At 68.8% G+C, this 55,598-nt stretch carries 59 protein-coding genes, 1 tRNA gene and 2 pseudogenes (1 of these 62 running past the window's edge); 9 read left to right on the top strand and 53 right to left on the bottom strand.

Annotated elements, in window-relative coordinates; translation table 11 throughout:
• The 4 genes in view from murB to gmd are tightly spaced (each overlapping or abutting the next) and all read right to left on the bottom strand, a layout consistent with a single transcriptional unit that may run on beyond the window.
• Nucleotides 1–676, bottom strand: partial view of a UDP-N-acetylmuramate dehydrogenase gene (murB, locus tag VHR41_09945; protein HEX3234506.1) — the 5' portion only. The gene continues 323 nt to the left of window position 1, outside the view; only the first 676 of its 999 coding nucleotides appear in the window; its start codon is at nucleotides 674–676; the stop codon falls past the left edge of the window.
• Nucleotides 631–3,894 (bottom strand): carbamoyl-phosphate synthase large subunit, encoded by a 3,264-nt coding sequence (gene carB, locus VHR41_09940; GenBank protein HEX3234505.1) that lies wholly within the window; start codon nucleotides 3,892–3,894, stop codon nucleotides 631–633. Before carB ends, murB begins: the two co-directional genes overlap by 46 nt.
• On the bottom strand, nucleotides 3,878–4,831 hold the full coding sequence (locus VHR41_09935) for a GDP-mannose 4,6-dehydratase (GenBank protein ID HEX3234504.1): 954 nt from the start codon (nucleotides 4,829–4,831) through the stop codon (nucleotides 3,878–3,880). The genes carB and VHR41_09935 overlap by 17 nt, the downstream gene beginning before the upstream one ends.
• Nucleotides 4,828–5,799: a GDP-mannose 4,6-dehydratase gene (gene gmd, locus VHR41_09930; GenBank protein ID HEX3234503.1), complete on the bottom strand. Its 972-nt coding sequence runs from the start codon at nucleotides 5,797–5,799 to the stop codon at nucleotides 4,828–4,830. Before gmd ends, VHR41_09935 begins: the two co-directional genes overlap by 4 nt.
• A 140-nt stretch (nucleotides 5,800–5,939) precedes the next feature.
• Here gmd and rpmB point away from each other — a divergent pair, with 140 nt between their 5' ends.
• Nucleotides 5,940–6,131, top strand: a complete 192-nt coding sequence (gene rpmB / locus VHR41_09925; protein HEX3234502.1) for a 50S ribosomal protein L28 — start codon at nucleotides 5,940–5,942, stop codon at nucleotides 6,129–6,131.
• Between the two features lie 56 nt (nucleotides 6,132–6,187).
• Here the strand turns inward: rpmB and rplQ are convergent, their stop codons facing one another.
• From rplQ to smpB, 12 genes are all read right to left on the bottom strand, one after another.
• Nucleotides 6,188–6,544, bottom strand: coding sequence for a 50S ribosomal protein L17 (rplQ, locus tag VHR41_09920; protein HEX3234501.1), 357 nt, complete (start codon nucleotides 6,542–6,544; stop codon nucleotides 6,188–6,190).
• On the bottom strand, nucleotides 6,544–7,602 hold the full coding sequence (locus VHR41_09915) for a DNA-directed RNA polymerase subunit alpha (protein HEX3234500.1): 1,059 nt from the start codon (nucleotides 7,600–7,602) through the stop codon (nucleotides 6,544–6,546). Before VHR41_09915 ends, rplQ begins: the two co-directional genes overlap by 1 nt.
• A 2-nt stretch (nucleotides 7,603–7,604) precedes the next feature.
• Complete coding sequence (rpsD, locus tag VHR41_09910; GenBank protein HEX3234499.1) at nucleotides 7,605–8,240, bottom strand: 30S ribosomal protein S4; 636 nt, start codon at nucleotides 8,238–8,240, stop codon at nucleotides 7,605–7,607.
• Nucleotides 8,241–8,243: 3 nt separating this feature from the next.
• The gene (gene rpsK / locus VHR41_09905; GenBank protein HEX3234498.1) at nucleotides 8,244–8,645 is read right to left on the bottom strand and encodes a 30S ribosomal protein S11; all 402 of its coding nucleotides are present in this window, start codon (nucleotides 8,643–8,645) and stop codon (nucleotides 8,244–8,246) included.
• A 1-nt stretch (nucleotide 8,646) separates the two neighbouring features.
• Nucleotides 8,647–9,027, bottom strand: coding sequence for a 30S ribosomal protein S13 (rpsM, locus tag VHR41_09900; protein HEX3234497.1), 381 nt, complete (start codon nucleotides 9,025–9,027; stop codon nucleotides 8,647–8,649).
• Between the two features lie 2 nt (nucleotides 9,028–9,029).
• Nucleotides 9,030–9,146, bottom strand: coding sequence for a 50S ribosomal protein L36 (gene rpmJ / locus VHR41_09895; protein ID HEX3234496.1), 117 nt, complete (start codon nucleotides 9,144–9,146; stop codon nucleotides 9,030–9,032).
• A gap of 79 nt (nucleotides 9,147–9,225) precedes the next feature.
• Nucleotides 9,226–9,639 (bottom strand): hypothetical protein, encoded by a 414-nt coding sequence (locus VHR41_09890; GenBank protein ID HEX3234495.1) that lies wholly within the window; start codon nucleotides 9,637–9,639, stop codon nucleotides 9,226–9,228.
• Nucleotides 9,624–10,319, bottom strand: coding sequence for an orotidine-5'-phosphate decarboxylase (gene pyrF / locus VHR41_09885; protein HEX3234494.1), 696 nt, complete (start codon nucleotides 10,317–10,319; stop codon nucleotides 9,624–9,626). The genes VHR41_09890 and pyrF overlap by 16 nt, the downstream gene beginning before the upstream one ends.
• The gene (locus VHR41_09880; protein HEX3234493.1) at nucleotides 10,309–11,190 is read right to left on the bottom strand and encodes a dihydroorotate dehydrogenase; all 882 of its coding nucleotides are present in this window, start codon (nucleotides 11,188–11,190) and stop codon (nucleotides 10,309–10,311) included. The genes pyrF and VHR41_09880 overlap by 11 nt, the downstream gene beginning before the upstream one ends.
• Nucleotides 11,187–12,653, bottom strand: coding sequence for a hypothetical protein (locus tag VHR41_09875; GenBank protein HEX3234492.1), 1,467 nt, complete (start codon nucleotides 12,651–12,653; stop codon nucleotides 11,187–11,189). The genes VHR41_09880 and VHR41_09875 overlap by 4 nt, the downstream gene beginning before the upstream one ends.
• Entirely contained in the window at nucleotides 12,650–13,843 is a 1,194-nt protein-coding gene (locus tag VHR41_09870; GenBank protein ID HEX3234491.1) for an N-acetylmuramoyl-L-alanine amidase, read from the bottom strand. Before VHR41_09870 ends, VHR41_09875 begins: the two co-directional genes overlap by 4 nt.
• The gene (gene smpB, locus VHR41_09865; GenBank protein ID HEX3234490.1) at nucleotides 13,840–14,325 is read right to left on the bottom strand and encodes an SsrA-binding protein SmpB; all 486 of its coding nucleotides are present in this window, start codon (nucleotides 14,323–14,325) and stop codon (nucleotides 13,840–13,842) included. Before smpB ends, VHR41_09870 begins: the two co-directional genes overlap by 4 nt.
• Nucleotides 14,326–14,531: 206 nt before the next feature.
• Here smpB and VHR41_09860 point away from each other — a divergent pair.
• Nucleotides 14,532–14,615, top strand: a tRNA-Leu gene (locus VHR41_09860).
• Between the two features lie 161 nt (nucleotides 14,616–14,776).
• On the opposite strand, the gene moeB is transcribed toward VHR41_09860, so the two are convergent.
• The 6 genes and pseudogenes from moeB to VHR41_09830 all read right to left on the bottom strand — a co-directional run bounded on the left by moeB (nucleotide 14,777) and on the right by VHR41_09830 (nucleotide 18,944).
• A complete protein-coding gene (moeB, locus tag VHR41_09855) occupies nucleotides 14,777–15,916 on the bottom strand; it encodes a molybdopterin-synthase adenylyltransferase MoeB (protein HEX3234489.1) in 1,140 nt (379 codons plus the stop codon).
• A 33-nt stretch (nucleotides 15,917–15,949) separates the two neighbouring features.
• Nucleotides 15,950–16,210: pseudogene (locus tag VHR41_09850) on the bottom strand (MoaD/ThiS family protein).
• A 2-nt stretch (nucleotides 16,211–16,212) separates the two neighbouring features.
• Entirely contained in the window at nucleotides 16,213–16,644 is a 432-nt protein-coding gene (locus VHR41_09845; protein HEX3234488.1) for a M67 family metallopeptidase, read from the bottom strand.
• Nucleotides 16,641–17,564, bottom strand: coding sequence for a PLP-dependent cysteine synthase family protein (locus VHR41_09840; GenBank protein HEX3234487.1), 924 nt, complete (start codon nucleotides 17,562–17,564; stop codon nucleotides 16,641–16,643). The genes VHR41_09845 and VHR41_09840 overlap by 4 nt, the downstream gene beginning before the upstream one ends.
• A gap of 64 nt (nucleotides 17,565–17,628) precedes the next feature.
• On the bottom strand, nucleotides 17,629–18,087 hold the full coding sequence (locus VHR41_09835) for an Rrf2 family transcriptional regulator (GenBank protein HEX3234486.1): 459 nt from the start codon (nucleotides 18,085–18,087) through the stop codon (nucleotides 17,629–17,631).
• A 53-nt stretch (nucleotides 18,088–18,140) separates the two neighbouring features.
• Nucleotides 18,141–18,944, bottom strand: coding sequence for a hypothetical protein (locus VHR41_09830; protein ID HEX3234485.1), 804 nt, complete (start codon nucleotides 18,942–18,944; stop codon nucleotides 18,141–18,143).
• A gap of 109 nt (nucleotides 18,945–19,053) precedes the next feature.
• Here VHR41_09830 and VHR41_09825 point away from each other — a divergent pair, with 109 nt between their 5' ends.
• A complete protein-coding gene (locus VHR41_09825) occupies nucleotides 19,054–19,821 on the top strand; it encodes a metallophosphoesterase (protein HEX3234484.1) in 768 nt (255 codons plus the stop codon).
• A gap of 17 nt (nucleotides 19,822–19,838) precedes the next feature.
• On the opposite strand, the gene VHR41_09820 is transcribed toward VHR41_09825, so the two are convergent.
• A complete protein-coding gene (locus VHR41_09820) occupies nucleotides 19,839–21,260 on the bottom strand; it encodes an aspartate ammonia-lyase (protein ID HEX3234483.1) in 1,422 nt (473 codons plus the stop codon).
• A gap of 95 nt (nucleotides 21,261–21,355) precedes the next feature.
• Between VHR41_09820 and VHR41_09815 the strand changes: the two genes are divergently transcribed.
• On the top strand, nucleotides 21,356–21,679 hold the full coding sequence (locus VHR41_09815; GenBank protein ID HEX3234482.1) for a cupin domain-containing protein: 324 nt from the start codon (nucleotides 21,356–21,358) through the stop codon (nucleotides 21,677–21,679).
• Here VHR41_09815 and VHR41_09810 read toward each other — a convergent pair.
• The 22 genes and pseudogenes from VHR41_09810 to VHR41_09705 form a co-directional block, all read right to left on the bottom strand.
• The gene (locus tag VHR41_09810; GenBank protein ID HEX3234481.1) at nucleotides 21,650–22,516 is read right to left on the bottom strand and encodes a lysylphosphatidylglycerol synthase transmembrane domain-containing protein; all 867 of its coding nucleotides are present in this window, start codon (nucleotides 22,514–22,516) and stop codon (nucleotides 21,650–21,652) included. The genes VHR41_09815 and VHR41_09810 overlap by 30 nt on opposite strands.
• Nucleotides 22,513–23,244: a polysaccharide deacetylase family protein gene (locus VHR41_09805; GenBank protein ID HEX3234480.1), complete on the bottom strand. Its 732-nt coding sequence runs from the start codon at nucleotides 23,242–23,244 to the stop codon at nucleotides 22,513–22,515. Before VHR41_09805 ends, VHR41_09810 begins: the two co-directional genes overlap by 4 nt.
• The gene (locus tag VHR41_09800) at nucleotides 23,241–24,383 is read right to left on the bottom strand and encodes a glycosyltransferase (GenBank protein ID HEX3234479.1); all 1,143 of its coding nucleotides are present in this window, start codon (nucleotides 24,381–24,383) and stop codon (nucleotides 23,241–23,243) included. The genes VHR41_09805 and VHR41_09800 overlap by 4 nt, the downstream gene beginning before the upstream one ends.
• Nucleotides 24,384–24,664: 281 nt before the next feature.
• On the bottom strand, nucleotides 24,665–25,312 hold the full coding sequence (locus VHR41_09795; GenBank protein ID HEX3234478.1) for an MBL fold metallo-hydrolase: 648 nt from the start codon (nucleotides 25,310–25,312) through the stop codon (nucleotides 24,665–24,667).
• Nucleotides 25,305–26,270 carry a thioredoxin-disulfide reductase gene (gene trxB, locus VHR41_09790; protein ID HEX3234477.1) on the bottom strand — a complete coding sequence of 322 codons (966 nt, stop codon included), beginning with the start codon at nucleotides 26,268–26,270 and terminating at the stop codon, nucleotides 25,305–25,307. Before trxB ends, VHR41_09795 begins: the two co-directional genes overlap by 8 nt.
• A gap of 84 nt (nucleotides 26,271–26,354) precedes the next feature.
• On the bottom strand, nucleotides 26,355–27,191 hold the full coding sequence (locus tag VHR41_09785; protein ID HEX3234476.1) for a hypothetical protein: 837 nt from the start codon (nucleotides 27,189–27,191) through the stop codon (nucleotides 26,355–26,357).
• Nucleotides 27,136–27,867, bottom strand: coding sequence for an SDR family oxidoreductase (locus tag VHR41_09780; GenBank protein HEX3234475.1), 732 nt, complete (start codon nucleotides 27,865–27,867; stop codon nucleotides 27,136–27,138). Before VHR41_09780 ends, VHR41_09785 begins: the two co-directional genes overlap by 56 nt.
• The gene (locus VHR41_09775; protein HEX3234474.1) at nucleotides 27,867–28,604 is read right to left on the bottom strand and encodes an SDR family oxidoreductase; all 738 of its coding nucleotides are present in this window, start codon (nucleotides 28,602–28,604) and stop codon (nucleotides 27,867–27,869) included. The genes VHR41_09780 and VHR41_09775 overlap by 1 nt, the downstream gene beginning before the upstream one ends.
• Nucleotides 28,601–28,888, bottom strand: a pseudogene (locus tag VHR41_09770) (redoxin domain-containing protein). The gene VHR41_09775 and the pseudogene VHR41_09770 overlap by 4 nt, the downstream one beginning before the upstream one ends.
• A gap of 15 nt (nucleotides 28,889–28,903) precedes the next feature.
• Entirely contained in the window at nucleotides 28,904–29,047 is a 144-nt protein-coding gene (locus tag VHR41_09765; protein HEX3234473.1) for a redoxin domain-containing protein, read from the bottom strand.
• Nucleotides 29,044–29,871, bottom strand: coding sequence for a PHP domain-containing protein (locus tag VHR41_09760; GenBank protein ID HEX3234472.1), 828 nt, complete (start codon nucleotides 29,869–29,871; stop codon nucleotides 29,044–29,046). The genes VHR41_09765 and VHR41_09760 overlap by 4 nt, the downstream gene beginning before the upstream one ends.
• 44 nt (nucleotides 29,872–29,915) lie before the next feature.
• The gene (locus VHR41_09755; protein HEX3234471.1) at nucleotides 29,916–30,182 is read right to left on the bottom strand and encodes a hypothetical protein; all 267 of its coding nucleotides are present in this window, start codon (nucleotides 30,180–30,182) and stop codon (nucleotides 29,916–29,918) included.
• Entirely contained in the window at nucleotides 30,182–30,484 is a 303-nt protein-coding gene (locus VHR41_09750) for a hypothetical protein (GenBank protein HEX3234470.1), read from the bottom strand. The genes VHR41_09755 and VHR41_09750 overlap by 1 nt, the downstream gene beginning before the upstream one ends.
• Before the next feature lies 1 nt (nucleotide 30,485).
• Entirely contained in the window at nucleotides 30,486–31,967 is a 1,482-nt protein-coding gene (locus VHR41_09745; protein HEX3234469.1) for a dihydrolipoamide acetyltransferase family protein, read from the bottom strand.
• A gap of 18 nt (nucleotides 31,968–31,985) precedes the next feature.
• Nucleotides 31,986–32,963 carry an alpha-ketoacid dehydrogenase subunit beta gene (locus VHR41_09740; protein HEX3234468.1) on the bottom strand — a complete coding sequence of 326 codons (978 nt, stop codon included), beginning with the start codon at nucleotides 32,961–32,963 and terminating at the stop codon, nucleotides 31,986–31,988.
• Entirely contained in the window at nucleotides 32,956–34,056 is a 1,101-nt protein-coding gene (locus tag VHR41_09735) for a thiamine pyrophosphate-dependent dehydrogenase E1 component subunit alpha (protein HEX3234467.1), read from the bottom strand. Before VHR41_09735 ends, VHR41_09740 begins: the two co-directional genes overlap by 8 nt.
• A 120-nt stretch (nucleotides 34,057–34,176) precedes the next feature.
• Nucleotides 34,177–35,778 carry an amidase gene (locus VHR41_09730; protein ID HEX3234466.1) on the bottom strand — a complete coding sequence of 534 codons (1,602 nt, stop codon included), beginning with the start codon at nucleotides 35,776–35,778 and terminating at the stop codon, nucleotides 34,177–34,179.
• Nucleotides 35,779–35,849: 71 nt separating this feature from the next.
• Nucleotides 35,850–38,345, bottom strand: a complete 2,496-nt coding sequence (locus VHR41_09725; protein ID HEX3234465.1) for a sodium-translocating pyrophosphatase — start codon at nucleotides 38,343–38,345, stop codon at nucleotides 35,850–35,852.
• A gap of 19 nt (nucleotides 38,346–38,364) precedes the next feature.
• Nucleotides 38,365–38,655: a hypothetical protein gene (locus VHR41_09720; protein ID HEX3234464.1), complete on the bottom strand. Its 291-nt coding sequence runs from the start codon at nucleotides 38,653–38,655 to the stop codon at nucleotides 38,365–38,367.
• Nucleotides 38,655–39,983: an inositol-3-phosphate synthase gene (locus VHR41_09715; protein HEX3234463.1), complete on the bottom strand. Its 1,329-nt coding sequence runs from the start codon at nucleotides 39,981–39,983 to the stop codon at nucleotides 38,655–38,657. Before VHR41_09715 ends, VHR41_09720 begins: the two co-directional genes overlap by 1 nt.
• Nucleotides 39,976–40,665, bottom strand: coding sequence for a CDP-alcohol phosphatidyltransferase family protein (locus VHR41_09710; protein HEX3234462.1), 690 nt, complete (start codon nucleotides 40,663–40,665; stop codon nucleotides 39,976–39,978). Before VHR41_09710 ends, VHR41_09715 begins: the two co-directional genes overlap by 8 nt.
• 155 nt (nucleotides 40,666–40,820) lie before the next feature.
• Nucleotides 40,821–42,065, bottom strand: a complete 1,245-nt coding sequence (locus VHR41_09705) for a DUF1343 domain-containing protein (GenBank protein HEX3234461.1) — start codon at nucleotides 42,063–42,065, stop codon at nucleotides 40,821–40,823.
• On the opposite strand from VHR41_09705, the gene VHR41_09700 reads away from it, so the two are divergent.
• The 5 genes from VHR41_09700 to VHR41_09680 all read left to right on the top strand — a co-directional run bounded on the left by VHR41_09700 (nucleotide 42,060) and on the right by VHR41_09680 (nucleotide 48,522).
• On the top strand, nucleotides 42,060–43,811 hold the full coding sequence (locus VHR41_09700; protein ID HEX3234460.1) for a glycoside hydrolase family 3 N-terminal domain-containing protein: 1,752 nt from the start codon (nucleotides 42,060–42,062) through the stop codon (nucleotides 43,809–43,811). The two genes, VHR41_09705 and VHR41_09700, sit on opposite strands and share 6 nt — an antisense overlap.
• Before the next feature lie 44 nt (nucleotides 43,812–43,855).
• Nucleotides 43,856–45,655 (top strand): sodium:solute symporter family protein, encoded by a 1,800-nt coding sequence (locus VHR41_09695; GenBank protein ID HEX3234459.1) that lies wholly within the window; start codon nucleotides 43,856–43,858, stop codon nucleotides 45,653–45,655.
• Nucleotides 45,656–45,683: 28 nt separating this feature from the next.
• On the top strand, nucleotides 45,684–46,052 hold the full coding sequence (locus tag VHR41_09690; protein ID HEX3234458.1) for an iron-sulfur cluster assembly accessory protein: 369 nt from the start codon (nucleotides 45,684–45,686) through the stop codon (nucleotides 46,050–46,052).
• 145 nt (nucleotides 46,053–46,197) lie between these two features.
• The gene (locus VHR41_09685) at nucleotides 46,198–47,613 is read left to right on the top strand and encodes a sodium:solute symporter (GenBank protein ID HEX3234457.1); all 1,416 of its coding nucleotides are present in this window, start codon (nucleotides 46,198–46,200) and stop codon (nucleotides 47,611–47,613) included.
• A 12-nt stretch (nucleotides 47,614–47,625) separates the two neighbouring features.
• Nucleotides 47,626–48,522, top strand: coding sequence for a BadF/BadG/BcrA/BcrD ATPase family protein (locus tag VHR41_09680; protein ID HEX3234456.1), 897 nt, complete (start codon nucleotides 47,626–47,628; stop codon nucleotides 48,520–48,522).
• A 10-nt stretch (nucleotides 48,523–48,532) separates the two neighbouring features.
• Here the strand turns inward: VHR41_09680 and VHR41_09675 are convergent, their stop codons facing one another.
• The 8 genes from VHR41_09675 to VHR41_09640 all read right to left on the bottom strand — a co-directional run.
• Nucleotides 48,533–50,092: an amino acid permease gene (locus VHR41_09675; GenBank protein HEX3234455.1), complete on the bottom strand. Its 1,560-nt coding sequence runs from the start codon at nucleotides 50,090–50,092 to the stop codon at nucleotides 48,533–48,535.
• Nucleotides 50,093–50,127: 35 nt separating this feature from the next.
• Entirely contained in the window at nucleotides 50,128–50,871 is a 744-nt protein-coding gene (locus tag VHR41_09670) for a hypothetical protein (protein ID HEX3234454.1), read from the bottom strand.
• A gap of 243 nt (nucleotides 50,872–51,114) precedes the next feature.
• Nucleotides 51,115–51,534, bottom strand: a complete 420-nt coding sequence (locus tag VHR41_09665) for a biopolymer transporter ExbD (protein HEX3234453.1) — start codon at nucleotides 51,532–51,534, stop codon at nucleotides 51,115–51,117.
• Between the two features lies 1 nt (nucleotide 51,535).
• On the bottom strand, nucleotides 51,536–51,997 hold the full coding sequence (locus VHR41_09660; GenBank protein ID HEX3234452.1) for a biopolymer transporter ExbD: 462 nt from the start codon (nucleotides 51,995–51,997) through the stop codon (nucleotides 51,536–51,538).
• Nucleotides 51,978–52,727 (bottom strand): MotA/TolQ/ExbB proton channel family protein, encoded by a 750-nt coding sequence (locus VHR41_09655; protein HEX3234451.1) that lies wholly within the window; start codon nucleotides 52,725–52,727, stop codon nucleotides 51,978–51,980. The genes VHR41_09660 and VHR41_09655 overlap by 20 nt, the downstream gene beginning before the upstream one ends.
• A gap of 30 nt (nucleotides 52,728–52,757) precedes the next feature.
• Nucleotides 52,758–53,459 (bottom strand): energy transducer TonB, encoded by a 702-nt coding sequence (locus VHR41_09650; protein ID HEX3234450.1) that lies wholly within the window; start codon nucleotides 53,457–53,459, stop codon nucleotides 52,758–52,760.
• A 296-nt stretch (nucleotides 53,460–53,755) separates the two neighbouring features.
• The gene (locus VHR41_09645) at nucleotides 53,756–55,243 is read right to left on the bottom strand and encodes a HAMP domain-containing sensor histidine kinase (protein ID HEX3234449.1); all 1,488 of its coding nucleotides are present in this window, start codon (nucleotides 55,241–55,243) and stop codon (nucleotides 53,756–53,758) included.
• Nucleotide 55,244: 1 nt separating this feature from the next.
• On the bottom strand, nucleotides 55,245–55,598 hold a 354-nt coding region (locus tag VHR41_09640), incomplete at its 5' end, for a response regulator transcription factor (GenBank protein HEX3234448.1).

The following is a 55,598-nucleotide window of genomic DNA, read 5'->3' as shown; positions in this document are numbered from 1 at the left end:
GCCACTCGAACATCTCGGCGATCTGCTCGTCCAGCACCGGCTGCGCCTCGGGCTTGAGCCGGACCACTGCCTCCAGCACGATGCGGCCGTCGAGCCCGCTTCGCCGGTAGGTGAACGGGACCTCCGCGCGCTGGAGCACGCTGTCCCGGCCGGTCTCGTCTACCACTGTGACCCGCTCCACCACCGCGGCCCAGTCGCCGCCGTGGCACCCGGCGTTCATGTAGACCCCACCGCCGGCCGTGCCGGGCACACCCACGAAGATGTGGAGTCCCGCGAATCCCGCGGACGTGGTGCGCCGGGCGGCGAGCGGCGCCGGAAGCCCGGCGCCCACCACCCAGCGCTCCCCGTCCTGGCGGAGGTGGTCGAGCCCCTTCCCCAGCCGGATCACCAGCGCGTCCAGCCCCTCATCCGGCAGCAGGATGTTGGAGCCGAGCCCAACGGCGAACCAGGGCACGCCCGCCGCATGCGCCATCCCGAGCGCGACCGCCACGTCCTCCGGCCCCGCCGGAAGGACCACCGTAGCCGGCCCACCGATCCGGTAGGTCGAGTACCGGGCCAGCGGCTCCGCCTCTCGCACCTCGCCCCGAAGCCGCGCGCGCACCGCCTGGGCAAAGGCTGGATCGCGGGCGCTTATCCGGTCCACTCGGGCGACATCTCCCGCGCCATCGCGTGCCATTCCTGCAGCGAGCGCACCTCTCCGGCCCGGCTGCGGAGCGCGATGATGGCGTCGCACGCTGCGGAGGCGCCGGAGAGTGTGGTGGTGTAGGGCACCCGGTGCTGCAGGGCGGCCCGGCGGATGGCGTAGTCGTCCTGCTGGCTGAGCTTTCCCAGCGGCGTATTGATGAGGAGTTGGATCTGCCCCGAGACCAGCAGATCGATGGCGTTGGGCCGGCCCTCGTGCACCTTCAGCACCCGCTCGGTGGGGATGCCGCGCGCGCGCAGGTAGCGCGCGGTGCCCTCGGTGCCGAGCACCCGGAATCCGAGGGCGTGGAAGCGCCGGGCGATGGGAACTACGGTGCCTTTGTCGTGGTCGTTGACCGTCACGAACACCGCGCCGTCCAGGGGAAGGGCGCCCTCGGCGGAGATCTGGGCCTTGGCGAACGCCATGCCGAAGGAATCGGCGATGCCCATCACTTCGCCGGTCGAGCGCATCTCGGGGCCCAGGATCAGGTCCACCCCGGGGAGCTTGCTGAAGGGAAAGACCGCCTCCTTCACCGCGACGTATGGCTGCAGCACGTCGTCCACCAGCCCCAGGTCGTCGAGCGTCTTGCCGGTCATGATCGCGGCGGCCAGGCTGGCCAGCGGGACGCCGGTGGTCTTGGAGACGAACGGCACCGTCCGCGATCCGCGCGGGTTCACCTCCAGCACGTAGACCACCCCGTGCTTGATGGCATATTGCACGTTGAGAAGACCCACCACACCGAGCCGCTCGGCGAAGGCCCGGGTGTGCCGCCGCATCTCCTCCACCTGGCTCTCGGTGATGAGATACGGCGGCAGCACGCAGGCCGAGTCGCCCGAGTGAATGCCGGCGTCTTCGATGTGCTGCATCACCCCGCCGATCACGCAGCGGGTGCCGTCGGCGATGGCGTCGACATCGGCCTCGAAGTCGTCTTCCAGGAAGCTGTCGATCAGCACCGGGTGCTCGGGCGCGACCCGCACCGCCCGTTCGAAGTAGCTCCGGAGCGACGCGTCGTCATACACGATTTCCATCGCGCGGCCGCCGAGCACGTAGGAGGGGCGCACCAGCACCGGATATCCCACCCGGGCGGCCACGCCCACGGCCTCCTGCACCGAGAACGCGACTCCGCTCGGCGGCTGGGCCACGCCGAGTTCGCGGGTGATCGCCTCGAAGCGCCCGCGGTCCTCCGCCAGGTCGATGGCCTCCGACGAGGTGCCTAGGATGGCGATCCGCTCGCGCTCGAGCCCCCGCGCCAGCCGGAGCGGCGTCTGCCCGCCGAATTGGACCACCACGCCGACCGGCTGTTCCACCGCCACGATCTCCAGCACGTCCTCCAGCGTGAGCGGCTCGAAGTAGAGCGCGTCGGAGATGTCGAAGTCGGTGGAGACCGTCTCGGGGTTGGAGTTCACCATGACGGTGCGGTACCCCAGCTCCCGGAAGGCGATCGCCGCGCGGACACAGCAATAGTCGAACTCGACTCCCTGGCCGATCCGGTTGGGCCCGCTGCCGAGGATGACGACGGTCGGCTCGCCGCTGGTGCGGGCCTCGTTCTCCTCGTCGTAGGAGCTGTAGAGGTACGGTGTCGAGGAGGGGAACTCGCCGGCGCAGGTGTCCACGGTCTTATAGGCCGGCCGGATCCCCAGGCGGTGCCGCTCGGTGCGGACCGCCTCTTCGCTGATCCCGCGGAGCTCGGCGAGCTGGCGGTCGGCGAAGCCCAGCCGCTTCATCCGGCGGAGCGCGGAGCGGGCCTCCTCTTCACCCGCCGGGGCCGATGCGGCCCACGCGCGCTCCGCCTCTAACAACTCGGCGAGCTGGTGGAGGAACCAGGGGTCGATTCCGGTCCGCTCGGCCACCGCCTCGACCGAGGCGCCGAGCTGGAGGGCCCGCTTGACCTGGAAGATGCGCTCGGGTGTCGGCCTCCGGAGCGCCGCGAGCACGGTCTCCAGGCTGCCGTCCTGGAGCCGGTCGTCGGCGGGCACGGCGCCCATCACCCACCCGATCCGGTCGGCTTCCAGTCCACGGAGTCCTTTCTGGAAGGCCTCCTTGAAGGTGCGTCCGATCGCCATCGCCTCGCCCACCGATTTCATCTGGGTGGTGAGCGTCGGGTCGGCGGTGGGGAACTTCTCGAAGGCGAAGCGGGGGATCTTCACCACCACGTAGTCCAGCACCGGTTCGAACGAGGCGGGCGTGGTGCGGGTGATGTCGTTGGGCAGCTCGTCCAGCCGGTATCCCACCGCCACCTTGGTCCCGATCCGCGCGATTGGGAAACCGGTGGCCTTGGAGGCCAGTGCCGAGGAGCGAGACACCCGTGGGTTCATCTCGATGACCAGCTGCTCGCCAGTCACGGGATCGACGGCGAACTGGATGTTGCAGCCGCCGGCCGCCACCCCAACCTCCCGGATGATCCGGATCGACGCGTCGCGCATGACCTGATACTCCCGGTCGGTCAGCGTCATCGCCGGAGCCACGGTGATGGAATCGCCGGTGTGGACGCCCATCGGATCGAGGTTCTCGATCGAGCAGACGATCACCACATTGTCCGCGCCGTCCCGCATCACCTCGAGCTCGAACTCCTTCCAGCCGATGATGCTGCGCTCCACCAGCACGGAGCCGACCGGAGAGAGATCCAGCCCACGCCGGACCAAGGTCTCGAACTCCTCCAGATTGTAGGCGATGCCGCCACCGGTACCGCCCAACGTGAAGGAGGGCCGAAGAATGGCCGGGTAGCCGGTCACCTCCACGGCGTCCAGCGCCTCCTCCACGCTCCGGATGGTGCGCCCCTGGGGCGTGGCCAGCCCGATCCGGCGCATCGCATCGGCGAACTCCTGGCGGTCCTCGGCCAGCCGGATGGCGCGCTCGTTGGCGCCGATCAGCTCCACACCGTACTTCTCCAGGGTGCCGTCCCGCTGCAGGGCCATGGCCACGTTGAGCGCGGTCTGCCCGCCCATCGTGGGAAGCAGAGCATCAGGGCGCTCCCGCTCGATGACCTTGGCCACCCACTCCGGCGTCACCGGCTCGATGTAAGTCCGGTCGGCCAGCTCGGGATCGGTCATGATGGTGGCTGGATTGGAATTGACCAGGATGACGCGATAGCCCTCTTCCTTGAGCGCCCGCACGGCCTGGGTGCCCGAGTAGTCGAACTCGGCCCCCTGCCCGATGACGATGGGGCCCGAGCCGATGAGGAGAATCGTTTCCAGGTCAGTCCGCTTCGGCATCCACCAGTCTCCGCAGAGTCTGCTCCAGTGAGATCGAGGGCGCCCACCCCGTGGCGCGCCGGAGTTTAGTCGAATCGCCAACGAGATGGGGAATGTCGCTGCTCCGGCGCAGCACGGGATCCGGCTCCGGCCGAGCGCGCACCCCGATAAGCTCGGCGAGTCGCTCGAACAGCTCGGCCACCGAGAGGCCCTCGCCCCGCGCGATGTTGTACGCTTCCCCCGGCACGCCGAGCCGGAGCAGCGCGGAGTATGCCTCGACCACGTCCCCCACGTCGAGCAGGTCGCGCACTGGGTCGAGGTTTCCGGTCGGGACCGTGGCGGCACCGGTGCGCCGGGCCTCGCGGAGGCGTTGCGCCAGCGCGGGCGCGACGTATTGGGCGCTCTGTCCCGCTCCAGTGTGGGGAAAGGGACGCGCGATCACCACCCGGAGTCCGCTGCGCCGCCACTCCGCCAGCGAGGCCGCCTCGGCACCGGCTTTGCTGGCGGCGTAGGGAGAGAGCGGCCGCAGGGGATCGGTCTCGACCCGGGGCACCGGCTCGGCCACGCCGTACACCTCGCCGGTGGAGACCACCAGCACCAGCGGGTCGGCCAGACCAGCCTCGCGAAGCGCGGCCGCGCCCGCGATCAGGCGTGCGGTGCCCGCCGCGTTCACCAGCCACGCGCCGCCCGGATCGTGACTGGCTTCGCGATTGGACGCCACCGCGGCCAGGTGGACGATCGCGTCCGGCCGCCAGGCGAGGACCGAGCGAACCGACTCGTCGTCGGTAATCTCCAACCGGAACGTCTCCGGAGCCGGCCCGGCGGGGCCGGCTTCGGTCCACTCGACCTCCGGGCCACCGGGACGACACGCCGCCGCAACCTGGTGCCCCGCCTGCAGCAGCCGCCTCACCAGATGCCGGCCAACGAAGCCGTCGGCTCCGGTGACCAGAACCTTCACGACCGGTGGCTCCCTCTGAGCCGGTCGAGATCGGCGTCGACCATCATTTTCACCAGATCGGCGAAGCCGATCCGCGGGGACCAGCCGAGCTCACGGCAGGCTTTGCTGGGGTCCGCGATCAGCACGTCCACCTCGGCGGGGCGGAAGTACTTGGGATCGCTCACGACGTGCTTCCGCCAGTCGAGCCCGACGTGGGCAAAGGCGACCTCCACCAGATCCCGAACGCTGTGGGCCTCACCGGTACCGACCACGTAGTCCTGGGGCCCCTCCCGCTGCAGTATCCGCCACATCGCTTCGACGTAGTCTCCGGCAAAGCCCCAATCCCGCCGGGCGTCCAGGTTGCCCAGCCGGATCTCCCGCGCCAGCCCCAGCTTGATGCGGGCCACGCCGTCGGTCACCTTCCGGGTGACGAACTCGATCCCCCGCCGGGGCGACTCGTGGTTGAAGAGGATCCCGCTCACGGCGTAGAGCCCGTACGACTCGCGATAGTTCACCGTGATCCAGTGCCCGTACACCTTGGCCACGCCGTAGGGAGAGCGCGGATAAAACGGGGTGTCCTCCCGCTGCGGTGTCTGGGTCACCTTGCCGAACATCTCGGACGAACTCGCCTGATAGAAGCGCGCCACCGGGTGAACCAGACGGATCGCCTCCAGGATGCGGGTGACTCCGAGCGCGGTGAACTCGCCCGTGAGCACCGGCTGGCTCCAGGAGGTGGGCACGTACGATTGCGCGGCGAGATTGTACACCTCGTCCGGCCGGGACTCCTGCAGCACCACCGTGAGGGAATGCTGGTCCAGCAGGTCCGCGGCGACCACCTCGATCCGGTCGAGCAGGTGCTCGATCCGCTCGTAGCTGTGGTGGCTGGTCCGGCGGACCACTCCCACCACCTCGTACCCCTTCTGCAGCAGCAGCTCGGCGAGGTAGGAGCCGTCCTGCCCGGTCACACCGGTGATCAGCGCCTTAGGCATGAGACGCATCCTGGGGAGGTTGTGTCATGAGCTTGGGCTCACTATGTTTAGCGGTTTCCAGCGAACCCGGTCAGCCGACGAATGCGGTCAAGCCGAGCTGGATCAGTGCGCTCCCGTCAGCGACTTCAGAGGGTGGATCTATGGCACGGGTCTGTACCGTGTGCGCCAAGGGGCCGGTCACCGGCAACAACGTGAGTCACGCGAACAACCGCACCAAGCGGCGCTGGTATCCCAACCTGCAGACGGTCCGGATATTGGTCGATGGCGCACCCAAGCGGGTCCGGGTGTGTACGCAGTGCCTGAAGAGTAACCGAATCAAGAAGGCCAGCTGACGAAAAAAAGGGGACCCGAGGGTCCCCTTCGTCGTTCCAGTGGCTCGCCGGACCGGTCACTCGGAGAGCAGCTCGATCCGCGCGATGTCCGCGCCGTCGCCGGAGCGGTGACCCAGCTTGAGAATCCGGGTATAGCCACCGGGCCGCGCGGCAAAGCGCGGCCCGATCTCGGCGAAGAGCCGGGACAGGGTTTCCCGGTCCTTGATCCGCCGCTGAACCAGCCGCCGGGCGTGCAGATCGCCCCGGCGGGCCAGGGTGATCAGCTTCTCGGCAAACGGACGCAGCTCCTTGGCCTTGGCCTCGGTGGTGATCACCCGGCCGTGGTCGAACAGACTGGTGGCCATGTTGTTGAGCATGGCGCGCCGATGGGTCGAGGTGCGGGAGAGCTGGCGACCCTTGGCCCGGTGCCGCATCAGAACACCTCTCCTGCCCCGGCCGACGGCTGTGCCATGGGGGGCACGCCGGGGCGCAGCACGCGCAGCTCCCCGTCGGTCTCCTCGAACGCCATGCCGAAGTTGAGCCCTTCCCGCTGCAGCAGCTCGGCGATCTCGCCCAGGGCCTTCTCGCCCACGTTCTTGACCTTGAGCAGGTCGTCCTCGGAGAACTCGACCAGATCTTTGAGGGTGCGGATGTTCGAGTTCTTGAGCGAGTTGAGCGACCGCACCGAGAGGCCGAAGTCGTCGATCGGCCGGCCCAGGCGCTGCCGGAGGTTGGCCCCGCCAGCCACGGCGGCGCCGGCCCCGCCATCGCGCATGGTGGGCACCTTGCCGAAGTCGACGAAATACTGGAAATGCACCTGGGCCAGCGCGGCCGCGTAGGCGATCGCGTCTTCCGGGGTGATGGTCCCGTTGGTCTCGACCGACACGGTGAGCCGGTCGTAGTCGGTGCGCTGACCGACGCGGGTCTCGGCCACCGAGAAGTTGGCCCGGCGAACCGGATTGTAGATGGCGTCGATGCGGACCAGGTCGACCGGAAGCGACCGGTCGGCGGGATGCATCTCCGCTTCCACATAGCCCCGGCCCTTGTTCACGTACAGCTCCATGCTGACCTCGCGGTCGTCCTGGAGGGTGAACAGCAGGTGCTCGGGATTCTTCACGGTGACCGACCCATGCTCCTGGATGTCGCGCGCGTACACCGGGCCGGCGCCTTCCCGGCGGATGTGGAGCACGGCCTCGTCCACCTCTTCGGCGAGCACCAGGGTCAACGCCTTGAGCCGCTGCACCACTTGGTGCACGTCCTCCAGCACGCCCTGGACGGTCTGGTGCTCGTGTACGACGCCGTCCAGCCGGAAGCCCCAGACGGCGCTGCCGCGAAGGCTCGAGAGCAGGAGCCGGCGCAACGAATTGCCCAGCGTGTAGCCGAAGCCCCGCTCCAGCGGCTGCAGGCGGAACTCGGCGGCATTGGGGTTGTCGTCCCGCTTCGTCATCTCGACGAGATGGGGACGAACCAACCCGGTCAGGTCAATGGTCATGGTCACTTCGAGTAGAGCTCGACGATGAGCTGTTCTTGCGCATTGATCGGGATGGCATCGCGGGTGGGCCGCTCCAGCAGCCGCCCGGCCGCCTTGTCGCTGTCCACCGAGAGCCAGGAAACCGGCTGACCGCGGGAGGCGCTCTCCTGGGCCAGCTTGACCGAGACGTTCTCCCGGCTGGGCGCCGCGACCCGGACTTCCTCACCGGGAATGACGCCGTACGAGGGAATGTCGACCCGGTGGCCGTTCACTTCGACGTGCCCATGGGTGATCAGCTGGCGCGCGGCCTTGCGGCTGGACGCGAAGCCCAGCCGGTAGACCACGTTGTCCAGCCGGGTCTCGAGCGCGACGAGGAGGTTGGTGCCCTTCACCCCCGGCTCGCGGGTCACGTCCTCGAAGGTGTTGCGGAACTGGCGCTCGGAGAGGCCGTACATCCGCTTCACTTTCTGCTTCTCCCGCATCTGCTTGGCGTACTCCGAGGCCTTCCGCTGGCGCCCGCCGCTCTGGCCGTGCTGGCCGGGTGCATAGGCGCGGCGCTCGACCGGGCACTTCTCGGTGAGACACTTGGTGCCCTTGAGGAACAGCTTGGTGGCCTCGCGGCGGCAGAGGCGGCAGCTCGGTCCGACGTATCTCGACATGGCTCAGACCCGCCGCTTCTTCGGGGGACGGCACCCGTTGTGAGGAATCGGCGTGACGTCCCGGATGGATACGACGCGCAGTCCGACCGACGCGAGCGCCTGGATGGCGGACTCGCGCCCGCTCCCCGGCCCCTGGACCCGGACGTGCACCCGGCGCACCCCGAGGTTCATCGCCTCGCGGCCGCAATTTTCTGCCGCCACCGTGGCGGCGAAGGGGGTGGACTTCTTGGAGCCCTTGAAGCCGGCCTTCCCGGCCGATCCCCAGGCCAGCGTGTTGCCCCTGAGGTCGGTGATGGTGATCAGCAGGTTGTTGAAGGTCGCCGCGATGTGGGCGATGCCTTCGGACTCGACCACTTTCTTGGCGCGCTTGGCGCTGGGCGCTTTGGCCGGGGCGGGAGCGGTCATCTTACTTCTTGGTCACTTTCTTCTTGCCGGCGATGGCCCGGCGCGGACCCTTCTTGGTGCGCGCGTTGGTGTGGGTCCGCTGGCCGCGGACCGGGAGGCCCCGGCGGTGGCGGATGCCCCGGTAACTGCCGATATCCATCAGGCGCTTGATATTCATCGCCACTTCGGTGCGAAGGGCGCCTTCGACCTTCACCGAGCGCTCGATGATCTGACGGAGCCGCGCCACTTCGTTGTCCGAGAGGTCCCGGACCCGGGTATCGGGGCTCACACCGGTTTCGCTGAGGAGCCGGCTGCTGGTGGGACGGCCGATCCCGAAAATGTAGGTCAGGGCGATTTCGACACGCTTCTCGCGTGGAAGGTCCACGCCCGCGATGCGCGCCATGATCAGCCTTGCCGCTGTTTGTGCTTGGGATTGCGCTTGCAGATGATGCGGACCACGCCCTGTCGCTTGACGACCTTGCAGTGCTCGCAAATCGGCTTCACGCTCGAACGAACCTTCACAGTTTCTCCGGGCCGGTTAGGGACTAGCTGTCCAATATAGAACGGCCCGGGAAGTGATGCAAGGCGGGGACTTTACCCTTCACCCCACGACGCGCAGCTCCACCAGCCTCCACCCCTTTGGCCCCAGCCGGTAACCCAGAAGCAGGCTCTGCAGCCGCACGTCCTGGGTCCCGGCCACCCGGTACTGCCGTTGCAGCTCTACATAGCCCTGCCCCGGCTCCACCTCGCGCGCCGCCCGGACGTTGATCTCCACTTCCTGCGCCCCGGCCAGAAAGTCCGAGATCAACGCCGCGGACTGGGCAGGGCCCAGCGCCGTCGACGGGTCGGCGCCCGGAAGCTGCAGGACCAGCCCGGGGCTCTCGGCCACCAGGCCCGCGGCATCATGGGCCAGCCAGGCCTTCCGGGCCTGTTCCGCCGACTCGGTGAGCCCGCGCTGCTGCGCCTGGAGCACCAGTGGGAGGAGTACCGCGAGCAGGATCACGAGCCGACGCACTGGGCCTCCTCCACGAACCCGCGGAACGCCGCCCCCGCATCGCCGGCCTGCAGGATCGGCCGGCCGATCACGAGGTGGGTCGCGCCTGCGGCCACGGCGTCCGCGGCCGTGGCCACCCGAATCTGGTCCCCTTCCGGGTCGCTGCCTCGGCGGATGCCCGGCACCACGATCAAGGCCTGAGGTCCCAGGCGGTGCCGCACGGCCGCCACCTCGCGAGGCGAGCAGACTAGGCCGGCGAGGCCGGCCTCGAGCGCCTCCACCGACTGTCGCTCCACCTCCGCCAGGAGGTCCATCTCGGGCCGGCCGATCGCTCGTGCGTACGATGTCGCGTCATGGGAGGTGAGCACCGTGACGCCGATCAACTTGAGATCGGCTCCGGCGCTTGCGACCGCCGCCGCCATCATCCTGGCGCCGCCGAGGGTATGCACCGTCGCCAGAGCCACGCCGAGCTCCCGCGCCGCGCCGACTGCCTCGCTCACCGTGTTGGGGATGTCGTGCCATTTGAGATCCAGAAAGACACTGAGCCCGCGCCGCACCAGTGTGCGAACCAGATCGGGACCCTCCCGCGTCATGAGGATGGACCCGACCTTGACCCACCGGGCTTCCGGCACCCGATCGAGCAACCGAAGGGCCTCCGCGCCGCTCGGCAGATCCAGGGCGATGATCACCTCAGCCATCATGACGCTCCAGCTCTGCGAGGATCCGTTCCGGGAGTCGAGGATCGGCCAAGGCGGCGGTGCCCAACCCCACCAGTGACGCGCCCACGCCGAGGTACTGCCTGACGTCGGCCGCCGAGCGGACGCCGCCCACTCCGATTACCGGCATACCATCGGTCCGCTCCACCACCCGCGCCACCGCGAGAAGGCCGACCGGCAGCAGTACCGGGCCGCTGACTCCTCCGTACCCGTTCCCCAGGCGGCGCGCCCCGTCCCCTGCAAGGAGGAGGCCGGGAATGGTGTTCACCACCGAGACCGCGTCTGCCCCGGCGTCCCGGGCCACCAGCGCCATCGCCGGAATGTCGGGCAGGACGGGCGACAGCTTGGCCACGAGGGGTAACTCGGTGCGCGTGCGGCAGAGGGCGACGATGCGGCGGACACACTGCGGGTCTGCCCCGAACTCGATGCCGCCCGCGCTGGTATTGGGACACGACAGATTCAGCTCGAACCCGGACAGCCCGGGCGCGCCGTCGAGTCCGCTCACCACGGCCGCGTACTCTTCGACGGTGAAGCCCACCACGTTGACCAGCACCTGGGCTCGCGACAGGCGCGACGCGAGCCACGGGAGGTGCTCCGAGCGGACCCGCTCCAGCCCGGGATTCGCCAGACCGACAGAGTTGAGCATCCCGCCCCGGAACTCCGCCACCCGGGGAGGAGGGTTGCCGTGCCGAGGCTCGAGCGAGACCGCCTTGGTGACCAGGCCACCGAGTCGGTCGAGATCGAGGACGCCATCCAGCTCGCGGCCGAAGCCGGCCGTACCGGCGGCGAGAATGATCGGATTCTGAAAGCGGCGGCCGAGCAGCGTCCGGGAAAGATCGCCGGCGGCGACCGTCACGGCTCGGGCCGGCGCGGCCGCCCCGGCCGGCCCGGAGTGGCCACGCTGTCGAGGGCGCCCGGCCGCCGCTGCGGTGTCACCGAGGGCGCCTGTTCGCCGCCCGGCTGCCGACCCCGGACCTGGCCGGTGCGACGAGGGGCAGCCTCAGCGGCCGCGAAGCTGCGGAGCGAGTCTTCCAGCAGTTGGTAGGCCGGCGCTTCCTCGCCTCGGACCAGTGCGGCGTACGGACTGGCGGCGTAGCGCTCGGAGAGAAGCGTGCGCGCGGTGTCGGCCCAGGACGAGTCCAGCTGCTGCGCCGCCAGGAGCGCCTTCGGAGCGTAGGGCGAGTTGGGCACGCCCTCCACAATGCGGCGGAAGAGAGTCGCGGCGAGCATCGGTGCCCCGAGCGAGTCCCGGGCGACCTCGGCCACCAGGAAGAGGCGCAGGTCCTCTTGGGGAGCGGCAACATCGGCGGAGTCCGCCACGCCACGAACGCGATCGACGGCAAGGTGAAGCGGGGCGGCCTCCTCTACAGCCAGACCACTGCTCTGGCTCAGCGCTTGGAGCGAGTCACTCACTGGTCCGAGCTCGGCCGCGGACCGGACCCGCGCGAGCGAGCGCCGCATCAGCCGCAGCCTGGCTCGGCGGGCATCCACCGTGTTGCCGCCAACCTGGACGGCCTCCTGCAGGCGCCGAGTAGCTCGGGCGGAGTCGGTGAGGGTGAGTCGCTCGGCATCATCCAGCAGCCAGCGCGCCCGCAACTCCGGCGCGGGTGGCCGTTTCTCGATCAGCCGGTCGACCAGCCTCGAAGCATCTCCAGGACTCTGTCCTGCCAGGGCCGCCACCAAGTCATCCCAGGACCGGGTCGAATCGGCCCGCGAGATCAGCGTATCGACCACTGCAAACGCCTCGGCCTTGCGGCCCGCGCCCGCCAGCGCGAGGAACAGGTCTTCCTGCGCCCGAGGGTCGGCGGACTCCTGGAAGAGCGTCACGGCCTCCTGATAGCGGCCCGCCAGCCGGAGCACCCGGGCATGCTGCAGACGGGCCTCCCGCCTCCGCACCGGATCCCGGCTGTCGATCACGCGGATGAACGCCAGATCGGCCGCGTTGGCATCACCCGCCTCCAGAGTGCAGCGCCCGAGCGCGAGGATTCCCTCTTCGGCCAGCTGGGTTCCCGGGGCAAGCAGGGCCGCATGACCCAGCGGAGAAACGGCCGGGCCGCACTGGCCCAATCGGGCGAGGGCCACGCCGCGCAAGACGGCCGCCTGGTTGGCGTACTTGCTGTCCGGGTGGCGGACCGAGACCGACTCGGCGCGGATGACCACCTGGCCCCAGAGGTTGGTGGCTTCGAAGGTGCGCCCGTCGCGCTCGGCTTTTCGAGCCGAGCGGGCCAGCCGATTGGCGTTATACATCCCGTTGTAGTAGACGCAGCCGCCCAGCAGCAGAACGGCCAGCAGGCCACAGCACTTCGATAGCGACCTCATCGGCGGGTCCCCGAGTCGGCCGAGGTCTCCGTCTTTCGCTCGTATTCGTGCAGGTACTCGACGATGGCATCGGCCACGGCCGACGCGAGGGCCTTCTGGCTGGAGCGCGCCGTCAGGAAGCGCCCGTCCTGGGGATTGGTGCTGTATCCCATCTCGACCAGAATGGCGGGCCGACGTGCGGTGGTCAGGACCATGAACCCAGCCTGCTTGACCCCCCGGCTTTCACCGGTGTGCACGGTGCCGAGCCCGCGCTGTACCAGCTCGGCCATCCGAGCGGATTCGCGGAGATGCTCGTTCTGCTGCAGGTCCTTGAGAATGAAGTCGAGGCCGCCGACCGTACCGATCTCACTCGGGTCGGCCTCGAAGCGCACGGCATCGTTCTCCATCTTGGCCACCCGGGCGGCGTCCTCGGTCTTGGCTTCGGCCAGGAAGAAGGTCTCGTAGCCGCGCACGTCGGTATAGCCGGGCCGGCGCGCCAGCGAGTTCACGTGGAGGCTGACGAACACGTCGCAGGCCTCGCTGCAGTAGCCGCCCCGGTCTCCCAAGGCGATCAGGGTGTCGGTGGTGCGGGTCATGATGACGCCGATGCCGCGCCGGCGTAGCTCCTCGCGCAGCAGCAGGCCCACCTGGAGGGTCACATCCTTTTCTCGGGTGCCCCGGGGGAAGAAGACGCCGGGGTTGCCCGGATCGACACCCCCATGTCCGGGGTCGATAGTGACGACGTGACCCGGGTGGAGTCCGTTGCTCATGCGGGCCACGGCCGTCCGCGCCGGCGCCGCGGGCGCCGGCGCGCCGAGATCCCGGAGCCGGCCGGTGCGACCATCGTAGCGGTACCGCTCTCCCAAATAGTACGGCAGAATCTCGGCGACAAATTGAAAGGGAAGGAACAGGCTGTCCCGGGAAAGCGACGCCGGCCCGGCCAGGGGGCGGAGCTGGCTGCTGAACACGAACAGCGGCGCCCCCACCAGGAATCGGAACGGCTGGTGCGCCACCGTCACTTCGGCCCATCCGCTGTCGATCCGGACGGTGCCGCTCAACGCGGTCAGCAGCCGGGCTGCCGAGAGCACGGGCGCGCCGGAGGCGTCCAGACTGACCGGCACTCGGGTGTCTCCCCGGGTGCCACTCACCGTCACCTCACGGGGAACCGTGCTACCGAGCAGGACGGCGAAGAGGCCAAGCGTGGCGATCATCGGCGGCCCCGAACCGAGACCGCCCGCGCCATCTCCCGCTCCTCTGCCCGCCGCTTGAGGTCCTCGCGCTTGTCGTGCTGCTTCTTGCCCCGGCCGAGAGCGAGGACCACCTTGGCGCGTCCATTCTTGAAGTAGAGCTCGAGCGGCACCAGGGTCAGTCCCCGCTGCTCCACCGCGCCGATGAGCTTCTCGATCTCCCGGCGATGGAGGAGGAGCTTGCGGGACCGGACCGGATCGTGATTGTAGCGATTGCCCTGCTCGTACGGAGTGATGTTCATGCCCTCCAGGAACACCTCGCCCCTCCGCACTCTGGCGTAGGCCTCCTTGATGGAGGCCTTCCCATTGCGGAGCGACTTGACCTCGGTCCCGGTCAGCACGATCCCCGACTCCCACGTCTCGAGAATGTGGTAGTCGTGGGTCGCCTTCGGGTTCCGGGCGACCGACTGCCTGCGCTCATCGGGTGGGGGAGTCTCGCGGGTCACGTCGCCATTCCTAAGCAAAGGATAGGCCACCACTTCGGGAGGGTCAACCCGATGAGGACCTGGCTAGGACTGGCTCAGCCGTGATCGCTCCCGGAGGCCGGCTTCCGATATCGAGATATCACGTCTCGTTTCCGGAAGCCCACAACCTTTGAGGGGGTCGGATGTGGGTTGATTCTGCTCCTGCGGCGCGCTAGCTTTGCGCCCTCGCCGAAGTGGTGGAACTGGTAGACGCGCTGCGTTCAGGGCGCAGTGGGCGCAAGCCCGTGCGGGTTCGAGTCCCGCCTTCGGCATGGGGGAAGGGCGGCAAGGACGGCAAGGAAGAAACGAGAGGACGGGAGGTCGTCTCACCACGGCCCGCCCTCCTCTCGTTTTTGTGCGTTCGCTCCGTGTGTACGTTCGCTCCCTGCCGTCCTTGCCGTCTTTACCGTCCTTGCCGCCCTTGCCACCCTCCCTAGTACCTTGCCATCCCCGGCTCGATCCGCTCGGCCCATGCGTCGATGCCCCCGGCCAGGTTCCGCACCTTGCCGAAGCCGGCGCCCCGCAGGATCTCCAGCGCCTTCATCGACCGTGCACCGTGATGGCACTGGGTGACGATCTCGGCATGTCCGTCCAACTCGCCCAGGCGGTCGGGAAGCTGGCTCAGCGGAATGAGCCGGGCGCCCTCGATGTGGCTGATCTCCCACTCGTGGGGCTCGCGGACATCGATCAGGACCAGCTCGTCCCCCTTGGCCTCCCGCTCGCGGGCGAACTCCTCGACCGAGATCTCCAGTCCGGTGTAATCCGGCTCCGCCCCGATTCCGCAGAAAGCCTGATAGTCGATCAGCTCGTGGATGGTCGGGCGGTCTCCGCAGATCGGGCAGTTGGGATCCTTCCGCAGCTTGAGCTCCCGGAAACGGAGCTTGAGCGCGTCGAACAGGACCAGGCGGCCGATAAGCGTGTTGCCGGCGCCGATGATCCACTTGATCGTCTCCAGGGCCTGGATGCTGCCGATGATGCCGGGCAGGACCCCCAGGACACCGCCTTCGGCGCAGCTAGGCACCAGTCCCGGCGGCGGCGGCTCGGAGTAGAGGCACCGGTAGCAGGGACCTTCCTTGGCGTAGAACAGGGAGGCCTGCCCCTCGAACCGGAAGATGCTGCCATAGACGTTGGGCTTGCCCAGCAGCACGCAGGCGTCGTTGACCAGATAGCGGGTGGGGAAGTTGTCGGTCCCGTCGACCACGATGTCGTATTCCCTGAACAGGTCGAGCGCGTTCTCCGACGTGAGCCGGGCTTCGTGGGTCTCCACCGAGACATTGGGATTGAGATCGGTGAGTCGGGCCTTGGCGGACTCCAGCTTCGAGTGACCGAGCGTGGAGGTGCCGTGCACGATCTGCCGTTGCAGGTTGGTCAGATCCACGACGTCGAAGTCCACGATCCCGATGGTGCCGACGCCTGCCGCGGCGAGGTAGAGTGAGAGCGGTGAGCCCAGCCCGCCGGCGCCGATGGTGAGCACTCTCGCGGCCTTGAGCTTCCGCTGACCCTCCACCCCGACTTCTGGAAGGAGGAGATGGCGGGAATAGCGCAGGATCTCCGCGTGGGAGAGCTTGGGCAGCGCCGTCTCCACCGCCGGCCGCCCCCCTGCGATGCTGGGGACGATGGTCAGCACGTCGCCCTCTCGCACCGGAGTGGCGGTGGACTCGAGCTGACGGATGTCGGTGTCGTTGAGGTAGAGGTTGACGAAGTTCCGCAGCCGGCCGTCGTCCTGCACCAGGTGCCGCTTGAGGCCGGAGTGGGCCACCAGCAGCCCATCGAGCACTTCGCCCACGGTACGACCGGGCAGCTCCAGCGCATCGTGCCCGCCGGTGAACCCTCGAAGGGGAGTGGGAATGGAAACGGTCACAGCCATGGTCACACCTCGCTGGGCACTTCGAGTGGCTCGGGATGCATGATGGGGCGCTCGTCGTCCAGCAGCCAACTGGCGACCTCGGTGCCGCGCCCGCCTTCGACGCTGACGATCAGATAACTGTACCAGGGCCAGGCGTGCTCGGCATCGAACGCCGACGGGACCGCCGGATGGTCGGGGTGGGAATGGTAGTAGCCGACGACCTCGAGGCCTTCGGTCCGGAGCGTCGACTCGAGCCGCCTCAGGTCGTCGGGCGCGATGAGATACCGGTGCGGATCATCGGTGCGCCGGTTCACCGCGGGGGCCAGCCGAGTCACTTCCTTCACACCATCGCCATCCAGGCGCCCGACGAGGACGCCGCAGCACTCGGAAGGATACGCCCGCTCCCCGTGCTCCCGGATGGCCTCGATGAGCTGGGCCGGCAACCGAAGGGTCATCGCTCCTCCCAGCGGTGGGGCTCGCTCAGGTAGCGGGCCCCCGTGTCACAGCCGATGACGACGACGACGCCGTCGGGCTCACGCCGAAGGATATCTCGTGCGGCCGCGACCGCGGCTCCCGCCGACCAGCCCACCAGGATGCCGTTCCGGGCAAGCCAGCGGGAGGTGGCGTCCGCGGTCTCGGTGGGGATCTCAGCCACCAGATCGGGTACCGTGGGATCGTACAAGGCCGGGGGCTCCGCTGTCGTGGCCAGGTGCTTCAAGCCTTCCAGTCCGTGATAGGGCGAGTTCGGCTGCACGCCGACCAGGGTCACCCCCGGACTCCTGTCCTTCAGATACCCCCCTGTCCCCATCATGGTTCCCGTGGTGCCCATGGCGGCCACGAAGTGGGTGATCCGTCCCCCGGTCTGGCTCCAGATCTCCGGTCCGGTGGTCTCACGGTGGGCCTGGGCATTGGCGGGATTGCTGTATTGATCGGCGTAGAAGTACTTGGCTGGCTCGGAGGCGGCCAGTTCCCGGGCCCGCTTGACGGCGCCATCGGTGCCCTCCAGCCGATCGGTCAGGACGACCTCGGCGCCGTACACCTCCAGCAGCGCGCGCCGCTCGGGGCTGGCGTTGGCGGGCACGCAGACGGTGACCCCGACGCGAGCCGCGGCGCCCAGCATGGCATAGGCGATCCCGGTGTTTCCGCTGGAGGCATCCAGCAGCCGGCGAGCGGGAAGCTCGCCCCGACGGAGCGCGTCGCGCAGGATGGCCCGCGCCGTCCGGTCCTTGACGCTTCCACCGGGGTTGAGCCATTCGGCCTTGAGCCAGAGGCGGCCCCGCCCTTCAGGCACATCGACCGCCAGGAGGGGGGTGTTCCCCACCGCCTGCCAGAGAGCCGGCTCCCTCTGCGCCGAAAGTGGCCGTACCGCAGTCATCAGCATCCTCCCAAACGAAAAAACCCGACCGTGGGGTCGGGTTGCGGGCGAGGGGCGCGATGCGCTAACTCGCCGACGAGATCCCGACCAGCTCCTGGACCCGGAGTTCCTGTTTCATCAGGTCGGCGAGACTGACGCTCTCCAACAGCTCATCCACCCGCTGCTGGAGGGCATGCCAGACCGGCCGGATGCTACAGGTGGCATCGGGGCTACATCGCGCGGCGTCCACCGGATGGCTTTCGCAATTGACTTCAAACGTCTGGCGCTCCGACGCGGTCATGATGTTTCTCACGGAGATGGCCGCGGGGTCCTTGGCGAGGTAGTACCCGCCTTTGGCGCCGCGCACGCTCTCCACCAGCCCGGCGCGCCTCAAGCGCAGCAGGATCTGTTCGACGTAGTCGGCCGGAAGCTTTTCGATGTCGGCCAGCTCCCGGGCGGCCACCGGGCCGCCGCCGGTGCTGCCCCGGCGGGCGAGATGAAGCGAGATGATCAGGCTGTACTCGGTCCAGGTAGTGACCCGCATAGGAGAGGAATATGATGCCGGGAAGATCGGGTATCAATGGCCACCGGATCGGCCTACTTCTTCTCCTTCTCGGCCGAGGTCCAGCGCGCCACCTCCTCGGGGGACATGTTGCCGTAGGGCCGGATCCTGCCGTCCCGGAAGTTTCCCCCCAGGACATCGCCCAGATATTGCGACCAGCTGAGGAGGGTGCCGTTGCAGACCGGCTCGTCGGAGTCGGGCGAGTGGAGCTCGGACTGGAGGCGGGCAAGCAAGGTCTCCATGACTCTGACAGGCACCCGCGAGCGCGCGCTGGGATAGATGAATCCGAACAGCACCAGATGGGCGAACAGCACCCGCCAGTACGCCCCGAAGCGCTCCAGCAGACGATCCCAATCGAGCCGCTCCCCATAGGCGAGAATGATGTGGGCGACGTCGGCGCCATCGAACCGCTCCCGCTCCATGACGAACGCCTTGGACCACAGGCTCTCCTCGGCCGGTGCCACCAGCACGTTCACCCCGAGCACGTTCTCCTCCCTGGCGTGCTCGAACCATTGGTCGTCCACGACCGCAAGCCCGTTCCCGGAGCTGAAGATCACGTCGATGAAGCCGTCCGGTGAGCGAATCTTGGCCAGCCAATGGGAGACCAGCTCCGCCTGGTAGCCCGCCGCCGTGCAGGCGTCCAGCAGCCGGTGCACGTCCCGGGGCCGGACGAAGAGGTCGAGATCCTTGGTGGACCGATCGATGCCCGCCTGGTGCAGAAACGCGAACGCCCCCCCGACCAGGAACGGCACATCGGCGCGCCGGAGCACGTCCATCGCCTGCCGGTAGTAGGCTCGCGATGGGGTTTCGACCAGGGACTGCGTGGGCGACATCGCCATCCCAGCCTCCTCCGCCTTGGGGGGGAGATCATCATACCATGGCCGGGTCCGGACCGGTTGTGGCGGGGATCACCGCTCCGGAGTAGGGGTCGGGGTTGATTGGACGCCCATGACCAAGCCTCCCGAGACCATCCGCATCGCCGCGGTCGCCGACCTCCACTTCGGCCACGCCGGCTCGGGCCCGCCGCTGCGAGCCATCTTCGAGCAGCTGGCGGAGCGGGCGGACGTGCTCGCGCTGTGCGGCGATCTGACCGATCGCGGCGAGCCGGACGAGGCGAGGGCGCTGGCTCGAGCGCTCACCTCCGTCACGATTCCCACCGTCGCCGTCCTGGGCAACCACGACTACGAGCTCGGCAAGGTCGCCGAGCTGAGCCAGATCCTCTGCGACGCCGGCGTACGGGTGCTGGATGGCGACGCCTGCGAGGTGCAGGGCGTGGGGTTCGCGGGTGTGAAGGGCTTTGCGGGAGGCTTCGGGCGTGGCGCCCTGGGGCCCTGGGGCGAGGAGATCATCAAGCGGTTCGTACACGAGGCGCTGAACGAGGCGCTCAAGCTGGAGACCGCGCTGAGCCGGCTTCGCACCCGGCGGCGGGTGGTGCTGCTGCACTACTCCCCGATCGAGGGCACGGTTGAAGGCGAGCCCCGCGAGATCTACCCCTACCTCGGCTCCAGCCGGTTGGAGGAGCCGCTCACCCGGTACCCGGTCGATGCGGTGTTTCATGGCCACGCGCACCACGGGAGTCCGGAAGGTCGGACCATGGGGAACGTGCCGGTGTACAACGTGTCGCTCGGCCTGCTGCAGCGGCTCTACCCCGACCAGCCGCCGTTCCGCATCCTGGAGCTGGCACTCGACGGCAAGCCGTCACCTCCCACAGCATAGCCCCACAGTGCGGCGACTCACCCGCCGGCCGGGATGCCCTTGCCGCCGGGGACCCCCAGCTCGGTCATCGCCCGAAGGTCGAGTACTTCCTCCAGCTCGGCGCCTTTCAGGATCTGCTTCCGGGTCACCAGCTCCTTGACCGTGAGCCCGGTGGCGAGGGCCTCCTTGGCCAGCTTGGCCGCTTCGGCGTAGCCGATCTTGGGCGCGAGCGCCGTGACCAGCGCCGGACTCCGCTCCAGCCAATAGGCGCATTGGGCTTCGTCGGCCTCGATCCCCTCGACGCAGCGCTCGGCAAAGACCCGGGTGGCGTTTCCCACGATGATGAGGGCGAACACGATGTTGTGGGTAATGACCGGCATCATCACATTGAGCTCCAGCTGCCCCGCTTCAGCCGCCAGCGCGACCGTGGTGTCCAGGCCCAGGGCCTGATAGCAGACCTGGTTCACCATCTCAGCGATCGATGGATTCACCTTGCCGGGCATGATGCTGGAGCCGGGCTGCACGGCGGGCAGCAGGATCTCGGCCAGCCCGGTCCGCGGGCCGGACGCGAGCAGCCGGATGTCGTTGGCGATCTTGTTGAGGTCCAGGACATAGGCGCGGAGCGCCCCGCTGAGCGTGGCGACGTCGCCCATCGACTGCATGAGCTGGATTCGGTCGGCTCCCTCGCGCAGGTCCAGCCCGCTCACCTGGCGGAGATACTTGACCATGAGCGCGGGATACTCCCGCTCGGCGTTGATGCCGGTGCCAACCGCCGTGCCGCCGATGTTGGTCTCGCGCAGCCAGTCGGCCGCCTGCACCAGCTTGTCCCGGTGGCGTTGAATGGTGTGGCCGTAGGCCGCGAACTCCTGCCCCAGCCGGATCGGGGTCGCGTCCTGAAGATGGGTGCGCCCCGACTTGATGATGGCGTCGAACGCCAGGCCTTTCGCGAGCAGCGCGTTGGCCAGACGGTCGAGTGCGGCGAGCGTGGACGGCAGCGTCGCCAGGACGGCCAGGCGCATGGCCGCGGGGATCACGTCGTTGGTGCTCTGGGCCATGTTGACGTGATCGTTGGGATGGACCGGAGCATAGCTGCCCCGCTCGGCGCCGAGCAGCTCGTTGGCGCGGTTGGCGAGCACCTCGTTACAGTTCATGTTGTGACTGGTGCCCGCGCCCGCCTGATACACGTCCACGATGAACTGATCGCGATGCTGACCGGCCAGGACCTCGTCCGCGGCCTGCACAATCGCGTCGGCCAGGCGGGGCTCGAGACGACCGGTCTCCTTGTGGGTGAGCGCGGCCGACCGCTTGATCCAGACCACCGCGTCGACGAAGGCCGGCAGCGGCCGCAACCCGGAGATGGGGAAGTTCTCCGCCGCGCGCAGCGTCTGGACGCCGTAGAGCGCGGTGGTGGGGACGGCTTTCTCGCCGAGCGGATCGCGCTCGATGCGGGTACTGGTCATGGGCGAAGACTCGGTCCTGGTTCGGGCCACGGGTCGACGGGCGCGGCCGGCTGTGTTCCGGGAATGATAATGCCCGAAGGGAGGATCGACATCGGATGAGCGACTACTGCAAGGCGATCGGCGAGGCGTCCAGCTTCGATCCGACTCGCGCCACCAAGGCCGATCTCTTCCGCGGCAGGCAGCTCTTCGTGGGGCTCAACTGCTTCGAGCCGGGCCAATCTCAGCGGGTGCACGTCCACGCCGGGGCCGACAAGTTCTATCTGATCCTGAGCGGGCGGGCGCGGATGACGGTCGGAACGGAGACCTTCGAGGCCGGGTCCGGCGCGGTGGTGTGGGCACCGGCCGACCTGCCGCACGGGGTGGACCAGGCACTGGAGCGGACCATCATGCTAGTCGGCATGGCCCCACCGCCCGGCTAGCCGCCGCAGCGCCGGCCAGCCGTACACCCGAGCCGCCAGCGCAATCCCCAGCAGCACGCCGATCCCGTTGGTATAGAACCGCCACGCCAGCAATAGCCAGCCCTCCTGCTCGCCCAGGTCACCGGCCGCACCGCCCAGGAATCCCAGCTCGACGGCCCCCGCGCCCGAGGGGGTCGGCAGGACGAGCTGGCTGTACAGCAGCGCGAACGAGCCCACCATGAGCGGGCCGAGCTCGGGGGGGCTGGGCAACGTCAGGGCCAGCACGGGGAGCAGCGCAACTCGGGTGACCAGGTTGATCAGGCTCAGGGGAATGCTGGCCAGCAGAGGCCAGAGCGGCATTCGCCGCCAGTAGACCAGCGCCCGCTTCACCGGCCGGCGGAGCTGGCGGGTGGCGGGAGACGCCACGCGGCGCGCCGCGCGCCAAGCCAGGAGACTCACGACCGCCACCAGCACCACCCAGGGCCAGGCGTGCTCCGCCGCGGCGCTCAGCCGGGGTCCCGCCAGCAGCCACCACTCGGGCGCAAAGCGCCAGATCCACCATCCAGCGGCCACGATCACCACGGGCCAGCCGGCCAGCACCTCAAGGCTGATGGCCACGAACGCCGCCGTGGCCGGCACCCGGGTGCGGAGCATTCCCGCGAGCCGGGCGGGCTCGCCGCCGATGCGAAGGGGCGTCAGGGCGCACGCGGCGTCGCCGAAAGCGTTCAGCACGAAGGAATCGCCCAGGCTGATGCGATATCCCAGACCGCGGACGATCCACTGAATGCGCCATGCCCGGGCCAGCAGATCGATCGCCACCAGACCAAGGCAGAGCAGGTGCGCCTGGACGGCCGTCACGGGATCGGGGCGGCGGCCAGCGAGGAATATCCCACCGGCCGATGCAGCGTCAGCCAGCGGTCGAGACTCACGACCACCGACCTGGCCGTCACCGGATGATCCAGGTCCTGAGGATGAAATGCCAGCCGAGGGAGCGGCGCGCTCCGCTGGAGCGTCCACCTGGCCCGCGCGACCGCCGCCGAGCCCCGCGCGCGGACGGCGGTCCGCGCGCTCCAGCGCACTACGGGTGAGGAGATGCGCCGCCCCGAGGGAAAGAGCCGCACGGATCGCTCGTCCTCACTGAAGCCGAGCCCGGCCGCGCCGGCGGCGCGGTGGCCCTCTTCGCGCGCGAGCCAGGCCGGCGGCACGAAGCCCACCGGCCGGAGTCCCAGCCTGAGCAGGCAGGCGAGACCTCGGGCGATCCTCTGGCCGGCGGCGGCCGCGTCGAGCGTGAGAAACTCGGCCTCACCCGCGGTCCGGCCCCAGGCGCGGAGGCGGTCGCCCAAGGTGCGGGCGAGGCCCGCCTCGTCGTGACGCTCGCCATGGAGCACGATCTCGGCGCCTTCCGCGGCCCGCGCGCGCAGCCACGCGGCAAAGTCGGGATGCCGATCCAGCGGCCAGTTGCCGTGCCAGTCGGGCACCACCAACAAGGCCGGCCTGACCCGGCGCTCGGCGCAGAGCTGCCAGAGCCGCGACACGCCGGCCGCGAGCGCGGGGGTCACGTCGTGAATGGAGATGAGGACGCTCACGAACCGAGAATCTTCGCGTACACGCCGAAGAGAGTGTCGAGCACCGCATCCCAGCCGTGGTTCAGCTCCGCGTAGCGCCGGCCGAGATGGCCACGCGCCGCGAGATCTCCTCCCAGCAGGCTCACGGCGGTCTCGGCCAGTGAGCCCGGGTCGCCGGAACGGAACACGGCGCCGCCTCCCGAGCCAGCCACCGACTCGGCGACCCCGCCGCGATCGGCCGAGAGCACGGGCGTGCCGCTCGCGAGGGCCTCCAAGGCGGAGAGGCCGAACGTCTCGATCGAGCAGGGTGCCACGTAGAGATCGACTGCGGCAAGCAGATCAGCCAGGCGATCGCGGTCCCGCTCGTAGGGAAGCCAGTACACTCGGTCACTTCCGCGGCGGCGCTGCAGTCGGCCGCGGGCGGGGCCGTCGCCCAGCAGGATCAGCCGCGCACCGGTCCGCCGCTCCACCTCGGGCCAGGCGTCGAGCAGCAGACCGATCTCCTTCTCCACCGCGAAGCGGCCGACGAAGATGGCCAGCGGGCCGTCGGGGAGGCCGGCCCGCCGGCGGGTCTGAGCCGCGGCGGCGCGGCGAACCGGATTGAAAAGCTCGAGATCGACACCGAGCGAGATGCGCACGACCCGCTCCACTCCCTCGCGCTCCAGCTCCCCGGCCACGAAGGCGGAGGGCGCCAGCGTTGCGCGGACCATCTGACCCAGCCGGCGCACGTAGCTCCAGGCAAACTCGGACGCCGCGCGGCGGACCGGGCTGGTGCGCTCGGGCCATGGGGCGAGCACCCGGGGAAAGTTGCTGTGGTAAAACCAGACGGCGGGTACGTCGAGTTGCCGGGTCGCGTAGTGCACCAGCCAGGGGACGAACCAGGCGCTCCCGACCTCGATCAGGTCGGGCCGCTCGTGGGCCACGATCCGGCTGGTCGAGCGGGTCGCCAGCATGAACCGGTATGGCTTCTGGGTGGGAATCGTGGGGCCGTGGAGGCGGAAGCAGCGGACCCCGCTGGCCTCGAGAATCGCGTCCCCCGCTCCGGGCACCACGATGGTCTGGCGGAGCCGAGGGCGGCGCTGCACGTAGCGCGCCTTCTGCAAAAGGTAGGTCTTGACTCCCCCGGTGGTATCGCCGAAGAACTCGGTGATGTCCAGCACTCCGAGCTCGGCGGTGGGGCGGAGCCGCGGCGGCAGCTCGATCCGGGAGATGTCCAGCGACGCCCGGGCCGACGCGGGGGCGATCAGCTCGAGATCGAGAAGACCGCCCGCCGCGATGTCAGTCAGAACAATCCCCGAGCGGGTAGAGCGTGCCGCAGTTGGGACACGGGTTCTTGCAGCCGACCGGAAGGCTTCGCACCTCGAACCCGCAGCGATTGCAGACCAGGCGCGGGGCCGGAGCTGCTCCGGATGGGGGTGACCGACGGGAAGCTCCGGTGCCCTCACCCAAGAGGATACGCTCCCGTGAGGAACGGATTGGTGAGCCGTTCGATGCCGATGGTGGTGTCGGGGCCGTGGCCGCTGTAGACCACGGTGGAGTCGGGCAGCGAGAGGAGCTGCGTCTGGATCGACGCCATCAAGGTGGCGAAATCTCCACCGGGCAGGTCGGTCCGGCCGATCGAGCCGTTGAAGAGCACGTCTCCGCTCAAAACCAGTCCGGGCCCGACGAAGCTTACGCTGCCGGGAGAATGGCCGGGTGTGAACCGGACCTCGAACTCGACGCCGCCCACCCGCAGCTTCGCGCCGGGCTCGAGCTCGACGTCGGGCGGTGGCGGCGGCTCGAGCTCGAGCCCGATCCAGCTGCCGAACTGGGGGAGGGCGTCGTAGATCGGCCGATCCAGCCGGTGCATGTGGATCGGCGCGCCGGTGGCGCGCTTCACCGCGCCAACCCCGACGATATGATCGACGTGTGCATGGGTGAGCCAGACGGCCCGGAGGGTCCAGGCCCGGGTGTCCAGCTCGGCGAGGAACATCGCCGGCTCCTCCCCGGGGTCGATGATGACGGCGTCGCGGGTGCGGCGGTCGGCGACGAGGTAGCAGTTCTGAGCCAGCTGGCCGTTCGGCAGGGCCACGACTTCCAGATCAGACACCGACCTTGGCCCCCTCGAGCCGCGCCTGCCGGTCCTTGAGGAACTTCTCGACCGCGATGGCGGCCGTGGTGGCGTCGCCGACGGCGGTGGTGATCTGGCGGGTCAACTGCACCCGGAGATCGCCCGCGGCGAACAGGCCGGGAATGGAGGTCATCATCCGATCATCGGTGATCAGGTACCCACTCGCGTCGTGGGCGAAGTGCTGCTTCACCAGCCCGCTATTGGGCCGGAACCCGATGAACACGAAGCATCCGGTGACCGGCAGCGAGGAGGCCTCCCCACTCAGGGTATCCTCCAGCTCGACACTCTGGAGCCCGGCAGGCGAGCCGATGAGCTCCCGCACCCGCTTGTTCCAGATGACTTCGATCTTGGGGTTGGCGAACAGCCGCGCCTGCAGGATCGGGGAGGCCCGGAGCTCGTCACGCCGGTGAATCAGGTACACCTTCGCCGCGTAGCGGGTGAGGTAGTCGGCCTCCTCCACGGCGGCGTCGCCGCCGCCCACCACGGCGATGGTCTCGCCCTTGAAGAACGCCCCATCGCAGACGGCGCAATAGGAGACCCCGCGGCCGGCATACTCCGCCTCGCCGGGCACCTCGAGCTTGTGCGGGGTGCCGCCGGCGGTAAGGATCACGGCCCGCGCCTCGTAGGTGGTGCCCCCGGTGGTGGCCAGCTCGAAGATGCCGTCCTCCCGGCGGACGATCGACTCGACGGTCTCCTGCCGCAGGTCCGCGCCGAACCGGAGCGCGTGGTCCGCCATCTTCTGGGCCAGCTCGCGTCCGAGGATGTGCTCGAACCCCGGATAGTCGTCGATCCATTCGGTGTTGAGCAGCTCCCCACCAGGCACACCGCGCTCGAGCAGGACCGCCCTGAGCATCCCGCGGCCGGCATACATGGCGGCACACAGCCCGGCCGGGCCTCCACCTACGATGGCGAGGTCGAACTCCTCCGCGCGGTTCATGCGCATCCTCGAAAAGAGATGATGGCCAATCTCACCCGAGACTGACCTCAAATATAAGAACAGCCCAGGGTTCCGCGACCTGGCTCAGCCGACGAATCCGGCCACCTGGGTTAACCGATTCAGGGAGGGATCCGTTCCGAGGTGGAGGAGGCTGGCGGCGCCGTGGCAGGCAGAAATGGTGCCCACCAGGACGTCCAGGGGAGTGCCGTCGTGACCGGCGGCGGCGACCACCGCGTCGCCGGCCAGGACGGCCGCCACGTCGAACATGCCCACGCCGTGCACCCGGTGCCGGCACTCGAAGAGGACCGGCCCGGCGATGGCCGTGCTGGCAGAGAGATGGTGGGTCAGCTCCTCCATCGCCTCAGACATTTCCCAGGTGCGGGGCGCGCGGATGATCGGGCAGATGGCGGGCTCGATGCAGTGGACGGGGCAAAGCCAGTCGGCAAAGGAGACGTAGCGGGTTCCGTCGGGTGCCTGCTCGTCGTACGGAGTGCCGGGGCCGGCCGGCACGGGGCGGGTCTCGACCAGCCGGGCGGGCCAGCGGCGGCGGGCCCGGCGGAGCAGCCATTCGAACATCAGGTGGGGCATGAGGGGGGACGGGACGATCGCGTCCGGGGGATCGCCCGACGGGTCCGCCGCCGCTGCCGCCAGGTAAGCGTCGAAAAACTCACCCCACTCCGCAACCGCGAGCTCCCGGTCCGGCGCGGTGCCCATCTCCCTGGCGAAGCGACAGCCGGGATCGCGGTCGACCACGATCAGCCGGCGCCAGCGCGCTTTGCCCAGCTCGCGCGCCCGGCGGAGCTGGCCGGCGTAGAAGGTCCCGTAGCAGCCGCCGCCCACGATCACCACATCGCGGAGCGCGACCTCAGCGGAGAAGACGTCCACCATCGACGACGATGACTTCGCCGGTGACGAAGTCACCGCCCTCCAGCAGATACAGCAGCGCGGCCGTGGCGTCGGAGGGGCTGCCCAGCCGGCCCAGGGGAGTGGTGCGGGCGAGCCGGTCCCGCTCCGCCGCATCATAGGACTCGGGGACGAGCACCGCTCCCGGTGCGATCGCGTTCACCGTCACCTCGGGGGCGAGGGCCCGCGCCAGCACCTTGGTGAGCATGACGACGCCGGCCTTGCTGATGGAGTGTACCGCGAAGCCGGGCCACGGCTCCAGGCCGCTCAGATCGGCCATGTTCACGACCTTCCCCCGGGCAGCGCGAAGCGCGGGTGCGGCGCCCTGGGTGCAGAAGAACACCGAGCGGAGGTTGAGGTCGAGCACCTCATCCCATTGGGAGGCCGTGGTGTCCTCGAAGGAGCGGCGGTGCATGACCGCCGCGGAGTTCACCAGGACGTCGAGCCGGCCGAACTCCGCCGCCACTCGCCGCGGGAGCTCTGCCGCAGCGGTGGGATCGGAAAGGTCGGCGGCGAAGCAGGCGGCCCGGCCTCCCGCCGCGACGATCGCATCGCGCAGGTCGGTGGCACCCGCCGAGGAGGCGTGATGATGAATGCCCAGCGTCATGCCCCGCTGGGCCAGAGCCTCGGCCAGCGCCCGACCGACCCGGCGTCCCGCGCCGGTGACCAGCGCCACCCGCCCGCGCAATTCCATCAGGTGGGGCCGGAGGTGTCGGCGGCGATCGCCAGGATCTCGCCGGTGACGGCCTCGGGGCCGGAGCTCGCCAGGGACATCACCCCATCGGTGATATCCGACAGCTCGACGTAGGCGGCGGACTCGCCCGAGGCCGCCACGTTGTCGGCGGTCCGCACCATGCCGGGTGCCACCGCGTTCACCCGGATCTTCCGGTCAGCCAGCTCGAGGGCCAGGCTCCGGGTGAAGCCCGCCACCGCGGCCTTGGCGGCGGAGTAGAGCGCCATCGGGCTCTGCGGCTGGAAATAGGCGATGGAGGCGAAATTGACGATGCATCCCTGGGTCCGCGCGAGCGCCGGGATGGCCGCCTGGCTGACGATGATCGTGGTCTTGAGATTGATCGCCAGCTCACGATCGATGGCCGCCATCGTGAGCCCTTCGATCGGCCCGTAGGTGGTGAGCCCGCCCGCCACGTTCACCACCACGTCCAGCCGGCCGAACTGAATGAGGGCGATCTCCACCGCCAGCGCCGCGATATCCGGGTGGCTCAGATCCCCGGCGCAGGGCCGCGCATCGACGCCGAGGGCGCCAAATTCGCGTACCCGTTTGGCGACCCCGACCGCGTTGAGATCGCAGGCCACGATCTTGGCGCCGGCGCGGCCGAACGCGAGCGCCACGGCGTGGCCGATCTGGCCGGCGCGGCCCACGCCGGTCACCAGCACCACCTTGCCGTCGAAGTCATACACCCGCGCGGTCATGGACACCTCAATCCTTCCAGGATCGTCCCGGCGCCGGGGGCGCCCCGTTGGCTATGCAGAATGGTACCATCGTGATCGACCAGGCACACCGACCGCGCGACGGCCGCGCCATCCGGCTGCACCGCGCCATACGCCCGGCTGATGGCGAGCTCGGGATCGGACAGGAGAGGAAACGGCAGGCCGCGGCGGGCGGCGTACCCAGCATGGCTGGTGGTCGAGGCGGGGTTCACGCCGAAGGGGCGCACACCGCAGGTTTGGTAGTCGGCTATCTCGTCGCGCACGGCGGAGAGTTGCCGGTTTCAGCCAGGGGTATCGTTGCCCGGATAGAAGACCAGCAGGACGCGGGACTGCAGCAGCAGGTCGTCCAGTCGGTAGGTCTGTCCGTCGGAAGCGGCGGCGGTGAATCGGGGAGCCTGGCTCCCCGCCGGCAGCAGCGCGATCACGGGCCGACCGACGCAGCCGGGCCCGGCCGCAGTGCCTCCAGCCGCTCCAGCCATTCGATCGGCACCTCCTGGGAGCCGAGCGCGCCGTGACTCTCGCCCGGCTCGGGATCGCCGTGCCAGTCGCTCCCGCCGGTCCGTTCCAGCCCCAGCCGGAGGGCGATCTCGCCGAGCCGTGCACGCAGCTCCGGATCGTGGCTCGGGTGGCGGATCTCGACCGCATCGAGTCCTTCCTGCTTCAAGCGCTCGAGGAACGAGCGAGTGCCCCGCTCCTTCACGTGGGCGATCGAGACGATCCCGCGCACCCCATGCACCAGGTCGCTGATCTCCCGGAACCGGGGCAGCACCTTGTCGACGAACGCCGGCCGGCCCCGGCCGATGTAGCGGTCGAACGCCTGGCCCACGTCGACCGCACCGCCCCGGCGGACCACCGCGCGGGCCACATGGGGCCGCCCGACCGCCCCCCCGCGGGACTCCCGGAGCACGTCCTCGAACTCCAGTCCCACTCCGAGTGCCTGCAGTCGAGTGACCATCTCCCGCCCGCGTCGCACCCGATCGGCCCGGCAGCGCTCCAGGAACGCCTCCAGCTCGGGCGATTGGGACGGCAGGAAGTAGCCCAGCACGTGCATCTCGCCCCAGGGAGCGGCCGCCGAGAACTCGCATCCGCCGATGACCCGAAGACTCAGCCGCTCTCCCGCTACCGTGGCCTCGGGCACCCCGGCCAGGGTGTCGTGGTCGGTGAGGGCGATGGCGCCGAGCCTCGCGGCCAACGCCCGCCCGACCACAGCCTCGGGGGAGAGACTCCCGTCCGAGGCGGTGGAGTGCACGTGCAGATCGATCGTGGCGCCTGCGGGCGCCGGCTCGAGGACACTCAGCGGCGATATCCCATCTCGGGTGCGGTCCAGGACGGCTGAGAATACGCCAGCAGCTCCCGGAGCTCCGCGTCACTCAGCTCGCCCAGCGACAGCTCCCGGCTCTTGGCTCCGAGCGGCGAGTAGCGCACCACCCGCTGCTCCCGCCCGGGGCCGGTGCCCCGGCTGAAGACCAGGCCGAACTCATCCTTGCCGTACTGGGTGAGCCGGCCGCTGACGGCGACCTCCCACTGCTGACCGTCCACTTCGATGATTCGTCGGGGCATCAGTCGCTGCTCCTCACTTCCTCCCACAGGTCCCAGGCTCCGGGCTCGTAGGTCGCGACGGACCGGAGCCGTTGCTCGATGCGGCGCTCGTCTGCCGGCCGCTCCGCGAACGCCCGGTGGGTCTCCCGGTTGGCACTCTCGCTGCACTCCAGGAAGAGCTGCGGGTCGTCGGGGCGGCGGAAGACCCAGAGATGCCAGCCACGCGTTTCGGCCAGGGCCGCCAGCTCGCGAACGCCGGCGAGATACACCTCCTCCGATCCGGTCCGCACTCTCACCCGGGACACGGTGAGCGTGCGGGGCATGCTAGACGGCGCTCTCCGGGAACTGCTGGAGGCTGGCCTTCACGTCGGCCATGAAGCGGTCGGCGTCGGCACCGTCCACGATCCGGTGATCGAACGCGAGCGAGAGCATCCCCTTGGTCCGGATCGCGAGACTGTCGGTGCCGTCCACGGTGACCACCGCGGGCTGCTTCTCGATCGATCCGACGCAGAGGATGGCGGCTTGCGGCTGGTTGATGATCGGAGTGCCGATCACCGAGCCGAACACACCCGGATTGGTAATGGTGAACGTGCCTTTCTGCACTTCGTCGGGACTGAGCTTCTTGTTGCGGGCCCGCTCGCCCAGGTCGTTGATGGCCCGGGCGAGACCCAGCAGCGACAGCTCATCGGCGTGCTTGACCACCGGGACGATGAGCCCCCACTCCAGCGCGACCGCGATGCCCAGATTGATGTCCCGCCGGAGAATGGTGCTCTCGCCGGACACGGCGGCGTTCAGCCCCGGGTGCCTTCTCAGGCCGTCGGCCACCGCCTTGGCGATGAAGGCGAGGTAGGTGAGGCTCACGCCGCGCTCGGCATACTCCTGCTTCTTCTTCGCTCGAAGCTGCGCGACGCGGGTGTAGTCGATCTCGAAGATGGTGTTCACGTGGGGTGAGGTCCGCCGGGACATCACCATGTGCTCCGCCGTGAGCTTCCGGATCCGGGACCAGGGTTCGACCCGGTCGCCGGGCCAGGGCTCGACACCGGTGGGACCGTGCGGCGCGGCGGCGGCCGGCGCGGCGGCGGCCGGCGCGGGGGCAGGAGCGGCTGGGGGCGCGGGAGCCGCGCCGGCCGGGGGGGCTGGCGGCCCGGCCTCGAGATAAGAGAGCACGTCGTTCTTGGTGACCCGACCCGCGATGCCGCTGCCGGGAATGGCGCTCAGATCGAGATTGTGCTCCGCGGCCATCTTCCGGACCACCGGCGTGGAGCGGCGGCGAAGGCGCTCTTCGGCGGTTTCGGGGACACCGTTGCCGCCGGCGCCAGCGCGTTCTCCCTCGGGAGCCGCCCGGGCGCCGGCGCTCGCGGCTGGTGCCGGGACCCGGGCGGGAGCCGGAGCAGGCGTGGGACGTTGCTCGCGCGTCGGAGCGGTGGCGGCCGGAGCAGACGTGGTTGGAGCAGACGCGGTGGGAGCAGGCGCCGCAGGCGCCGTCTGCGCCGGAGCAGCGGGCACGGGGGCGGCGGCCGGCACAGCGGCCTGCGGCGCCCCGGCCGTCGGTGCCCCGGCCGCCGCGTCCGTCTCGATACGCGCGACCACCGTCTGCACCGCGACCGTCTGCCCTTCGGTCACGAGCACCTCCGCCAGCACCCCGGCGGACGGGGCCGGAATCTCGGCGTCCACCTTGTCGGTCGAGATCTCGAAGATCGGCTCGTCCCGCTTGACCGGGTCGCCGACCTTCTTGATCCAGCGGGAGAGCGTGCCCTCCGCAATCGACTCGCCCATCTGGGGCATGATGACGTCAACTTTTGCCATGCGTGTCTCTCCGTCTCTTCAGTACGCCGCCAGCCACCTCGCGGCGCGGACGATGTCCGGCACCTGCGGAAGGACGAAGTCCTCCAGCTGGGGGGCGTACGGCAACGGCACGTCGTGGGCGGCCACCCGCTTGACCGGGGCGTCCAGCCACTCGAATGCCAGGTCGTTGATCCGGGCGGTGATCTCGCCGGCGATACCGCCGGTCACGGTGTCCTCGTGAACGATGAGGACTCGGTTGGTCTTCCGGACGGTGGCCACGATGGCCTCGTCGTCCAGCGGGAGCAGCGAGCGGAGATCCAGGACCTCGACCGAGAGTCCGTCTTCCCGCTCCAGCTGCGCCGCCGCCTCCAGCGACTTCCACACCGTGGCGGCATAGGTGATGATGGACAGATCGGTGCCCTCGCGCGCCACCCGCGCCTTGCCGATTGGCACCACGTGATCGCCCTGCGGCAGCTCTTCCTTGATCCGGCGGTACAGGTACTTGTGCTCGAAGAAGAGCACGCAATCATCGTCGCGAATGGCGGCCTTCATCAGTCCCTTGGCGTCGCCCGCCGTGGCAGGATAGACGATCTTGAGGCCCGGCGTGTGGAGGAAGGCTGCCTCTGGGTTCTGCGAGTGGAACGGCCCACCGCGCACGTACCCGCCGCTGGGACCGCGGACCACCATCGGACACGGCAGGAACGCGCGGTAGCGCGCCGTGGCGACATAATTGGTCAGGATGCTGTAGGCGCAGGAGACGAAGTCGATGAACTGCATCTCGCACACCGGACGCATGCCCATGTGGGCCGCGCCGGCGGCCGCGCCCACGAAACCGGTCTCGCTGATCGGCGTGTCGATGACGCGATCGGCGCCGAACCGGTCGAGCAGGCCGTCGGTGACCTTGAACGCGCCGCCGTATGCGCCGATGTCCTCGCCCAGGCAGAAGACGTTGGGGTCGCGCTCCATCTCCTCGAAGAGCGCCTGGCGGATCCCCTCGAGGTACGTGACCTCAGCCATCGTGAGTTCCCCAGCTCGCGGGCCGCTCGTGTTGCTCCACCGCCGTCCGGAGACCTTCGCGGTACCATAATGCCGCTGCGGATGGCGGGTCGGCATAGACGCCGAGCAGGCCATCGCGAGGCTCCGGCGGCGGGGAGCCCTCCGCCAGGTCGGTAGCCCGGTCGATCTCCTGCACCACCCGTGCGTCGATGCCCTCGAGCTCCGAGACGCTCACGCCTTCTCCGGTGAGCCGCTCCACGTAGCGATCCAGCGGATCGTTCTCGGCCGCCCAGCGCTCGATCTCCCCTGCCGGCACGTACGACTGGTTGTCGTGCTCCGCGTGGCCCTTGCGGCGGTAGGTCATCAGCTCGATCAGCGTGACGCCACCGCCGCTCCGGGCCCGGTCCACGGCCTGCTTGGTCACCTCGAAGGTGGCGAGCACATCGTTGCCGTCGGCCCGGAGGCCCGGAATGCCGTACCCCACCGCCTTGTCGGCCAGCCGCTCGGCGGCGCATTGCCGGGACGTCGGGGTGGAGTAGGCGTAGCCGTTGTTCTCCGCGATGACCACCAGCGGGCAGCGCTGCACGGCCGCGAAGTTGATCCCCTCGTGAAACGCTCCAGTGGAGGTGGCGCCGTCGCCCACGTACACCAGACCGACCCGCGGCTCCTTCCGCAGCTTGAACGAGAGCGTCACCCCGGCCATCACCGGCACCATGTCTCCCAGATGGGAGATCTGGCCCACGAAGTTCCGCTCCTGCAGATCGCCGAAGTGGATATTGAGCTCCCGGCCGCGGGTGGGAGAATTGCCGGTCGCCATGTACTGGCGGACCACCTCGACCGGGGTCGCGCCCTTCACCAGCATGGAGCCGAGATTACGAATGAGCGGGGACAGCACGTCCTCCCGCCGGAGCGCGTAGGCCGAGCCGACGGCGCAGGCCTCCTGGCCCAGCGAGCGGAACAGACCGCCGACGACCTTGGTCTGGCGATACAGATTGACCAGCCGCTCCTCCAGCGACCGGGTGAGACGCATCCAGTAATAGATCTCGAGGAGTTGATCGCGGGACAGGCCGGCCCGGGCGGCCGGATCGGAGGCAAGCGCGCTGGTCACAGCCATGCAGGTCCCGGTTTAGAGAGAGTGATCCGGGCTGGAAAATCCACCACCGCGAGTGGAGAGTCAAGCGCGCGCCGCACGTCCGGCTGCGCGTCAGCGCCGCACGTCAGCGTGCAACGATCTTCATTCGATGCTCGAGTCCAGCGTGGGGTGGAATCGCGGTGGTTGTCGGAGCCGGCTGGCCTGCTCGTAGGCATAGGCCAGACGGAGGAGTACCGGCTCGCTCCAGGCGCGCCCGATGAACGAGACGCCCACCGGCAAGCCGAAGGCGAACCCCGCGGGGACGCTGATGCTGGGATAGCCGGCCACCGCGGCCGGCGTGGAGCTCGAGCCGGTGAAATGATCGCCGTTCACCAGGTCGGTGGGCCATGCGGGATTCCCGGTCGGCGCCACGATGGCATCGAGCCGATGCGCCGTCATCACCGCATCGAGACCCAGCGTCCGGGAGAGCCGGCGGCAGTGCGCCAGTGCTTTCCGGTACTTCGGCGACGTGAGCGGACCCTTGGCTGCCGCGCGAACGAAGAGGTCCTGGCCGAAGAAGGGCATCTCCCGCGCCGGCTCCCGCTCGTTGAAGGCGATGACATCCGCCAGCCGTTTGACTGGCGCGGCCGGCCCGAGGTCCGCCAGATACGCGGCGAGGTCGGCCTTGAGCTCGAAGAGCAGCACCTCGAGCTCCGCGTCGTCGTACTCCCCCGCGTGAGGGATGTTGGCCGGATCGACCAGGACCGCGCCCTCCTGCTTCATCACGTCGAGGGCGCCTTGGGTGAGCCGGTCCGCCGCGTCGCTATAGCCGAAGAACTTGGCCCTGGCCACCCCGATACGCGCCCCGCGGAGGCCTCCGGCATCGAGGAACCTGGTATAGTCGGCCTCGATGTGCCCCGTGGCCGCTCCGGTGGCTCGGTCGCGCGGATCCGTGCCGGCGATGGCTCCGAGCAGCGCCGCCGCGTCGGCCACCGTGCGGGTGAGTGGGCCCGCGGTATCCTGGGTATGGGAGATCGGCACGACGCCCGCGCGACTCACCAGGCCCACGGTGGGCTTGAGCCCTACTACGCCGTTGGTGCTGGCGGGACAGACGATCGAGCCGTCGGTCTCGGTGCCGATCGCCACGGTGCCGAAGTTGGCCGAGACGGCAACGGCGGACCCCGAGCTCGAGCCGCAGGGATTGCGATCCAGCACGTACGGGTTGCGGCACTGGCCCCCGCGCGCGCTCCAGCCGCTGCTCGACCGGCTGGAGCGGATATTGGCCCATTCGCTCATGTTGGTTTTGGCCAGCGGGACGGCACCGGCGGCGCGCAGCCGTTCGACCAGGAAGGCGTCGCGTGGCGGGATCGAGCCCTCGAGCGCGAGGGAGCCGGCGGTGGTGGTCATCCGGTCTGCCGTGGCGACGTTGTCCTTGAGCAGGACCGGAATGCCGTGGAGCGGGCCGCGGACGTTGCCGGACTTTCGCTCTCGGTCCAACCCCTCCGCCAGCGCCAGCGCCTCCGGATTGGTCTCCAGAATGCTGAGGAGTGCCGGTCCCTGACGGTCGAGACCGTCGATGCGCTGGAGATAGAGCTCGACCAGCTCGCGAGCGGACACCCGGCCCGCTTCCATCGCGGACTGGAGATCGCGGACGGTCGCTTCCTCGATGTCGAAAGGATCGCGTGCGAAGCGGGCGAGGGAGCTCCCGGCCGGTGGGGCCGGCCGGGCAGCGAGGGGGCCGCCGAGCGCGGAAGCACCCAGCACGGCGGCTTGGCCGAGGAAGGCTCGGCGGTCGATCTCGCGGCCTCGCTGCGTCAGAGGCTACTCCCTGCGGCTCAGACCTTCACCGCCACCGGCCGGCCGGTCACGCTCGGCTCGGGCGCGACGATCCGCATGCCGTAGAACGAACGATGGACGAAGAACACCGAGACGGCCAGGAAGACCGCGGCCAAGGCGCGGGTGAGCCCCGGCCCGCGATCGGCCGTGAGACTCACCGCCAGCTCCACCGCGAGCAGGCCGAACAGGGTGGTGAACTTGATGATCGGGTTGAGCGCCACGGAAGAGGTGTCCTTGAACGGATCGCCCACCGTGTCCCCGACGACGGTGGCCGCGTGCAGGTCGGTGCCTTTCTGCTTGAGCTCGACCTCCACGATCTTCTTGGCGTTGTCCCAGGCGCCGCCCGCGTTGGCCATGAACACCGCCTGGTACAGCCCGAACAGGGCGATGGAGATGAGATACCCGACGAAGAAGTACGGCTCCACGAAGGCGAAGCCCAGCGTCGCGAAGAAGACGGTGAGGAAGATGTTGAACATCCCCTTCTGGGCGTACTGGGTGCAGATCTCGACCACCTTCTTGCTGTCGGTCACCGACGCCTTGGTGGCGCCCTCCAACCGGATGTTGGCCTTGATGAACTCCACCGCCCGGTAGGCCCCGGTGGTGACCGCCTGAATCGAGGCGCCGGTGAACCAGTAGATGATGGCGCCGCCGGAGATGAGCCCGAGCAGGAACGGCGGGTGCAGCAGGGAGAGCTGGTCGAGATGCTGTGACAGGCCGTTGGTCAGCAGCACGATGATCGCGAAGATCATGGTGGTGGCGCCCACCACGGCGGTGCCGATGAGCACCGGCTTGGCGGTGGCCTTGAAGGTGTTCCCCGCGCCGTCGTTCTCCTCCAGGAAGTGTTTGGCCGACTCGAAGTCGACGTCGAAGCCGTAATCCTTCCTGAGCTCCTGCTTGATGCCCGGCAGGGTCTCGATGACCGAAAGCTCGTAGACCGACTGGGCGTTGTCGGTGACTGGCCCGTAGGAGTCCACCGCGATGGTCACCGGACCCATGCCGAGGAAGCCGAACGCCACCAGGCCGAAGGCGAAGACGGCCGGCGCCACCATCAGGTCGGCCAGGCCGAGCGTGCTCACCGCGTAGGCGATGCCCATCAGGAACACGATGGTCATGCCCAGCCAGTAGGCGCTGAAGTTGCCGGCCACCAGCCCGGAGAGGATGTTGAGCGACGCGCCGCCCTCCCGCGAAGAGGTGACCACCTCGCGCACGTGGCGGGACTCGACCGAGGTGAACACCTTGACGAACTCGGGGATGATCGCCCCCGCGAGGGTGCCGCAGGTGATCACGGTGGAGAGCTTCCACCAGAGGCTGCCGTCACCCAGATCGTGGATCAGCAGGTAGGAGGCGATATAGGTGGTGACCACCGAGACGATCGAGGTGAGCCACACCAGCGAGGTGAGCGGCGCCTCGAAGTTCATCTTGCTCGCCGTCGCGTACTTGCCGCTGGCGATGACGTCGTTGATGAGGTACGACGCCCCGCTCGCGACGATCATGAGCACCCGCATGGCGAAGATCCACACCAGCAGCTGCACCTGCACCAGCTCGGTCGGCACGGCCAGCAGGATGAAGGAGATCAGCGCCACGCCGGTGACACCGTAGGTCTCGAACCCGTCGGCGCTGGGGCCCACCGAGTCGCCGGCGTTGTCACCGGTGCAGTCGGCGATCACGCCCGGATTCCGCGCGTCGTCCTCCTTGATGTTGAACACGATCTTCATCAGGTCGGACCCGATGTCCGCGATCTTGGTGAAGATCCCGCCCGCGATCCGGAGCGCCGAGGCGCCGAGCGACTCGCCGATGGCAAACCCGATGAAGCAGGGGCCGGCGTACTCGCCCGGGATGAACAGCAGGATGCAGAGCATGATGAACAGCTCCACGCTGATCAGCAGCATCCCGATGCTCATGCCCGACTTGAGCGGAATCTGATAGAGCGGGAACGGCTTGCCCCGGAGACTGGCGAAGGCGGTGCGGGAATTGGCGAAGGTGTTGATCCGGATGCCGAACCAGGCGACCCCATAGCTGCCGGCGATGCCCACCAGGCTGAACAGGAGGATGATGATCACGCGCTCCGTCTCGAAGTGCCGCAGCACTCCGAAATACAGCGCCATCACGATCCCGATGAAGACCTCGAGGATCAGGATGAACTTTCCCTGGGTGATCAGATAGGTCTTGCAGGTCTCGTAGATGAGCTCCGACACCTCCAGCATCGACCGGTGCACCGCCATCTTGCGGAGCTGCGTGTAGATCACCAGTCCGAAGAGGAGACCCAGCAGGCAGACCAGCAGGCCCCCGAGGAGCAGCGTCCGGCCGTTGACCCCGAGGAACTGGACCTGGCTCAGATCGGGCACCACCAGGGTGGCCTCTCCACCCTCGTGGGGCAACGCGGTCGCCTGGGCCAGCAGTGCGCCCGCGGTGAGCGGCGCGAGTGCGAGGGCGGCGATCAGGCCCAGTGCCACGGTGATATGTCGGCGAAACAGTGAGGCCATCCGGGTCATCATGGTTCTCCTGAGCGGGTCCTTAGTAGGCGCCGATCGGACGATGGGTCGGCTCCGCCATCGTGTGCACGAGGGTGAGAAAGCGCTTGGCGAGCTTGTCCGCCTCGCTCTCACCCACCTGGTTGGTCTCGACCGTCACCAGGGTATAGTGGCCGCCCTCGGCCTGCACGGTCACGCTCACCTGGCCGAGGGTCCCGGCAAAGCGGCGGCGCCGGGGCAGCTCCTCGGCCGGACCGAGGCGGGCGCCGAAGAAGGCCGTGGCCCGCGCGAGCACGTCGTCCGGCGGGAGGTGGGTCCGGTGAAAATACTTCATCACGCTTCCTGGTAATACTCGATGCCCAGATGGGTGATCTGCTCCTCGCCCATCAGGTACCGGAGGGTGTTCTTGAGCTTGGTCTGCTGGATGAATAGATCGTGCTCGGGATAGAGGCCCGGCGCCGTCTGCGGGCTCTTGAAGTAGAAGGAGAGCCACTCCTGGATTCCGCTCATCCCGGCGCGCTGGGCCAGGTCGAAGAAGAGCGCCAGGTCGAGCACCAGAGGGGCAGCCAGGATGGAGTCGCGGCAGAGGAAATCGACCTTGATCTGCATCGGGTAGCCCAGCCACCCGAAGATGTCGATGTTGTCCCAGCCTTCCTTGTTGTCGCCCCGGGGCGGATAGTAGTTGATCCGCACCTTGTGGAAGATGTTGCCGTACAGCTCGGGGTAGAGCTTGGGCTGGAGGATGTACTCCAGCACGCCCAGCTTGGACTCTTCCTTGGTCTTGAAGCTCTCGGGGTCGTCCAGCACCTCGCCGTCCCGGTTGCCCAGGATGTTGGTGGAGTACCAGCCGGCCACGCCGAGCATGCGGGCCTTGAACATGGGCGAGAGCACGGTTTTCACCATGGTCTGGCCGGTCTTGAAGTCCTTGCCGCCGATGGGCACGCCCTTCTGCTTGGCCAGGGCCTCCATGGCGGGGAAGTCGCAGGTGAGGTTGGGTGCCCCGTTGGCGAAGGGGACTCCCTCCTGCAGTGCCGCGTAGGCGTACAGCATCGAGGGGGCGATCGAGGCATCGTTCGCATCCATCGCCGTCTCGAACGCGTCCAGGGTCCAGTGGGTGGGGCCGGGACTGATGAAGATCTCGGTCGAGGCGCACCAGACCATCACCAGGCGGTCGCACTTCTGCGCCGCCTTGAAATCACGGATATCCTTGCGCAGTGCCTCGGCCAGCTCGCGCTTGGACTTGCCGGTCTTGACGTTGGTGCCCTCCAGCCGCTTCACGTAGCTCTGGTCGAACACGGCCGGTATCGGCTTGATCGCTTTGAGGAACTTGGCGATCGGCTCGATGTGGTCGTGACGCTCCAGCACGCCGGCATTGACCGCGGCGGCGTAGGCGTCGTCGGGCACCGGGTCCCAGGCGCCGAACACGAGATCGTCCAACGCCGCCAGGGCCACGAAGTCCTTGATGAGCGGCGCCCGGCTCTCGGTGCGCTTGCCCAGCCGGATCGTTCCCATCTGGGTGAGCGAGCCGATCGGTCTGGCCGCTCCGCGACGCACGTTCTCGACGCCGGCGATGAAGGTCGTCGCCACCGCGCCGAGTCCCACGCAGAGCACGCCGAGCCTCCCCTGAGCCGGCGCGATCCGCCGGGCGGTCTGATCAGCCACTCGTTCTTCCTTTCGCGAGAGTATCCAGCGCGGGCCGCTCGATGTCGCGGGGGCGGACCGCCTCGTCCCCGCTGTCGGCCGTGCGGAACACGTATACGAACCGTTGGATCACCGTGATCACCGAGGCGGCCGCGAGCAGCGCCACCAGGATCTCCAGCACGACGGCGCGGGGGCCCGCCCCCACCAGCAGCGAAAACAGTCCCAGGCCCAGGATCCGCTCGGCCCGCTGGGCGATGCCGACCTTGCACTCCAGGCCGAGCCCCTCGGCGCGGGCGCGCGCGTAGGAGACCAGGAGCGAGCTCAAGATGGCGACCATGCACGCGATCACCGCCGCCGCCCGGTGGGCCACGTCCGGCGCCGTGAGCAGGAAGGCGCCGATCCCGATGAAGGTGGCGCCATCGCCCACCCGGTCGAGCGTCGAGTCGTAGAAGGCGCCGAACTTCGTCACCATGGCCCCACCGCGCGCCACCTGGCCGTCGAGCGTGTCGGCCACGCCGCTCAGCAGCAGCAGGAGGCCTCCGGTGCGGACGTGCCCCAGCCCGTACGCCAGGGCGGAGATCAGCACCAGGCCGGTGCCAAGGGTGGTGATCGTGTTGGGCCGCACGCCGGCCCGGATCAGCCGCTCGACCAACGGATTCACCGCGGCGTAGAACGGCTTCTCCAGCGCACTCAGCAGCTTCACTCTCGTGTCAGTCCTCAGGAGGTCGTGGTTCCGCCCGCTCCCCCCAGCGTGGCCGGGCGAAAGGATAACCGGCAGAACCGCTTAGGGCAATCGGATTGGACCAGAGGCGCGAGCCTGAGTGGAGATCGGATGCGCAGGCCGGTACGCCGACAGGGTTACCGCTCCGGATAGAGCAGAAAGGGGCGCCGCCGCTCGCGGAATCGTTCGAGCTCCGGCGCCCAGCCGCGCACGATCGACGCGGGATCCTGGCCGGCGTCGATCGCCTCGCGCAGCGCCGGCCCACCTGCCAGGCGATCGAAGCGAGGGGCTATCCAGGCGAATTGTTCGTGGTGCTGGGCCCGGAGGGCAGCGAGGAGATGGACCGCGGTGGCAGTCGGGTCGTAGATTGCGCGGTCGGTCACCTCGAGCCGGATACCAGACAGCAGAGTGTCCGCGTACTTGGCGTCCCCCGGTCGGCGAGGGGTAAAGCTCACACCGCGGAAACGCACGCCCCCGAGACTCGCGCGCCGGAGCCGGGCAAGCACCGCGGCGGTATCCAGCCATGGCGCGCCGATCTGCTCGAACGGCGCGTCCGACCCCCGACCGACAGAAAGGTTCGTCCCCTCGAAAAGACAGAGCCCGGGATAATGGAATAGGCTCTCGACGGTGCGTAGATTGATGCTGGGCGGCACGAACGGGAGCCCGGTCTCCTCCAGGGTCATGGTGCGCCGCCACCCTTCGACCGGCACCACGTGCAATTCGGTTGTGAGCCCGAGCACGGAGCGCGCGAGGCGGCTCACCTCGCCCAGCGTCATGCCGTGGCGCATGGCGAGCGGAAAACGGGCTACCGCGGACGGGGTGACCCCGGGAAGCACATTTCCCTGAACCAGGCCGCCGATCGGATCGGGGCGATCCAGCACTACCACCGGAATACGGGCCGTGGCGGCGGCCTCCATGACCAGTGCGGTGGATACGGTGTAGCTGTAGTACCGCGCCCCGACATCCTGCAGATCGACTACCATCACGTCGACCTGTGCGAGCATCTCGGGCGTGGGCGCGATAGGCCGCTCGCCGGTATGCAGCGTGTAGACCGGGAGGCCCGTGGCCGAATCCACGACCTGGCCTTGGCCTACCGGCGTGTTGACGTCGATTCGCCCCGCAAGACCGTGCTCGGGACCGAACAGGGTGGTGACCTCCACTCCAGCTGCGCGCAGCCGGGCCAACGTGGGTACCCGATGCGCGTCGACCCCGGCCGGATTGGTGAGCAGTCCGACCCGCTTGTCCCGAACCAGAACAAGGCTGTCGTCGAGCAGCACGTCGATGGCCGGACGGACCACCGGGGGCACGGCCGAGCCGGGGGCCGGCGCCGCGCACCCCAGCATCCACCAGCAGAGTCCCAGCAGAACGAGAGCCTTGTGCATCTCAGGTACCTCACGCTCGTGACGGTCGTGCTCGCCGCCTGCGGCCCCGCGCCGCAAGTGGCGCTGCCTCATCCGGTACCCTTCCCGCTGGGACCCGGGCTGGCGGTGGAGCCTGATGTCGATGCCCTGGCCCAGTCGCTGCCGCTGCGGGACAAGATCGCCCAGCTGGTGGTGCCCTGGATCCCGGGCACCTACGCAGCCTACGACGACGAGGCCTTCCTCCGGACGGAGGGGTGGGTCGACTCGCTGCACATCGGCGGCGTCATCGTCTCGATCGGCTCGCCGCTGGACCTGGCGGCCAAGCTCAACCGCCTGCAGCAACGCTCGCCGCTGCCGCTGCTCGTCGCCTCCGACTTCGAGGGGGGCACCAGCATCCGGCTGGTGGGTGGGACCTTCTTTCCTCCCAATATGGGCGTGGGCGCGACCGGGAGCGACAGCGCCGCGTATCAGATGGGACGGATCACCGCGCTGGAAGGCCGCGCCGTCGGGGTCCATCTCGCCTTCGCACCCGTAGCCGACGTCAACAACGATCCGGCGAACCCCATCATCAACGTCCGCTCGTTCGGGGAAGACCCGGTGGAAGTCGGCCGGTTCGTCGCCGCGGAAGTTCGCGGGCTGCAGGAGAACGGGATGGTGGCCACGGCCAAGCATTTTCCGGGGCACGGCGACACCGGGACCGACTCCCACATCGCGCTACCCGTCATCACTGCCGACTGGGCGCGGCTCGACTCGGTGGAGCTGGTGCCGTTCCGGGCCGCGGTGGCGGCTGGCGTCAAGGTGGTGATGTCGGCTCATATCGCCCTGCCCGGGATGGACCGGGGGCAGTTGCGCCCCGGCACCGTCGTGCCGGCCATCCTCACCGGCATGCTGCGCGACTCGCTCGGCTTCAAGGGGATGGTGGTGACCGACGCGCTCAACATGGCCGGCATCGCGGGCCCCTATGGCGCGGAGGCCGGGGTCCGCGCCTTTCTCGCCGGCGCCGATCTCCTGCTGCAGCCGGCCGACCCGCGAATCACCATAAACGCGATGGCGGCGGCCGTCACCCGGGGAGACATCACTCCCGAACGGCTGGACAGCTCGGTGCGCAGAGTACTGCGACTCAAGCAGTCGCTCGGGCTCTTCACCCGGCGGACGGTTCCGCTCGACAGCATTCCCGCGGTGGTAGGACAAGCCGGCTTCCAGCGGATGGCTGCGGGGATCGCCACGCGGTCGATCGTGATGGTGAAGGACGTGGGCGGCACGATCTACGGTCTCAAGGCTGCCCGGCCGCCGCTCACCGTGGTGACTTACGCGGAGGAAGAGAATCGTACGGTGGGAAACGCCCTCGCGGGCGAGCTTCGGGCCCGGGGGTTCGAGGTGACGCTGGTGCGGCTCTGGCCGGCCAGCGGACCCGCGAGCTACGACTCCGCCGCCGCCGCGATCGCGCGGGGCGGCGTCGCTCTCTTCGCTCCGGCCGACCGGCCGACCGCCGCCCGGGGGGCGATCGGCATTCCGGCCCCGCTGCTCCAACTTATCGCCGGCACAGCCCGGGCCTGGCCCACGGTGCTGGTGTCGCTCGGCAATCCGTACCTCATCGCGCAGCTCCCCGAGGTCGGCTCCTACGTCATCGGGTGGCGCGCCAATCCAGTCAGCGAGGTGGCCGTGGCCCGGGCCCTCGCCGGCGTGGCGCCGATCACAGGGCATCTGCCGATCTCGATTCCTCCGAGCTACCCCCGCGGCTGGGGCCTCCAGCGGCGAATCCCGTGATTCGCCCTCGCTCCGGGTCGCCACACTCGCCTGAGGACTACTGAATGCGGCTCATCTTCTCGGATTGGGTGATCATCGTCCTGTACTTCCTGGTCTCCGCGGTGATCGGGCTGGCCTATACCCGGAAAGCCAGTCAGTCACTGGACGAGTACTTCGTCTCCGGACGCGCGCTTCCCTGGTGGCTGGCCGGCACCTCGATGGTGGCCACGACCTTTTCGGCCGACACGCCGCTGGTGGTGGCCGGACTGGTCGCGCGCTACGGTGTGGCCGGCAACTGGCTCTGGTGGAACGGAGCGATCTCCGGGATTCTGACCGTCTTCTTTTTCGCCCGGCTGTGGCGTCGGGCCGGGGTGCTCACCGACCTCGAGTTCGCAGAGCTCCGTTACGGGGGGAAGCCCGCGGCCGTGCTGCGCGGATTCCGAGCCCTCTATCTCGCGCTGCCGATCAACCTGATCATCATGGGGTGGGTGACCCGCGCCATGGTGACGGTGCTCCAGATCTGCCTCAACATCGACCCCTGGGTGGCCGCGATCCTGCTCTTTGCGGTGACCGCGGGCTATACCATCTTCGCCGGGCTCTGGGGCGTGGTGGTGACGGACCTGTTCCAGTTCATCGTGAAGATGGGTGGGGTCATCGTGCTCGCCGTGCTGGCCGTCAACTCGGTCGGCGGACTCGACGAGCTCACCCGTCTCTCCGCCGCGCATTTCGGCTCGCGCGACGCCGCCTTCGGCATCCTCCCCCCGACCGATACCGCCTGGCTGCCACTCTCGACACTCGTGGTCTTCCTCTCAGTGCAATGGTGGGCGGCCTGGTATCCCGGAGCGGAGCCCGGCGGTGGAGGCTACGTGGCCCAGCGTATTCTCGCGGCGAAGGACGAACGCCATGGGCTGCTCGCGACGTTGTGGTTCAACATCGCCCATTATGCCCTCCGGCCGTGGCCGTGGATCCTGGTCGGTTTCGTCGCGGTCATCCGCTATCCTCACCTGGCGAACCCGGAGGAGGGGTACGTCCGGGTCATGGTGGACGTCTTGCCCTCACCGATGAAGGGCCTGCTGCTCGCCACCTTTGCCGCGGCGTACATGAGCACGGTCGGCACCCACCTCAATTGGGGCGCCTCCTATCTCGTCAATGACGTGTACCTCCGCTTCCTCCGCCCCAAGGCGAGCGACCGCGCGCGAGTCATGGCGTCCCGGGTGGCCACCGTGGCCCTCATGCTGCTGTCCCTCGTGGTCATGGCCTTCCTCCAGAGCGTGGAGCAGGGCTGGAAACTTCTGATCGGCCTAGGCGCCGGCACGGGAGCGGTGTTCATCCTGCGGTGGTATTGGTGGCGCATCAATGCGTGGTCGGAGATCAGCGCCATGGCGGCGTCCTTCGTCACGTCCATCGCCCTGCACCTGGCGCACATCGATCCGGGGAATACCTCCACCTCCGATTACGCGTGGGCGATGCTCATCAACGTCGGCATCTCGACCTTCGTCTGGGTGGCCGTAACGCTGTTGACCCCGCCTGAATCCGACGCCGTGCTCGAGCGATTCTATCGGAAGGTGCGCCCCGGGGGTCCGGGCTGGCGACGGGTGGCCCAGCGCCTGGGTTTTGCGGGAGACCGCATTCCGGGCGGCGCGCTGTCCTGGGTCAATTGGGTGGCCGGGGTGGCGGCAGTGTACGCCTCGGTGTTCGCCCTGGGCGAATTCCTCACCGGCAGCCGGACCAAGGGATGGGTCGAAAGCGGCATCGCCATTGGGGCTTTCTTGTTGATCCAGCGTAACTTGCGTGCGGATGAGCAGCTCGCGGCGAGCGTTGACAGCACCCTCTCGCCCGATGTAAGTTTCGGCCCAGGAAGGTGACGTTTCCCGGCTTTCAAGGAGTCCATTCATGAGCGGCATCGAGCAGCAGGCCCCCGTTGCCGGTTTCAACATGACGTTGACGGAACGGGCTGCTGAAGAGGTGCAGAAATTCATCGCCCAGGAGCAGGTCCCGGTCGAGACGGCCGGCCTTCGGGTCAGCGTGCTTCCGGGTGGCTGCTCGGGCTTCAAGTACAGCCTGAACATCGAGGAGCGCGCCCTGGACGACGACATGGTGCAGGCCGTCAATGGCGTACGGGTCTTCGTGGACGGGTTCAGCGCCCAGTATCTCACCGGCGTCACCATCGACTATGTGACCTCGATGCAGGGCTCCGGCTTCACCTTCACCAATCCCAACGCGAGCGGCGGCTGCGGGTGCGGCAGCAGCTTCACCGCCTGAGCACCCCCGATTGAATCCAGGGCCCACCGCCGTGCGGCGCGTGGGCCCTTTTTCTTGATCCTCGGCCGGAGCCGCGCCGCTGCATTCACTCGACCTGCTGGTCGTCGGCGTCTATTTCGTCTTCACCCTGGGCCTCGGCCTCTGGATGGCCCGGCACCAGCGGAGCGCCGCGGATTACTTCCTCGGTGCCCGCGACCTCCCCGCCTGGGCCATTCTCCTCTCCATCGTCGCGACCGAGACTTCGGCGCTGACCGTGATCTCGATCCCCGGCATCGGGGCCCGGGGAGATCTCACCTTTCTTCAGCTCACGATCGGCTATCTGGTCGGCCGGATCGCGGTGGCGCGCTGGCTCCTACCCGGCTATTTCCGGGGCGAACAGGAGACGGCCTACGCCCGGCTGGAGTCCCGCTTCGGGGTCGGCACCCGGCGGCTGACCTCGCTCGTCTTCCTGGTCAGCCGCTTCTTCGGGGACGCGGTCCGGGTCTTCGCCAGCGCCATCCCGCTGGCGCTGGTGACCGGCTGGAGCGTGCCTACCGCGATCGCGGTGATGGGCATCGTGACGATGGTCTACACCTGGTTCGGCGGCTTCAAGGCGGTCGTGTGGACCGACGTGCTCCAGCTTTCGGTGTACCTGGCCGGAGGCGTGGGAGCGCTGCTGATCGCCTGGAAGCTGGCCGGAGGGGTGGACGTGGCGTTTGCGGCAACGTATTCGGCGGGCAAGCTGCGTGTCATCGAGCCACGCCCGAGTCTGACCGTGACCTACACACTCCTGAGCGGGATCGTGGGCGGCGCGCTCCTCTCGGGCGCGTCCCACGGGACCGACCATCTCATCGTGCAACGGCTCCTGGCCACGCGCTCGCTTCGGGATGCCCGGGTCGCGCTGGTGGGCTCGGGGGTCATGGTGATGCTACAGTTCACCCTGTTTCTCCTGGTGGGCTCCGCCATCTGGGCCGCAGGACTGGCACCGGCAGATCTGCCGGGCGACCAGCTCTTTCCCCGCTTCGTGGTGGATCACCTGCCGGTCGGACTCGCCGGCCTCGTGATCGCCGGCATCCTCGCCGCGGCGATGGGTACCCACAGCTCCGCCATCAACTCGCTGGCCTCATCCGCCACCCACGATCTGTACGCATCGTGGACCGGCAGGCGCGACCCGGTGCACCTGCTGCGAGTCGGCCGTATCCTCTCGGCCATCTGGGCGCTGGGGCTGGTGGGAGGGGCCCTCTATTTCCACTATGCGGAGCGCGGGAGCGACACACCCGTGGTGGTGCTGGCCTTGTCCATCGCCTCGGTGACATACGGCCCGCTGCTGGGCACGTATTTCCTTGCCGGGCGCTGGCCCCGGGCCCGGGGACGGGACGTGGTGGGCGCGGTTGCCATCACAGTGGCGGTCATGCTGCTGGTCGTCTTTGCCAAGCGGCTGGCCGGGAGCCCGGGTCTGGCGTGGCTCGAGCCGGTGGGCCGTCTGGCATGGCCCTGGTACGTCCCGCTGGGAACCCTGCTCGCCGTCGGCAGCGGAATCCTGCTCAGCTATCTTCCGGACCGTGTCCGAAACCCCCAGTGACGTGAGCCCACTGTGACCCGTACGCTCATCGGCGTGGACGTCGGAGGAACCAAGACCGCTGCCGGCGTCTCCGACGGCGCCGACATCCTTACCCGCGCCGAAGGACCTGGCGCGGCCATCCGGCCAGGCCGGGCCCTGGCCTCAGCCGCCACGGTGGCCGAGGTGGTGCGTCAGGCCCTGGCCAAGCTGGGACGGCTGACCGGTGACGTGCTCCTGGTGGGCGCCGCCGGCGCGGGCCGTGAGCCCGAGCGGGACGAGCTGCGGAAGGCCCTCCGGGCCGAGAACGTGGCGGAGCGGGTGGTGGTCACCACCGATCTCGACATCGCGCTGGCGGCGGCGTTCGCCGATGGGCCCGGGATCGTGGTGAGCGCGGGCACCGGCAGCGTCGCGGTGGGGAGGGACCGGACCGGGCGGCCGCACCGGATCGGCGGCTACGGCTGGCAGATGGGCGACGAGGGGAGCGGCTATGCCATCGGTCGCGCGGCGCTCGGCGCGGTGAGCCGGGCGGCCGATGGCCGGAGCCCGCGCACCGCCCTCACGGACCGGGTGCTCGCCGCCACCCGAAGTGAGAACTTCGATGCCCTGATTCGTTGGGCGGCCGGGGCCTCACCGGCCGAAGTGGCTGCACTGGCTCCGCCGGTGCTGGAGACCGCGGCCAAGGGCGACGTGCTGGCTCAGGGAATCGCCGACTACGCCGCGCGCGAGCTCTGCCAGCTCGCCATCTGCCTGCTGCCGATCATGGAGATCGACCCGCCCATTGGGGTCGCCGTCACGGGTGGCCTGCTCGGGGGTGACACCCTGCTCCGGCGGCGGGTCCTCGCCCGCCTCGGTGAGGAGCCCAGCCTCGCGCCGATCGAAACGGCGGTGGACCCCGTAGTGGGCGCTCTCCGTCTCGCGGGCTCCGCCTGAGCCGGGCCGCTCAGGCCGCGTTCCTGCTCGCTCGATCCTCCGCTCTCCGCTGCAGGCGGCTGTTCCGCACCCCGTAGAAGAAGTAGATCGTCAACCCCAAGAGCAGCCACACTCCGAATCTGATCCAGGTCAGCCTCGGCAACTGCACCATGAGGTACAGGCATGCCACGATCGAGATGATCGGCGTGATCGGCACCAAGGGCGCGCGGAACGGCCGCACCCGGTTCGGCTCGGCCCGCCGGAGGACGATCACGCCGGCCGAGACCAGGACGAAGGCGAACAGGGTCCCGATGTTGGTGAGGTCGACCACTTCGGCGATGTTGGCGAAGGCCGCGAACGTCGCCACGAACAGGCCGGTGATGATGGTGCCGATGTACGGCGTCTTGAACCGCGGGTGCACCCGGGCCAGGAAGGGAGGCAGCAGTCCGTCGCGGGACATCGACATGAAGATCCGCGGCTGGCCCAGCTGAAAGACCAGGAGCACGCTGCTCATGGCGATCACGGCGCCGAGCGAGACGATCAGGCGTGAGGCCGCCAGCAGCCGGGGCGAGCCGTCGGCCAGCGCCAGAGCCGTGATCATCGGCTCCGGCGTGCCGAGCTGCTTCCACGGTGCCATCCCGGTCATCACCAGCGAGAGCACGATGTAGAGCACGGTGCACACCACCAGGCTCATGATGATGCCGAAAGGCATGTCGCGCGCCGGGTCCCGGGCTTCCTCGGCGGCCGTCGAGGTGGCGTCGAATCCGATGTAGCTGAAAAAGATGATCGCCGCGCCCGCGCTGATGCCGGCAAAGCCGTTGGGAGCGAAGCCGCCGGACGCTGGATTGGTCCAGTTCTCCGGCCGGATCAGCGTGCTGCCGACGGCGCAGAAGAACAGGATGATGCCGATCTTGAGCAGCACCATCGCGTTGTTCGAGTTGGCCGACTCCCGGATGCCGATGACCAGCACCCCCGTGATCGCCGCCACGATGAGGAATGCCGGCAGGTTGGCGATGAATGGGAGGCCGAGGACGTGGGGCGCGGTGGTGAGCGCGGAGGCGAGATACCGGCTGGTGGGATCGGTTGCCCCCCCGGCGATCGCCTCCGCGGCCATGTGCGCCGACCGGTAATCCGTGGCCAGCCAGGCCGGCACCGCCAAGCCGAAGTGGGAGAGCAGCTCCCGGAAGTAGCCCGACCACCCGATCGCCACGCCGATGTTGCCCACCGCGTATTCGATGATGAGATCCCAGCCGATGATCCACGCCACCAGCTCGCCCAGCGAGGCATAGGCATAGGTGTAAGCCGACCCCGAGATCGGGACCATCGCGGCGAACTCGGCGTAGCAGAGCGCCGCGAAGCCGCAGGTGAGCGCGGTCAGCAGGAAGGAGATGACGATCGCGGGGCCGGCCCCGGGGCGCAGGGGATCGCCCACGATGGCGGTGCCGGTGGTGGCGAAGATCCCGGCGCCGATGGTGGCTCCCACGCCGAGCGCGGTGAGGTGCCACTTCCCGAGAGAACGCTTGAGCCCGCCGCGCTCCACGATGTCGTCTTCACAATCCTGCACCGATTTCCGGAGGAAGAGCCGGCTCATAGGTCCTCAGTCGAGGGTAACACGCAGCGATGCATTCAGGAGTTGCTCTTGCCTGGCAGGGTGAAGGTCACCGTGGTGGTCCCGGCCACGCGGCTACCGTCGGGCGCCCGCGCGGGGATGAAGCGAAAGGCGCGGATCACCTCGTCGAACTTCCGGGCGTACTCCCGATCGCTGATCTCGGGATCGACCTGATACCGCTCGACCCGGCCGTCCACTCTCACCCAGAAGGTCACGTTGAGCGAGGCTCCCCGGAGCGCTTTGGGCGGATTGTCGAACGGGAACGCGAGATCCCGGAGCTCCGGCGGGCGGATGGTGCCACCCGCGCCTCCGCCCCCCTGGCCCGGTCCGGCGCCCTTTCCGCTGTCGGCGCCGGCTCCGGTGCCCGCTCCCCCGCCGGCTCTGCCCCCTGCGCCCGGACCGGTCCCCGGCAACGGCGCAGCGGCGCCTGACGCCTTACTCGGTGGACCGGTCCTGGACGAATCGACCGGCGCAGGCGTAGGTAGTGGCGACGCCGATTTCACGACCGCGACTTCGTGGACCGGCGGCGGCTCGGCCTTGGGGGGTGGAACCCGCGTGACGGCTGAAAACCTCGGCTGCGCCGCGGCTGGGGCAACCGGCGGCAGGGTAATATACGACACGCGGTTACCGCCGCCACCGCCACCCCCACCCCCCTGCGGCAGGGCTGGATCGCCGGGGGCGAGCGTCGCGCTCCACAGCCGGTCGCCTCGCTGGACTGCCAGTCCCAGCAGCAGCAGATGCAACAGCACCGACGCCAGCAAACCGTGGTAGCGACGCTGGGAGCGGGGGAGGCTCAGGGTGGGGATAACAGGCGCGCGCGTAGATCCTCGGTCTCGATCGGGTGCAGAGTAGGCGGAAAGATAACCGGCGGCGGCGCCGGACTCTCCAGGGAAGGGACGCACCGTCTCCCCCGGTACGCACGCCGCGGTACGCACACGCCGGTATGCACACGCGGGGGCCGGTGCTCCGGCCCCCGCGCGGTTCAGCCGACCTGCCGTTGCTGCCTACTTGGTCTTGTCCGCCTCGCGCGGCGTGAAGCCGATGATCTGGACTCCGGCCCCGCGCGCCACGTCCATCGCGTCGATCACGTCCTGATAGATCCGGTTCGCGCCCGCCTTGATGAACAGCAGCTTGGCCGGGCGCTGGTCGTAGATCGCGTGGATCTGGGTATCCAGCTGATCCTTGGGGACCGGCTGGCCGTTGATGCTGTACCCGCCGTCGTCCGCCAGCTCGAGGACGATCTGACTGGGCGGGGTCTTGGTGGTCACCGTCTCGTCCGGCGGCGGAACCTGGACATCCAGTGCCATGCGCGACAGCGGCTGGGTGATCATGAAGATGATCAGCAGCACCAGCAGCACGTCGATCATCGGGGTGACGTTGATGTCGGACTGGACGCCCCCGGAATTCCCGCTGGTCATCGCCATGTCACTTCTTCTCCTTCTTGTCCTTGTCGGCCTGGAACAGCGCGGTGCTCTTGGGCTCGGTGATGGCGGCCATCACCCGGACCCCCGAGCGACGTGCCGTCTCGACGGCTTCCTGGACCTTGGCGTACTTGAGCTGATTGTCCGCCTTGAAGTACAGGATTTTGTCTTCGGTGCGCGCGGCGTAGATCGAGCGGAGCTGGTCCTCCAGCGTGCCGTTCGGCAGGGGACGGCCGTTGAGAAAATACCGGCCGGCCTGGTCGATCCCCAGAATCACCTCGTTCTCCCCCTCGGGGCGCGGGTCCAGGTTCTTCCCCTTGGGCAGCGTCGCCTTGAAGCCCGCCGCGATGAGCGGTGTCACGATCATGAAGATGATCAGCAGCACCAGCATGACGTCGATCATCGGCGTCACGTTGATGTCCGCCTTGACGGCCGACGACCCGGAGTTAGCCGTGGATATGGCCACTGCCGGTCACCGCCTTCTGGGCCTGGAATTCCTTCGTGAAGATCGAACGCCCGAACTCGCTCCCCACGCTCTTGATCAGGTAGTCGATCAATTCCTTCGAGGTGTAGGTCATCTCGACGGTCAGGTTCTCGATCTTGGTGGTGAAGTAGTTGTAGGCCCACACCGCCGGGATCGCGACCATCAGACCGAACGCCGTCGTGATCAGCGCCTCGGCGATACCGGCCGAGATGCCCGCGAGGCCGCCCGAGGCGCCCTGCGCCGCCATGCCCACGAACGCGTTCACGATACCCATCGTGGTGCCGAGCAGGCCGACGAACGGCGCCGTCGAGCCTACCGTGCCGAGCACGCCCAGGCCGCGCTTGAATTCGGACAGCACGATCAGCATTTGGCGCTCCACCGCCCGCTCGGCCGAGTTGATGTCGGCGGCGGTAATGGTGGCGCGGTCACGCAGCAGCGGCTTCACTTCGGCCAGCGCCTCGCCCAGGACGCGGGACACGTGACTCTTCTTGTTTTTCTCGGCCAGCGAGATGGCCTGGTCCAGGTTCTCTTCCTGGATCGCGCGCGAGAACTGGGGCGCGAAGCGCCGGGTCTCGGACTCGCTGCGCTTGAGCTGGATGAGCTTGGTGAAGACGATCGTGAGCGAGTAGATGGACATGATCGCCATGATGACCACGATGCCTTTGGCGAACGAACCCATCTGGGCCCACAGGTGAAGCAGATCGAGACTCATGTTGCCGTGCCTCCTGGGCAGGGTAATGGCCTACTGGCCGACCTTGAACGAAATCCGCTGCTGGACCAACTGGCGAACGGGCTGGCCCTTGAACTTGGCCGGCTTGAACACGCCCTTCCGGATCGCTTCCTGCGCCGGTTCCACGAACGCCGGATGCGTCGTCTTGAGCACCTTGAACGAATTCGGCTCCGCGTGGCCGGTCGTGTCGACGACGTACTGCAGGTCCACGGCGCCCGCGATCCCGGCGCTCTGCAGCACCGGCGGATAGCGTGGCGTCGGGATGGAGATCGGCTGGACCGGATCGTCCAGCTGCGCCTCCAGGAACACTTCACCGGTCACCGGACCGGTCCCGCCAACCACGCCGGTGGAGATGCCGCCCTCCACGCCCTTGCCCGTGAAGTCCTTCGGATCGAACGGCTTCTCGTTCAGATCGATCGGAGGGATGTCCTTCGGGATGTCGGTCGGCGCCACGACCGTCTGGAACCCCTTCGGCGGAGGGTTCGCGGAGACGATGACGTCGGGTGGCGGCTGATCGGGTGGCGGCGGGGGTGGCGGCGGCGGCTTGAGGAACACCATCGTGGTGTCGACCGGACGATTCTTGATCGTCTCGGCCACGCCCTGGGTCGCTTTGACGGCCCCGAAGATGATGAGACCGTGGACCAGGAGGGACAGCACCGACTGCCCGATGGTCCGCGTACCCTTGGGCTTGGACTCGATCAAATTCTCGAACACGCAACAACCTCCGTCAGGGGAGGAACCAACGTGAGCGACAAGGTACAATCTCCCCGATGACCCGCCAGTAGCCCAAACATGACAATTCCATGACAAGCGAATTAGGCGTTTCGTTATCTCACTAATGGGAGTTCCGCAATCGGGATGGATCGTTCAGCCTGGAAACGGATGGCGGGCGATGCGTTGCAGCGTGGGGCGGTCCGTCTGGTCCCAGCTTGAGGACGAGTCGCCCTGAGCGCAGCGAACGGGATATCCCGAGTTCATGCCCCCTCGCTTCGCTCAGGGTGACTCGTCCCTCAGTGTGACGCAGCTCCCGTCCCGCGGGTGACGGCGATCACCGGCGCGGCGCCCGCGCGCGGCAGGCGAACGGTGAAGATCGTCCCCCGTCCCGGCCGGCTCTGCACCGTGATGCCCCCGCCGTGAGCTTCGGCGATCCACTTCGTGATCGCCAAGCCGAGTCCCGTGCCTGGCCGCTGTCCGGTGCGGGATCGTGCCGGATCGGCCCGCCAGAACCGCTCGAAGATGTGCGGCAGGTCGCCGGGCGCGATGCCGATCCCGGTGTCCCGCACGGTGATGCTCACGGCCCCGTCCTGATCGGCCAGCGAGAGGTCGATGGTCCCGCCCTTCGGGGTGTACTTGATGGCGTTGGTGACCAGGTTGAGCAGCATCTCCCGAATGCGGTGCGGGTCCACCGCCATCCGCACCGGGCGCTCCGGCATGGTGCTGGTGACGCTGACGCCCGAGCCCTCGCCGAGCATGCCCGCCGTCTCGACCACATCGCCCAGCAGGGCTCGCAGGTCCGACTCCTCGACGGCGAGGGGCGCCCGGCCCTCGTCCGCGCGGGCGAGCGTCAGCAGGCTCTCGACCAGCTCGGTCATCTCGTTGATCTGGGCCAGAGTCTCGTCCAGGGACTGGAGGATCTCCGAGGGCACGCCCGGGTGCACCAGCGCCCGCTCCACCCCGGCGCGGAGCACCATGAGCGGCGTCTTGAGCTCGTGGCTCGCGTCGGCGGTGAACCGGTGGAGGCTCCCGAAGCTCTGCTCCAGCCGGGCGAGCATTCCGTTCACGGTGAGCGTGAGGCGAGCCATCTCGTCGCCCGCGAGCGGCACCGCGAGCCGCCGGTGGAGGCTCCGGCCGTCGGAGATCGCCTCGATCTCGTCCATGATGCCCTGCACCGGCCGCAGGAAGGTGCCGGCCAGCCAGTAGCCCACGATGGCCGACGCCAGCAGGATGACGGGTGCGATGATCAGCATGGAGCGGACCAGGTCAGACGGGCCGAAGGCGATCTGGCTGGTGGGCGTCGCGACCATGAGGCCCCCGATCTCGGGCCCCGCGGCCTGGACCCGGACGGCGAGCCATCGCAGCGCTCCGATCCCGGCGCCGAGGTTGATGGTGCCGGCGCGTTTGGGCAATCGGAAGGAGTCGAGCGGCGCGGTGAGGGCCTGGAGCGCGTCGGCGTTGAGCGCGCGGGCCGCCTCGGACAGGGCGAGCACGTTGCCGCTGGTGTCGGTGACCACGACGTAGTCGCGCACCGCCTCGAGGTAGGCGCTGATGCCGGGGTCGAGCGAGGGGCTCGACCCGGCCGTGGTGACGATCCGTCCGAGCACGTTGTACGACTCGCTCAGCCACCGGTTCGCGAGGTCCGCCTCGAGGCCGAGCCGCTGGTCGAGCTCCCTGACGCTCGACTGCCGGCGCTCCAGATACAGCAGCGTGCCGAACGCCGCGACTGTGATCCCGAGCGCGACCGTGTACCAGAAGGTCAGCCGCTGCCGGATGGTCTGCACGTCACACCTTCACGACGTATCCCACGCCGCGCACCGTGTGCACCAGCTTCTGGGCGTGGCCCGAGTCCACCTTCTTGCGCAGCCGGTTGATCACCACGTCCACGATGTTGGTGCCGGGATCGAAGTGATAGTCCCACGCGTATTCCGTGATGAGGGTCCGCGACATGACCCGTCCCGTGTGCCGCATGAGGTACTCGAGGACCGTGTACTCCTTGGGGGTGAGGTCGATGGGCTCGCCGGCGCGCCGCCCGCCCCGGGTGGCGGTATCGAGCTCGAGGTCGCCCACCCGGAGCACCGGGTCGCGGATCGTCTGCGGCCGCCGGCCCAGCGCCTCCACCCGGGCCAGCAGCTCCTG

It is taken from the genome of Gemmatimonadales bacterium, from assembly GCA_036265815.1.
Lineage (GTDB): Bacteria > Gemmatimonadota > Gemmatimonadetes > Gemmatimonadales > GWC2-71-9 > CAVVWJ01.
Note: the sequence above shows the minus strand (reverse complement) of the source record. Positions and strands in the feature narration are given on the sequence as shown.

Excerpts from the sequence above, each read along its gene's own strand:
- VHR41_09845 (HEX3234488.1), bottom strand. The coding sequence starts at position 16,644 with ATGACCCTTCGGTTGCCGGCCCAGCTCATCGAGGCCATCCGGGAGCAC.
- VHR41_09745 (HEX3234469.1), bottom strand. The coding sequence starts at position 31,967 with ATGGCAAAAGTTGACGTCATCATGCCCCAGATGGGCGAGTCGATTGCG.
- VHR41_09740 (HEX3234468.1), bottom strand. The coding sequence starts at position 32,963 with ATGGCTGAGGTCACGTACCTCGAGGGGATCCGCCAGGCGCTCTTCGAG.
- VHR41_09820 (HEX3234483.1), bottom strand. The coding sequence starts at position 21,260 with ATGACCAGTACCCGCATCGAGCGCGATCCGCTCGGCGAGAAAGCCGTC.
- VHR41_09825 (HEX3234484.1), top strand. The coding sequence starts at position 19,054 with ATGACCAAGCCTCCCGAGACCATCCGCATCGCCGCGGTCGCCGACCTC.
- gmd (HEX3234503.1), bottom strand. The coding sequence starts at position 5,799 with ATGCCTAAGGCGCTGATCACCGGTGTGACCGGGCAGGACGGCTCCTAC.
- VHR41_09780 (HEX3234475.1), bottom strand. The coding sequence starts at position 27,867 with ATGGAATTGCGCGGGCGGGTGGCGCTGGTCACCGGCGCGGGACGCCGG.
- rpmB (HEX3234502.1), top strand. The coding sequence starts at position 5,940 with ATGGCACGGGTCTGTACCGTGTGCGCCAAGGGGCCGGTCACCGGCAAC.
- VHR41_09915 (HEX3234500.1), bottom strand. The coding sequence starts at position 7,602 with ATGACCATTGACCTGACCGGGTTGGTTCGTCCCCATCTCGTCGAGATG.
- VHR41_09725 (HEX3234465.1), bottom strand. The coding sequence starts at position 38,345 with ATGATGACCCGGATGGCCTCACTGTTTCGCCGACATATCACCGTGGCA.
- VHR41_09840 (HEX3234487.1), bottom strand. The coding sequence starts at position 17,564 with ATGACTGCGGTACGGCCACTTTCGGCGCAGAGGGAGCCGGCTCTCTGG.
- VHR41_09665 (HEX3234453.1), bottom strand. The coding sequence starts at position 51,534 with ATGGCGATGACCAGCGGGAATTCCGGGGGCGTCCAGTCCGACATCAAC.
- VHR41_09775 (HEX3234474.1), bottom strand. The coding sequence starts at position 28,604 with ATGACCGCGCGGGTGTATGACTTCGACGGCAAGGTGGTGCTGGTGACC.
- rplQ (HEX3234501.1), bottom strand. The coding sequence starts at position 6,544 with ATGCGGCACCGGGCCAAGGGTCGCCAGCTCTCCCGCACCTCGACCCAT.
- VHR41_09720 (HEX3234464.1), bottom strand. The coding sequence starts at position 38,655 with ATGAAGTATTTTCACCGGACCCACCTCCCGCCGGACGACGTGCTCGCG.
- VHR41_09870 (HEX3234491.1), bottom strand. The coding sequence starts at position 13,843 with ATGATCGCCACGCTTGGCCTCTTCGCCGTCCTGCTCGGTAGCACGGTT.
- VHR41_09675 (HEX3234455.1), bottom strand. The coding sequence starts at position 50,092 with ATGAGCCGGCTCTTCCTCCGGAAATCGGTGCAGGATTGTGAAGACGAC.
- VHR41_09835 (HEX3234486.1), bottom strand. The coding sequence starts at position 18,087 with ATGCGGGTCACTACCTGGACCGAGTACAGCCTGATCATCTCGCTTCAT.
- VHR41_09685 (HEX3234457.1), top strand. The coding sequence starts at position 46,198 with ATGGCCCGGCACCAGCGGAGCGCCGCGGATTACTTCCTCGGTGCCCGC.
- rpsM (HEX3234497.1), bottom strand. The coding sequence starts at position 9,027 with ATGGCGCGCATCGCGGGCGTGGACCTTCCACGCGAGAAGCGTGTCGAA.
- VHR41_09750 (HEX3234470.1), bottom strand. The coding sequence starts at position 30,484 with ATGCCCCGCACGCTCACCGTGTCCCGGGTGAGAGTGCGGACCGGATCG.
- VHR41_09735 (HEX3234467.1), bottom strand. The coding sequence starts at position 34,056 with ATGGCTGTGACCAGCGCGCTTGCCTCCGATCCGGCCGCCCGGGCCGGC.
- VHR41_09690 (HEX3234458.1), top strand. The coding sequence starts at position 45,684 with ATGAGCGGCATCGAGCAGCAGGCCCCCGTTGCCGGTTTCAACATGACG.
- pyrF (HEX3234494.1), bottom strand. The coding sequence starts at position 10,319 with ATGATGGCTGAGGTGATCATCGCCCTGGATCTGCCGAGCGGCGCGGAG.
- VHR41_09830 (HEX3234485.1), bottom strand. The coding sequence starts at position 18,944 with ATGGCGATGTCGCCCACGCAGTCCCTGGTCGAAACCCCATCGCGAGCC.
- trxB (HEX3234477.1), bottom strand. The coding sequence starts at position 26,270 with ATGAACCGCGCGGAGGAGTTCGACCTCGCCATCGTAGGTGGAGGCCCG.
- rpsD (HEX3234499.1), bottom strand. The coding sequence starts at position 8,240 with ATGTCGAGATACGTCGGACCGAGCTGCCGCCTCTGCCGCCGCGAGGCC.
- VHR41_09705 (HEX3234461.1), bottom strand. The coding sequence starts at position 42,065 with ATGCACAAGGCTCTCGTTCTGCTGGGACTCTGCTGGTGGATGCTGGGG.
- rpsK (HEX3234498.1), bottom strand. The coding sequence starts at position 8,645 with ATGACCGCTCCCGCCCCGGCCAAAGCGCCCAGCGCCAAGCGCGCCAAG.
- VHR41_09655 (HEX3234451.1), bottom strand. The coding sequence starts at position 52,727 with ATGAGTCTCGATCTGCTTCACCTGTGGGCCCAGATGGGTTCGTTCGCC.
- VHR41_09815 (HEX3234482.1), top strand. The coding sequence starts at position 21,356 with ATGAGCGACTACTGCAAGGCGATCGGCGAGGCGTCCAGCTTCGATCCG.
- VHR41_09875 (HEX3234492.1), bottom strand. The coding sequence starts at position 12,653 with ATGAGGTCGCTATCGAAGTGCTGTGGCCTGCTGGCCGTTCTGCTGCTG.
- VHR41_09755 (HEX3234471.1), bottom strand. The coding sequence starts at position 30,182 with ATGCCCCGACGAATCATCGAAGTGGACGGTCAGCAGTGGGAGGTCGCC.
- VHR41_09695 (HEX3234459.1), top strand. The coding sequence starts at position 43,856 with ATGCGGCTCATCTTCTCGGATTGGGTGATCATCGTCCTGTACTTCCTG.
- carB (HEX3234505.1), bottom strand. The coding sequence starts at position 3,894 with ATGCCGAAGCGGACTGACCTGGAAACGATTCTCCTCATCGGCTCGGGC.